This is a genomic window from Streptomyces antioxidans, assembly GCF_000968685.2.
Taxonomy (GTDB): Bacteria; Actinomycetota; Actinomycetes; order Streptomycetales; family Streptomycetaceae; genus Streptomyces; species Streptomyces antioxidans.
Map to the genome: position 1 here is coordinate 1 of NZ_LAKD02000038.1, position 51,396 is coordinate 51,396.

Here is a 51,396-nt window from a genome sequence, read left to right on the forward strand (position 1 = left end):
CTCCTGTTCGTGGCGTGCTGGGGTTTCGGTGTCCCGGCGGGCGGTGGCGGGTTGGGGCCGTGCGTGGGTGGGGGCGGGGAGGAACGTCGCCGGGACCGCCGGGCCGGTTGTGGCGCCGGTGGCGGCGGGCGCGTGGCCCGGTCCCTCGTCGGACGGGTACTGGCCGGACGGCGGTCGTGCGGTCACGGGGTGGTCCTCCCGGGGGTGTCGGGGGTCGGACGGGACGGTCGGAAGCGGGAATCGGGGGAGCGGGGAAGGAGCGGGCCGGTCGGGGTCCCGGGGCCCCGGCTCCACCGGACCCCTGCTCGGGGGCCGGTGGGGGTCCGGCCCCGGGGTCAGGCGCGGGCGGCGGCCAGGCGGCGGATCGCGGTCATCGGGACGGACAGCCAGTCGGGGCGGTGCCGCGCCTCGTAGAGCACCTCGTAGACGGCCTTGTCGGTCTCGTGGGCGCGCAGCAGCTCCGGCTCGGCGCGCGGATCGGTACCGGACGCCTCCGCATAGCCCGCGCAGTACGCGGCGCGGGTGCGGCCCGCCCACTCCTGCGGGCGCTCATGGCGTCCCACGGCCGCCGCGTAGTCGAAGGACCGCAGCATGCCCGCGATGTCGCGCACCGGCGGCTGCGGGCGGCGCCGTTCGGGCAGCGGACGGGACGGCTCGCCCTCGAAGTCGATGAGCGACCACCGCCCGCCTCCGCCCACGTCCCCGCCCGCATCTCCGCCCTCATCCCCGACGTCTTTCCCGGTCAGCAGCGCCTGCCCCAGGTGCAGATCGCCGTGGATGCGCTGGGCCGCCCAGGTGCGGCCCGCGCGTCCCAGTTCGGCAAGGTCCTCGTACGCGCCGTGCAGCGCGGTGCGGTACGGCTGGAGTGCGGGCACCGCGGCGGCGGCCGAGTCGAGCCGTTCGCTCATCGCGGCGGCGAGGTGCTCGATCTGCGGGCGGCGCAGCACGGAGGTGGGCAGCGCGGTCGCCATCGCCAGATGGACCTCGGCGGTCGTGTGCCCCAGCGCGCGGGCGGCGTCGGTGAAGTCGCCGTCGGCGGCCAGGGCGTCGAGCGCCAGCTGCCAGCCGTCCCGGGAACCGGCCAGGAAGGGCTGGAGCACCCCCAGGGTGAAGGGCTCCGGCCGCGGCCCGGCGCCCTCGGCCGGGGGCTCGGCCTCGAACCAGGCCGCGGGCGCGGGCACCCGGGCGCAGCCGGTGCGGGCGAGCGCGAGGGGGAGTTCGAGGTCGGGGTTGGTGCCGGGGCTGACCCGCCGGAAGAGCTTGAGAATAAACGTATCGCCGTACACCACGGAGGAGTTGGACTGCTCGGCGGTCATCACCCGGGGCGCGAGCGCGGCCGGGATGGCGCTGGACGGCTCCCGTACGAAGCGCAGCGGGCCGAGCCGCCCGGGCCTCCGCAGCCGCTCGAGCAGCAGCGTGGTGAGCCGGGGGTCGGCCAGCGCCTCGTACACCGTCTGCCCGTCCAGCGGGCCGCCGCTCGGCCTCCCGATGAGCGCGGGGGCCAGCGGCGGCGGCAGGGCGGGGCGCGCCCCGAGCAGCAGCTGGTAGCAGTCGCTCGCCGCCGCCCCGCGCCGGTGGCCGCAGCCGAAGCCGTGCCGGTGGCCGGGCGGCTCCGGCTGCTCGGCGCGGATCAGCAGATGGAGCAGCCCGGGCGTGCCGCCGCTCGCCCGCCACGGCAGCAGCTCGGTCGCGGAGACCAGCGCGAAGCCGGTGACGGCACGGCCCTTGCCCGCGAACCAGCGCTGCCGGGGCAGCCACTCCGTGAGCAGCGGCGCGAGCGAGGTGAGCAGCCCGGGCGGGCCCGCGGCCGCGGCCCCGGCCGCGGCGGTGCGGGCGGCGGCCGGTGGGGGCTGGTCCCGCGGTACGGCGGTCGGCGGGTGGTGTGCACCCCGGGAGAGCGGAGCTTCCGGCATGGCGTCGCGTCCTTTCCCCGGGCACACGACAGATCAGGGCAAAGTGTCCCGGATTGCGGCATTGACTGTGCGACGGTGCGGGACGTGTCGGGCGAGGATCGTCCGTACGGTGAGCCGGTGGGCCCGGTGAACGTCATCGGGCCCACCGGTGACGGTGTGAGTACAGAGTGCCCATGACGGGGGGTCGAAAACGCCCGTACGCGCCCGAGATGGACGCGTACGGATGAGTGGGGCCCGTGCCCGGCGAAACGACGTGGCGGAGCTTGGCGCCTGCGGCGGGCCGTTCCCCACCCCGCCCCTTCCCGAACCTGGGGCTCCGCCCCAGACCCCGCTCCTCAATCGCCGGAGGGGCTGATCTTCAGCCCGTCCGGCGATTGAGGCACCGTTTCAGATGACGCGGTCGGCCCAGTGCCCCGCCGCCTCGCCGCGGCGCAGCCGGAACCAGTAGAAGCCGTGCCCGGCCATCGTGAGCAGATACGGGAGCTCGCCGATGGCCGGGAAGCGGACTCCGCCGATCAGCTCGACCGGATGGCGCCCGGCGAAGGTCTGCAGGTCCAGCTCGGTGGGCTGGGCGAAGCGCGAGAAGTTGTTCACGCACAGCACCAGGTCGTCCTCGTCGTCCCGGGTCCTCGGGGCCTCGCGGAGGAAGGCGAGGACGGCCGGGTTGGAGGACGGCAGCTCGGTGAAGGAGCCGAGCCCGAAGGCGGGGTTCTGCTTACGGATCTCGATCATCCGGCGGGTCCAGTGCAGCAGCGAGGACGGGCTGCTCATGGCCGCCTCGACATTGGTGACCTGATAGCCGTAGACCGGGTCCATGATGGTCGGCAGGAACAACCGCCCCGGATCGCAGGAGGAGAAGCCCGCGTTCCGGTCGGGGGTCCACTGCATGGGGGTGCGCACGGCGTCGCGGTCGCCGAGCCAGATGTTGTCGCCCATGCCGATCTCATCGCCGTAGTAGAGGATCGGCGAGCCGGGCAGGGACAGCAGCAGCGCGGTGAACAGCTCGATCTGGTTGCGGTCGTTGTCCAGCAGGGGCGCCAGCCGTCTGCGGATGCCGATGTTGGCCCGCATCCTCGGATCCTTGGCGTACTCCGCGTACATGTAGTCGCGCTCTTCGTCGGTGACCATCTCCAGCGTCAGCTCGTCGTGGTTGCGCAGGAAGATGCCCCACTGACAGCCGGAGGGGATGGCGGGGGTCTTGGCCAGGATCTCCGAGACCGGGTAGCGGGACTCGCGCCGCACCGCCATGAAGATGCGCGGCATCACCGGGAAGTGGAAGGCCATATGGCATTCGTCGCCGCCCGCGGAGAAGTCGCCGAAGTAGTCGACGACGTCCTCCGGCCACTGATTGGCCTCGGCCAGCAGCACGGTGTCCGGGTAGTGGGCGTCGATCTCGGCCCGGACGCGCCGGAGCATCTCATGCGTCCGGGGCAGGTTCTCGCAGTCGGTGCCCTCCTCGGCGTACAGATACGGGACGGCGTCGAGCCGGAATCCGTCGATGCCCAGGTCCAGCCAGAAGCGCAGGGCGGCCAGTACCTCCTCCTGGACGGCGGGGTTCTCGAAGTTGAGGTCTGGCTGGTGCGAGAAGAAGCGGTGCCAGTAGTACTGCTTGCGTACTGGATCAAAGGTCCAGTTGGACGCCTCGGTGTCGACGAAGATGATCCGCGCGTCCTGGTACTGCTTGTCGTCGTCGGCCCAGACGTAGTAGTCGGCGTACGGTCCGTCCGGGTCGCTGCGGGACTCCTGGAACCACGGATGCTGATCACTCGTGTGGTTCATGACAAAGTCAATGATCACGCGCATCCCGCGCTGATGAGCGGCGTCGACGAACTCCACGAAGTCGGCGAGGTCCCCGAACTCCGGCAGCACCGCGGTGTAGTCCGAGACGTCGTAGCCGCCGTCGCGCAGCGGTGAGGCGAAGAACGGCGGCAGCCACAGGCAGTCCACGCCCAGCCACTGCAGATAGTCCAGCTTGGCCGTCAGGCCCTTGAGGTCGCCGACGCCGTCGCCGTTGCTGTCCTGGAAGGAGCGGACCAGGACCTCGTAGAAGACCGCGCGCTTGAACCAGTCGGGATCGCGGTCGCCCGCGGGCGTGTCCTCGAATGTGTCCGGTACGGGCTCGTTGACGATCATGTTGTGGGTGACCCTCCGATCGGTGAGGACGGTCGCAGGGACAGCACGTGCGCCGGAGCCATCTCCCGCCCCGGCTCCAGGCGCACATAGTTGTCCCTGCCCCAGTGATAGGTCTCGCCGGTGAGCTCGTCGCGCACCGGGACGGACTCATGCCACTCGAGGCCGAGTTCCGGCATGTTCAACGAGACCGTCGCCTCCTGGGTGTGGTGAGGGTCCAGGTTGACGACCGTGACCACACACGAGTCGCCCGCGCGCTTGGAGTAGACGATGACGGAATCGTTGTCGGCGTGGTGGAATCTGAGGTTGCGCAGCCGGCGCAGGGCGGGATGGCGGCGGCGCACCCGGTTCAGCCGGGCGAGCAGCGGCGTGATCGACGCTCCGTCGCGCTCGGCCGCCGTCCAGTCGCGCGGCCGCAGCTGGTACTTCTCCGAGTCCAGGTACTCCTCGCTGCCCTGCCGCAGCGGGGTGCCCTCGCACAGCTCGTAGCCCGCGTAGACGCCCCAGGAGGGGGAGAGGGTGGCGGCGAGCACGGCCCGCGCCGCGAAGGCGGGGCGGCCGCCCTCCTGGAGGAAGGCGTGCAGGATGTCGGGGGTGTTGACGAAGAAGTTGGGCCGCATCCAGGCGGCCGCGTCCCCCGACAGCTCGGTGAGGTAGTCGGTGAGCTCCTGCTTGGTGTTCCGCCAGGTGAAGTAGGTGTACGACTGGTGGAAGCCGACCGCGCCGAGGGCGTTCAGCATCGCCGGGCGGGTGAACGCCTCGGAGAGGAAGAGCACATCGGGGTCCGAGCGGTGGATGTCGCCGAGCACCTTCTCCCAGAAGACCACCGGCTTGGTGTGGGGATTGTCCACCCGGAAGATCCGCACCCCGTGCGCCATCCAGAGGCGCAGCACCCGCTCGGTCTCCCGGACCAGGCCGTGGAAGTCCCGGTCGAAGGAGAGCGGATAGATGTCCTGGTACTTCTTGGGCGGGTTCTCGGCGTAGGCGACGGTGCCGTCGGCGCGCTGGTGGAACCACTCGGGGTGCTGGGCGACCCAGGGGTGGTCCGGGGAGCACTGGAGCGCGAAGTCCAGCGCGACCTCCATCCGCAGCTCCCTGGCGCGCGCCACGAAGTGGTCGAAGTCCTCGAAGGTGCCGAGGTCGGGGTGGATCGCGTCATGGCCGCCGTCGGCCGAGCCGATGGCCCAGGGCGAGCCCACGTCGAAGGGGCCGGCGGAGAGCGCGTTGTTGGGGCCCTTGCGGAAGGCGGTGCCGATGGGGTGGACCGGCGGCAGATAGACCACGTCGAAGCCCGCGGCGGCGATCGCGGGCAGCCGCTCGGCGGCGGTGCGCAGGGTGCCGCTGACCGGCCGTCGCCCCTCGGTCACCTTGGCGCCCTCCGAGCGCGGGAAGAGCTCGTACCAGGAGCCGAACAGCGCACGCTCCCGGTCCACCTGGAGCGGCATGGGGCGCGATGAGGTGACCAACTCCCGCAGCGGGTGGCGGTCGAGGGCGTCGGTCACATCGGGCGCGAGGGCTGCGGCGAGCCGGTCGGCCACCGGGCGGCGCTCGTCGCGCAGCCCGTCGACGGCGGCCAGCACCGCCTCCCGGCCGTCGTTCTTGGGCACTCCGGCCGCGGCCCGCTCATGCAGCCTGGCCCCCTCCTCCAGGACCAGATCGGTGTCGATCCCGGCCGGGATCTTGATGCGGGCGTGGTGGCGCCAGGTGGCGACCGGATCGCTCCACGCCTCGACCGTGTACGTCCAGCGGCCGGGCGCGCCCGGGGTGACCTCGGCGCCCCAGCGGTCGGTGCCGGGGTCGAGCTCATGCATCGGGGTCCAGGGGCCGGAGCGCCCCGACGGATCCCGGAGCACCACATTGGCGTTGACCGCGTCATGGCCCTCCCGGAACACGGTGGCACTGACCTCGAAGGTCTCGTCCACCACCGCCTTTGCGGGGCGGCGGCCGCAGTCGATCAGCGGGCGGATATCCAGAATGGGAATGCGACCGATCATAGGATCACCTGACGGCAGTGCGGATGGAGGCGCTGGGGCGGCTTTTGTCCTTTGTATCGGTTTTGCCGCCGGGCGTTGGGTTGCGGGCATGACAGCTCCTGTCCGCGTTCACTCTGGTGGGCGGATGGGGTCGGCCATGGGGGGGCGCGCGTGGAAAGCCTTCCCCCGCGGAATGGGGAGACAATCCGGGTTCCCGTTAACTACCGGTTCGTAACGCCGGGTACATGAATCGGCCCCGCCCGTAGGCGGGGCCGTCCACCCGACGCGTTCTGCGATTACGTCAGTTGGCCACCCGCAGCAGACGGTTCGGCGAGCCCGGGCCCGCGCCGCGCACCCGGCCCTTGCCCGCCATGGCCGTCAGTGCCGCCCCGACCTGGGCCGGAGTCGCGAAGCGATGCCCGGCGAGATACAGCGCGGCGGCGCCCGCGACATGCGGGGCCGCCATCGAGGTGCCCGACAGCGTCCTGGCCGCCGTATCGCTCGCGCCGGAGGCCGAGGCGATACGGTCACCGGGCGCGAACAGGTCAATCCCCGGGCCCCAGTTGGAGAATCCCGAGCGCCGGTCGGCGCGGTCGGTCGCGCCCACCGTGAGCGCCCCCGGCACCCGGCCCGGTGAGAACGAGGCCGCGGGCCGGTCCTGATTTCCCGCCGCCACGGTGAAGACCAGACCGGCCGCGATCCCCGCCCGCACCGCCGCGTCCCATTCGGGCAGCGGGGTGGCGGCCGCCGAACCCAAGCTCAGATTCACCACCGCGGGCCGCCTGGCGTGTCGCAGCACCCAGTCCATTCCGGCCAGCACCTGTGCGATGGTGCCCTCGCCCCGGTCGTCAAGCACCCGGACGGCCACGACCGCGGCCTCGTTCGCCACGCCGTAGCGGGTGCCCGCCGCAGTGGCGGCCACATGGGTGCCATGGCCGTTGCCGTCCTCGGCCAGCGGGTCGTCGTCCACGAAGTCCCAGCCGGAGCGGGCCCGGCCGCCGAAGTCCTCATGGGAGGTGCGCACCCCGGAGTCGATCACATAGATCGTGGTGCCGCGCCCGCCGCCGCGGGGCGCGGTGTACGCCCCGTCCAGCCGCCGGCCCGGCTGGTCGATCCGGTCCAGACCCCACGGCGGCCGCCCCCGGCCGCCGGGCGGAGCCGGTAATCGCGCCCGGGACCAGCGCAGGGACACCCGCCCGTCCCGGGTCACCGAGGCGATGCGCGGATCGGCCGCCAGCCGCCCGGCCTGTGCCGCGTTCGCCCGTACCGCATAGCCGTTGAGCGCGCTGCGGTAGACCCGGCGCACCCGGGCCCCGTACCGCTCGATCAGCGCCCGGCCCGCACCGGACACCGCGGCGGGCGCTTCCGGGTGCCGCTTCAGGGCGACGATATAGCCGTGGTCCGGAGCGGTCTGGCCGTGGTGCGCTGGGGGACGGCCGTGGGCCACCGCCGGACCCGTGGCCTGGACCCCCTGCGCGGGCACGGTCTGAGCTGGCGACAGGACCACCAGGACCACCGCGACGACGGCGGCCGGGGCCGCCACCCTCCGGCGGGGGCCCGCGGATGCGCATGCCATGGAACGATCCCCTCCCCAACTCGACGGCGCAAGCCTCGCGTGGGACGAAAGATCCGGACAAGGGCGCATCAGGGGGCGTACAACGCGACGGTCTCCCTCGCCAGCAGCCGCAGCGCCGCCTCGGACGCCGACGCCGGCTCCGCGCCGTACATCAGCAGGGCCTGGCCCCCCGAGTCCGGCAGCCGGGTCATCTCGAAGTCCAGCTCCAGCGGCCCCACCAGCGGATGGTGGAAGGACTTGGTGCCGAAGGCGCACCGGCGCACCGGATGGCGCGACCACAGCGCCGCGAACTCCCCGCTCTTCACGGCCAGTTCGCCGACCAGCTCCGCGAGCCGCCGGTCGTCGGGGTGCGCCCCGGCCACCATCCGCAGTGAGGAGACCGCGCGCCGCGCCTCGCCCTTCCAGTCCGGATACAGCTCACGGGCGTGCGGATCGAGGAACAGCATCCGCTGGGTGTTGGGCCGGTCGTCGGCGCGCTCGGGCGCGTCCGCGGGCAGATGCCCGGCGACCAGCGCGTGCCCCAGCGGATTCCACGCCAGGACGTCGAAGCGGAGACCGAGGACCACGGCCGGTACGCCGTCCATCGCGGCGAGCAGCCGCCGGGTCGCCGGGCGCGCGGACTCGGCGCGCCGCGCGGGGCGGCGCCCGGTGCGCGGCGGGCGGGCCAGATTGCCCAGGTGCGCCCGCTCGTCCTGGCTCAGCCGCAGCGCACGGGCGATCGCGTCCAGCACCCCGTCCGAGGCGCCGGTGGACTGGCCCTGCTCCAGCCGGGTGTAGTACGCCACGCTCACCCCGGCCAGCTGCGCCAGCTCCTCGCGGCGCAGCCCCGGGACCCGGCGCCGGGTCCCGTACGCCACCAGGCCGACGTCCTCGGGGCGCAGCCCGGCGCGGCGGGTGCGCAGAAAGCTCCCCAGCTCGGCAGGTGTGTCCATGCCCACCAGTGTCCGGTACGGGCGCGCGCCGTGGCTGACCCTGTGCGGGTCAGCCACGGCGCGCGGTCGTCCCCTTGGCCGCGGCGGTCGTCCCCTTGGCCGGAAAGGTTGCCGCCTTCGGGCCGACTTCCCGGGAGCGGGGCGAAACAGCCGAAACGGGGACTGGTCGGCCGCTACCGTCGAGGGGTGAAGGCCATTCGTCGATTCAGCGTGCGCCCCGTCCTTCCGGAGCCCCTGCGACCGCTCAACCGGCTGGCGCGCAATCTGCGCTGGTCCTGGCATCCCGAGACCCGCGAGCTCTTCGAGTCCGTGGACCCGGAGGGATGGCGGGAGTCGGGCGGCGACCCGGTGCGGCTGCTGGGCGCCGTACCCCTCTCCCGGCTCGCGGACCTCGCCGAGGACCGCTCCTTCCTGCGCCGTCTCACGGCGGCCGCGGATGATCTGCACGACTATCTGACCGGGCCCCGGTGGTATCAGGGGCGGGCCGCCGCCGAGGACAGAGCGGGGCCGGGCCCCGTCGGGCCCGTACCCACGGTGCCCCCGGGCGAGCCCGTACCCTCCGCCCCCTCAGCAGCGCCCGCCCCCTCCGCACCACCCGCCCCCTCCGGACTGCCCGCCGCCATCGCCTACTTCTCGCCGGAGTTCGGGATCACCGCCGCACTGCCCCAGTACTCCGGCGGCCTCGGCATCCTCGCCGGTGACCACCTCAAGGCCGCCAGCGACCTCGGCGTCCCCCTGGTGGGCGTCGGACTGCTCTACCGCCACGGCTACTTCCGGCAGTCGCTCTCCCGCGACGGCTGGCAGCAGGAGCACTATCCGGTCCTGGACCCCGACGAGCTGCCGCTCACCCAGCTGTGCGGGACGGACGGACGGCCCGTACGGAGCCCGCTCACCCTGCCCGGCGGCCGTCCGCTTCGCGCCCGCGTCTGGCAGGCCCAGGTGGGCAGGGTGCCGCTGCTGCTGCTCGACTCCGACGTGGAGGAGAACGGCCACGGCGAGCGCGAGGTCACCGACCGGCTCTACGGCGGCGGCAGCGAGCACCGGCTGCTCCAGGAGATGCTGCTGGGCATCGGCGGCGTCCGCGCGCTGCGCGCGTACTGCGGGCTCACCGGCCACCCCGAACCCGAGGTGTTCCACACCAACGAGGGCCACGCCGGATTCCAGGGCCTGGAGCGCATCCGCGAACTGATCGCCGCTGGCGCCGACTTCGACGCCGCCCATGAGGCGGTGCGGGCCGGGACCGTCTTCACCACCCACACCCCCGTCCCCGCCGGGATCGACCGCTTCGACCGCGAGCTGGTCGCGCGCCACTTCGGCGACGGCGCCGAGCTGCCCGGGATCGAGGCCGAGCGGATCCTCGCGCTCGGCATGGAGACGTACCCCGGCGGGGAGCCCAACCTCTTCAACATGGCCGTGATGGGGCTGCGGCTGGCCCAGCGCGCCAATGGCGTGTCCACCCTGCACGGCCGCGTCAGCCGGGAGATGTTCGCCGGGCTCTGGCCGGGCTTCGACCCCGAGGAGGTGCCCATCACCTCCGTCACCAACGGGGTGCACGCGCCCACCTGGACCGCCCCCGAGGTCACCCGGCTCGGCGCCCGCCAGTTCGGCCACCTCGGCGACTCCGAGCTGTGGGAGCTGCGCCGCACCCTGCGCAAGCGGCTGGTCGCCGAGGTCAGGCAGCGGCTGTACGCCTCCTGGCGGCAGCGCGGCGCGGGCACCGCCGAGCTCGGCTGGATCGACGGGGTGCTCGACCCCGACGTCCTCACCATCGGCTTCGCCCGCCGGGTCCCCTCCTACAAGCGGCTCACCCTCATGCTGCGCGACCGGGACCGGCTGATGGAGCTGCTGCTCCACCCCGAGCGGCCGGTCCAGATCGTCGTCGCGGGCAAGGCCCACCCGGCCGACGACGGCGGCAAGCGCCTGATCCAGGAACTGGTCCGCTTCGCCGACGACCCCCGGGTGCGCCACCGCCTGGTCTTCCTGCCCGACTACGGCATGGGCATGGCCCAGAAGCTCTACCCCGGCTGCGACGTCTGGCTCAACAACCCGCTGCGCCCGCTGGAGGCGTGCGGCACCAGCGGTATGAAGGCGGCGCTGAACGGCTGTCTCAACCTCTCCGTCCTCGACGGCTGGTGGGACGAGTGGTACGAGCCGGACTTCGGCTGGGCCGTCCCCACCGCCGACGGCGACGCCATCGACGAGACCCGCCGCGACGACCTGGAGGCCGCCGCCCTCTACGAGCTGCTGGAGCGGCGGATCGCCCCGCGCTTCTACGACCGCGGCCTGGACGGCCTCCCCGGCCGCTGGATCGCCATGGTCCGCCGCACCCTCACCACCCTCGGCCCCAAGGTGCTCGCGGGCCGCATGGTCCGCGAATACGCCGAGCGCCTCTACGCCCCCGCCGCCCGCTCCCACCGTGCCCTCACCCCCGAGGCGGCCGCCGAACTGGCCGCCTGGAAGTCCCGGATCCGCGCCGCCTGGCCGGACGTCGCCGTCGACCACGTCGAGGCCCACCTCACCCCACCCGCCCCGGGCGGCGCCGCCGAACTCGGCTCGACGCTCTCCCTCCGCGTCCGGGTGCGCCTGGGCGCGCTGGACCCGGCGGACGTCGAAGTCCAGGCCGTGGCGGGCCGCGTGGACGACACCGACCGCATCACCGACGCCACCCACGTCCCGCTGAAACCCACCGCGGGCCCCGACCTCGCGGGCAGCCGCCGCTACGAGGCTCCCCTGGCCCTCAACCGCACCGGCCCCTTCGGCTACACCATCCGCGTCCTCCCCACCCACCCCCTCCTCTCCCACCCCGCGGAACCGGGCCTCATCGCCATCCCCTCGGAGACCACATCCGAAGCCGCCGGAGTCCTGATGCGCTGAGCCTCCGGCGGCTGAACTGGCGACGGAGCGCATGTGTTCGGCCGGGTTGCGCACGGTCATCCCTTGAGCTCGCGGAAGGCTGGGACGTCGGTCAGGAGGGCTATGGCGTTCCACAAACGGAACTGGTCCGTGACTGCCGGGACGGCGTTGAGCACAGGACCGAAGAATGCTCGCCGCGCGCCTTCGGGGGTGACGATGGCCAGGACAGGAGTGCCGATCTCGGCGTCGATGCGGTCGACGCCGTCGTGATGGGAGGCGCGTAGCTCGGCCTCGTAGTCGGCGGACGTACCGGCTTCCGCGAGTTCGGCGGGGAGTCCGGTGCGCCGCAGTGCCTCGCCGATGTCGCCGATCCACTCTCTCTCGGTGCCGTCGGAGTCGGTCCACAGCGCGTCGTAGAACGCGCCGAGAGCGTCGTGTCCGTGCTCTGTCTGGATGGCCGCGGCGACACGGGCGGGAATCCAGAGAAAGCCGTCAGGGTCGTCCTCGGGGTCGTCTTCGCGGTGCTCGTTGAGCACCGACAGGCTCATCACTCGCCACCGCACGTCAAGCGGCACCTGGCCGGCGATCTGAGTGATCCAGCGTGCGGTGTGGCGGGTGAGCGGGCAGGCGGGGTCCAGCCAGAAGTCCACTGTCCACCCGGTCTCGACGCCAGTGTCCGTCGTCCCCACGGCGGTGCTCATGTCGGTTCACCGGCTTGGGCGGCTATGCCCCGTTCCAAGGTGCGCGTCACGGTGGCGGCGACGTCGAACTTCGCCTGCGAACCCTTCGCGACCTGCTCGAACGCGGTGTACGTGACCCCCCAGAGGACGTGCTGTATCCACTCGGCCGTGAGTTGGTCGTCGAACACGCCCTCAGCCTGTCCGCGACGGATGAGGTCGATCACCGGGTCGTGGGGTGTGGGCAGGTCGGGCTCGGCTGTGGGCACGACATCGCGCATCAGGGTCTGGTCGCCGAAGACGAACATGATCGCCTCGCTGACCGAGGCAAGGGCCGCGACCACGCGGCGCATCGCCTCCAGCGGGTGACCGGTGTCGGGCTGGGCCTCGGCGATCGCGGCACCGACGACCTCCAGCGCGTGCTCCACGGCGGCACGGACAAGCCCGTCGCGCTCGGGGAAATAGCGGTGCAGGGTCGTACGACCGACCTCTGCCGCCTCGGCGATCTCGGGCAGTGTCGCCCCCCGTTCGCTCGCCCAGGTGCGAATGGCGGCGGTGACGATGGCCCGTTCGGTCCGGTTCTTCACACTCACGCCCCCACGGTATCAACAACGCCCACTTAAGGTTCTCGACACTCGCTTGTGGAAGTGTAGAGTTCCATTCTGGATGCCCTAGAGTCCAGATAGTGAGTGGAGAGCAGATGATCCGGGCCGAGGGACTGCGCAAGACCTTCACGGCGGACAAGGAGACGATCGAGGCGGTGCGCGATGTCAGCTTCGACGTCGCCGCCGGGGAGGTGGTGGCGCTGCTGGGACCGAACGGGGCGGGCAAGTCCACCATGCTGCGGATGCTGACCACGCTGCTGCCGCCCACGGCCGGCAGTGTGCACATCGCGGGCCACGACGCGATCCGGGAACCGGGCCGGGTGCGCGAGGCGATCGGCTACGTGGGCCAGAAGAACGCCTCCGGTGAGAACCACCGCATACGCGACGAACTCATCACCCAGGGCCGCTGCTACGGACTGAAAACCCGCCACGCGCGCCACCGGGCCGATGAGGTGCTGGAGGTCCTGGGCATCGGCGACCTGGCCGCGCGCAACCCCGGCACGCTTTCGGGCGGTCAGCGACGCCGTGTCGACATCGCCCTGGGTCTCATCCACAACCCCCACGTGCTCTTCCTCGACGAACCCTCCACCGGCCTCGACCCACAGAGCCGGGCCGGTCTGTGGGACCAGATACAACTCCTGCGCCGCGAGTACGGCATCACGATCCTGCTGACCACCCACTACCTCGACGAGGCCGACCACATGGCCGAGCGCATCGTGATCGTCGACCGCGGCGAGGTCATCGCCAACGGCACCGCGGACGCCCTGAAAGCCAGCCTTGCCGGTGACTGGATGCAGATCACCACCTCCGACGCCGAGACCGCACGGGCAGCCGCGCGTCTCGCCGGTCGGATGGCGGGAGCTTCCGAGGTCACCACGGACGGTCAGAGCGTGCGGGTACGGATCGTCGGCGCCGAAGCCGCGCTGCCCGCCTTCCTACGGCTCCTGGACCACGACTCCATCACGGTTACCCGCGCCAGCGTGGGTCGCCCCTCCCTGGACGACGTGTTCCTCAATCTCACCGGGCGCCCGCTCGAAGAATCGGGCGGTGCCACCGCGACCACCACCGACGAGCCGATCGGAGCGACCCATGCCTAAGCTCATCCGCGACACCACCACCGTGTTCTCCCGCGAGATGGCGCCAGAGATCCGTTCCCCCATCAGCATCCTCTTCACCATGGGGCAGCCCCTCCTGTTCTTGGTGCTGTTCGGCCCGATGCTCGTCGGCACCGGGGCCGACCTGGCAGGAGACGGCGACGTCTGGCAGTGGTTCGTTCCCGGCATCCTCGTGATGATGTGCCTCATGGGGCCGCTCTCAGCCGGTCACAGCATGCTCAGCGAACTCAACGGCGGGCAGCTGGAGCGCTTCCTCGTCACCCCCATCAGCCGCACCTCGATCATCCTCGGCCGCACCGGCAAGGACACCGTCACCCTGTTCGCCCAAGCGATCATCCTCACCGCCGTCGCCATCCCGCTGGGCATGCGCCTCCACCTGCCCGGAGCTCTCTTGACCATGGCGCTGCTGATCGTCATGGCCACCGGACTCAGCGCCCTGTCCTACGTCCTGGCGATCGCCTCGGTGCCCAGCGGGAGCCTGTTCTGGATCGTCACCCAGATGCTCGTCTTCCCGATCACGCTCCTTTCGGGCATCCTGCTCCCCGTCGACGCTGGACCCGGCTGGCTCAGCACGATCGCCGCGATCAACCCCATCACCTACATCGTCGACGGCGCCCGCGCCCTGTTCATCGGCGACTTCCTCAACGCCTCCGTCCTCTGCGGCGTCATCGCAGCCACAGCGATCGCCATCGTCGGCCTGACGTTCTCCACCCGTGCCATGAACCGCGGAATCTGACGGAGCTCGAGCTTCCTGATCAGAGACGGCGCGCCGCGACGACCGCCGAACTGCCTGGCGTGGTGAGTATTTCGGTGGCGTCCAGGGCTGGATGCGTGAGGTAGAAGACGCGGAGCTCATCCACTTCGCCGTCGAAACGAGGCGGCCAATGGGGCGAGGGGGTGAAGTCGTCCAGGATCAGAAGGCCACCGGGAGCAAGCAGCTCGACGACCCCCTCGGGGTCATCACGCTTGCCACCGCCGTCGCAGAAGAAGACATCGAAGGGTGCGTGCCGCTCAAGAAGCCGCCAGTCTCCGGCCAGAACCCTGACGCGGTCGTCCCTGAGCACGCCACGGCACTGGTGCTGGCCACCGTGCTCCACGTTCCCGGTTTGCTGCAGACTGTTGATCACGCTCGGGCGATCTTCGCAGAGGGCGTGCCCCCACTTCCGCCGCCCGATGTGGAAGACCGCGTTTCGTACCGCATCAAGCGTCAGCGGGTTCTCTATGGCGACGGGACCACGCCTTGCAAGGCCGTGATCCACGAGGCTGCCCTGCGCATGCGCTTCGGTGGCCCGCACACGTCCCGTGCGCAGCTTCAGCATTTGCTCGACATGAGCGAACTGGAGCACATCACCATCCGGGTGGTCCCGTTCAGTAACGGGGACGTTCGCAGGTTCCGGCCAGTCGATCAACTACTTCTCGGGCCCCGTGCCCCAACTCGACACGGTCTTGTTGGAGCAGGCTCATGGCTCGCTTCTGCTCGATGCCCAAGCTCAGCTGGAGAAGTACCGCTTGGTGATCGGCAAGATGGAAGCCATCGCACTCAAGCAGGAGGAGTCCCGCGACTTCATCCACGGACTCATTCGCGAACTCTGACAAGGAGCGACACATGGCACCGGTCCCTTGGCGACAGTCTTCGTACTGTCAGGAATCAGCCTCGTGCGTGAACCTCGCGGTGGGGGAGCGCGACACAATAATGCTCCGCGAGAGCGAACACCCAGAGGTCATACTCTCAACCACCCGCACGCGTCTGAGAACCTTCATACGCGCTGCCAGGGCGGGGCAGTTCGATCACATCACCGAGTGACAGTGCGGTACGGATTTCCTGTTCTGGAAACATGGATGTCTTGCGCACCAGCTGCGGCGGTCGCGAGTATCGACACGACACAGCAGAGACCAGGAGGGGATTGATGAAGGTATCGATGCTCGTCAGTACGTGCGACATCAAGGATCGCCCGACCATCTACGCCACGGACCGGGACACCCTCCTTGTGCAAGGTGAGGTGCCCGTTGATCACGGGCTGGAGATTCCCGCGAACGAGGGCATCGTGGAGATCCCGACGCAGCTTCTCCTCGACCTCATTCGGAAGGCGCTTCGTGACCAGCTCGTCTAAGAGCCTCGGTGAGCTGTTCGACGCCTTCGAACGCGAGGCGTTCCGGCTAGAGACGTTGGACGACTACAGCGGATCGGGCAACTCGGACGTGTACCTGCGGTTTCTCGCGGGGGAAGCGTGCCCCGAGGGCTACAACGCCGAGTGGGTGGCGGAACTCCGGTCCCATACGGGCAACGGGAAGCGCGTCTACCGGGTGCACATTCTCTCGCGTCCCCTCACGCCGTACCTTCGGTTCGAGCTTGGTTGGGGATATCTCACGAACCAGGCCGGTGGTGAAGAGTTCTTCATTCTCGACACTACGGACACGAGCAACCCACTCGACGGCGTAGGGGATTTCTGGCTTTTCGACAGCATCGTACCCGTCGCCATGTACTACGACGCTGCGGGAGTGGTTACCGGGCGGGAAACGTTGACCAGTAGCCGTGCCTCTGAGTTCATCGAGTACCGGGACATGGCGCTGGCCCACGCGGAGCCCTTCTCGGAATGGTGGGCGAAGCACGGGGAGTGAACAGGGGAGAGCTTGGAGCAGCGCTGCGGGCACTATGGTTGGCATCCGGGAAGGAAGCCAAGACCGTAACTCTTGGCGTCTCTGACGACGTCAAGGCTCAATACCTTGACGCCGCGCGAGCGGCGGCCACCGAAACCACGGCGTGGCGACTGGTACGTCGGTTGGGAGTGCACAAGGCACAACAGCAGACGAGAGCGCTGGAATCCCGTATGAGACGGCTGCAACTCTCCCAGCCCGCCCTGGTTCCCGGCCTGTTGCAAACCCCCGAGTACATTCGGGCTGTCCTCACTCGCCATGATCTCAGCGGGGACACCCTGACGCGCACTGCAGCCGCTCGCCTTGCGCGTCAGCAGGTTCTACATGACGAAACTAAGAGTCTGAATTTCGTCATCACGGAGAATGTGCTCCGTTGGCGCATCGTGTCGCCCTCCAGGATGGCCGAGCAGCTGGACAGACTCATCTCGCTTTCGCGATTGCCGCATATAAGTCTCCGGATTGTCCCCTTCTCTGTCGAGCAGCATGACATCGCTAACCACGCATTCGTCATCCGGGATGCGAGGGTTGTGACCGTCGAGACAGTCCACGCTGAACTGGTGGTTACGGATCCGAGAGATGTCGCTCAATACGTTGATAAGTTCGATGGTTTTTCCTCGGTCGCCGTCCTCGGTGACGACATGCGGAGAATGATCGAGAGCGTGAGAGACGACTTCTTGCGTGGACACCGTGGTCCGCTGTGAACTCGACAGCACCGCGGAGGTGTTGAAGACGGTGGCGAACATCCCTGGCGCGATCGGCTACGCCGAATTGCATTCCGCCGAGGAGAGCGCACAGAAGGGGAATCTCCAGCCGGTGGCCCTCGACCGCCGCAAGCCTTCCATCGACGCGGTGCGGGAGCGGAGCTACCCGTTCTGGGAGCCGGAGTACGCGTACACCTACACCTCACCGCCCCCGAACTCCCTGACTTCGAAGTTCCTCGACTATCTGGCCGGGGACACCGGGCGGAACCTCATTGAGGAACACGGCCGTCTGCCGTGCGCCGCCGCCGAGAATCAGCGGGCGTGTCAGCTGGCGGCTGGTGGATGGTAGGGCCCCGGTGGTGGACGGCAGACGACAGTGCCCGGGGCCTTGGGCCCCGGGCACCGGTCGCTCAGATGGGGTTACTTGACGTTGACCCCGGCCCAGGCGGCGTCCACGCCCTTGGACTCGGCGCTGTCGGCGCCGTAGAGGTCCGTGGCGGCCTTCAGCGTGGCCTCACGGGCGGCGTGGTAGTCGGTGTTGGAGGTCATGTACGTGGTCAGGGCCTTGTACCAGATCTTCTCGGCCTTTTCCCGCCCGATGCCCTCGACCTTGGAGCCGTCGGAGGTGGGGCTGTCGTACTTCACACCGTTGATCTCCTTCGCGCCGCTGCCCTCGGACAGCAGGTAGAAGAAGTGGTTGGCGACACCGGAGGAGTAGTGCACGTCCTGGTTGCCCACATCGTCGGACCAGTTGTCCGCGGACTGGCCGTCCTTGCTCGGCTCGTCCATGTAGCGCAGCGGGGTGCCGTCGCCGTTGATGTCGATCGCCTCGCCGATGAGGTAGTCACCGACGTCGGTGGAGTTCTTGACGTTGAACTCCACCGAGGTGCCGAAGATGTCGGAGGTGGCCTCGTTGAGGCCGCCCGACTCGCCGGTGTACTCCAGGCCCGCGGTCTTGGAGGTGACGCCGTGGCTCATCTCGTGGCCCGCGACGTCGAGCGCGGTCAGCGGGGCCTTGTTGCCCTCGCCGTCGCCGTAGGTCATGCAGAAGCAGCTGTCGTCCCAGAAGGCGTTGACGTAGCTGTCGCCGTAGTGGACGCGGGAGTAGGCGCCCTTGCCGTCGCCCGCGATGCCGTCGCGGCCGTGCACGTTCTTGTAGTAGTCCCAGGTGGCGGCGGCGCCGTAGTGGGCGTCGACGGCGGCGGTCTGGGGGTCGTCCGGCTTGCCGGTGCCCCAGTTGTCGTCGTCGTCGGTGAAGGCCTTGCCCTCGCCCTCCTCACCGTTCTCCAGGTTGGTGGTCTTGTGGCCGCCGCGGTCGGCGTCGGTCAGGGTGTAACCGCTGCCTTCCTTGCTGGTGCCGAGCTCGACCGAGCCGCTGTACTCGCTCTCGCCCTTGCCGGTCTCGATGCCCTGGTACTCGTAGAGCTTCTTGCCGGTGGCGGCGTCCGTGATGACGTGCAGCTGGTTCGGGGTGCCGTCCTTCTGCACCCCGCCGACGACGGTCTCGTAGGCGAGGACGGGCTTGCCGTCGGCGGCCCAGATCACCTTGCGCGGGGCCTGGTCGGCCGCCGCCTCGGCGGTGTCGTCGGCCTTGGCCAGCTTGACGGCCGACTTCGCCGCGGCGCTCGGGGCGATCCCGGCCGTGGTGGAGGCGACCTTGACGGTGGCCTTGGTGGCCTTGGTGACGCTTCGGACGTCACCGCCCTTGGCACGGTGGACGATCAGGTCGCCGCCGAGGACGGGCAGACCGTCGTAGGTGCGGTCGTAGCGGGTGTGGACGGTGCCGTCGGCGTCCTTGATGACGTCCTTGACGACCAGCTTCTCCTTGGCGCCGAGGCCGAGCGAAGAGGCGGTGTCCGCCTTGGTCGCGTTGGCCTCGCGGAGCAGCTCGGCACGGGCCGAGGCGGTGAGCGCCGCGGGCTGGGCGCCGGACTTGGCGTCGGCCGGGGCGGCACCGGCGGTGCCGGTGGTCAGCCCGGAGGCGAGCAGGGCCGCCGCGGCGACCGCGGTACCGGCCGCGATGGCGGAACGCCGCTTACCGGCACCGGATATGGGCATGCTGAAGGTCTTGCGCACGCGATCTCCTCGTTGCTGTGGGGGATCAGCGCCGGACTGCGGGGAAGTGCGGCCCGGTGCTGAACAAGAGGTACTGATGCGTAATGCGTTGGGCAGACTGTCACACAAGTCCGGGACATGTCACGGGTTTCATGACAGGCCGAGGGGAAAATGTTCGTTGAATGCTGATCAACCTTCGGATTCCGGACAACCGGACGTCAGGGTCGGGGACGGCGAGGGGCAAGGGCCAGGGACGACAAGAAGCAAAGGTCAGGGACGACGAGAGGCGCCGCCAGGGGGAGTCGGGTCGACCCCTGGCGGCGCCTGTCCTGGGTGAGCCTCAAGGCTCCGTCAGAACGTCAGCTTCCAGCTGTTGATGTAGCCGGTGTCCTGGGCGTACAGGTCCTGAACCCGTAGCTTCCAGGTGCCGACCGCGGTCTCGGAGGACGCGTCCACGGTGTACGTGGTCCGCACGTCGTCCGCCGAGTCGAAGAGGCTGGCGCTCTTCAGCCGGTGGGCCGTGCCGTCCGGGGCCACCAGATCGATCACCAGGTCGCCGCGGTAGGTGTGCACGATGTCCACGCCCACCTGGAGGTTGGCGGGCGCGTTACCGGCCCGGCTCACCGTGATCGGTGAGGTGATCGGCTCGCCCGCGTCCGGGATGGCGATGTCCGCGGTGTTCTCGAAGACACTGCCGCCGCTGGTGTTCACCGTCCAGCCGAAGGACGCCGTACCGGTCTTGCCCGCCGAATCGGTCACCGTGACGGTCACCGCGCTCGGGCCGACCGTGGTCGGGGTGCCGGAGATCAGCCCGGTGGTGGAGTCGACGGCCAGGCCCGCGGGGAGCCCGTCGGCCGCGTAGCTCAGCGCGCCCGGGTTGGAGCTGGTCGCGGTGATCTGGAGGCTGGTGGCCTGGTCGACGATGCTGGTCTGGTCGCCGGGCGGGGTGACGGTGACGCCGTCGGCGATCCGGGCGCCGACGTTGACCCCGGCCCAGGCGTTCGCCACCGCGTTGTACTGCGCGCTGCCCTGGCCGAACAGCTCACCCGCGGCCCACAGCGTGGCGTCGCGGGCGCCCGCGTAGTTGGTGTTGGAGGTCATCCGCTGGCTCAGTGCCTTGAACCAGATCTTCTCCGCGTTGTCCCGTCCGATGCCGGTGACCGGGAGGTTGTCGTACGTCGGGCTGTCGTAGCTCACGCCGTTGATGACCTTGACGCCGCTGCCCTCGGAGAGCAGGTAGAAGAAGTGGTTGGCGATGCCGGACGAGTAGTGGACGTCCACATTGCCGACACCGGAGTACCAGCTGTCCTTGGAGGCCCCGTCCTTGCTGGGCTTGTCCATGTAGCGCAGCGGGGTGCCGTTGCCATTGATGTCGATCTTCTCGCCGACGAGGTAGTCACCGGGGTCGCTCGCGTTGTCGGCGTAGAACTCGACGGCGGCGGCGAAGATGTCGGAGGTGCCCTCGTTGAGCCCGCCGGACTCACCGCTGTAGGTGAGGTTGGCGGTGGCCGCGGTGACGCCGTGGCTCATCTCGTGCGCGGCGACATCGAGGGAGGTCAGCGGCTTGGCATTGCCCGAGCCGTCGCCGTAGGTCATGCAGAAGCAGGCGTCCTGCCAGAAGGCGTTGACATAGCCGCTGCTGTAGTGGACCCGGGAGTACGCCCCGACGCCGTCGCCCCGGATGCCGGTGCGGCCGTGGACGTCTCTGTAGTAGTCCCAGGTCTCGGCGGCGCCGTAGTGCGCGTCCACCCCGGCGGTCGCGGCGTCGGAGGTGGTGCCGTTGCCCCAGACGTCGTCGGCGTCGGTGAAGAGGGTGCCGGTGCCCGAGGTGGAGCGGTTGAGGTTGTACGTCTTGTGGTTGCCGCGCCCGGAGTCGGTGAGGTTGTACGAACCCGAGGCGCCCGAGGTGCCGAGGGCCACCTGGCCGCTGTACTGGCTGTTCCCGGTGCCCGTCTTGACGCCCTGGAACTCGAACAGCTTCTTGCCGGTGGCCGCGTCGGTGATGACGTGCAGCTCGTTCGGGGTGCCGTCCTCCTGGAGGCCGCCGACGACCGTCTCATACGCCAGGGCCGGGGTGCCCTTCGCGGCCCAGATCACCTTGTGGGGCGCCCGGTCGGCCGCGGTCTTCCGCGAACCCTGCGCGTTCGCCGCCTTCACGGCGGCCTTCTCGGCGGTGGCGGGCGTGACGGCGGCGCTGGTGGTCGGGACGGCCAGCCGGGCCTTGGTGGCCTTGGCGACGGTCAGCGGCACGCCGCTCTTCGCCCGGTCGACGATTAAGTCGCCGCCGAGGACGGGGAGTCCGGCGTAGGTGCGCTCGTAGCGGGTGTGGGTCGTGCCGTCGGCGTCCTTGATGACGTCCTTGACGACCAGCTTCTCCTTGGCCCCGAGCCTGAGGTCCTGGGCGGCCTCGCCCTTGGCGGCATCGGCCTTATGGATCAGCTCGGCGCGCTGGGCGGGGGACAGCTTCACGGGGAGGGCGCGGGGGTCGGGGGCGCCGGAGATCGTACGGGCGGCGGGGCGGTCGGCCGCGTTCGTGGCGTTCGTGGCGTTCGTGGCGGAGTCGTCAGGGCGGGCGGCGGCGGTGCCGCTCTGGAAGCCGACGCCGATCATCGCCGCAGCGACGACCAGCGCACCGGTCGCGATGGCCCGGTTGCCCGGGGTGCGACCGGATCCGCGGCGGCTGGGTCTGAGGTGCCGTTGGGGGAGGGATCTCACGCTGACTCCTTCTGCGCTGGCCGTGCGGTGACACGGCCGGGACGACCGGGCGGCTGGGTCGCCGTCCGGGCAGGGCAGGGCAGAACGCGTGCGGGTTGGTGTGGAGGGCCGGTGTGGCTGTGGCAGCGGCTACGGGCGGCAGCTGTGGGCTGGGGGAAGCGCTGCGCCTCGGCCGAGGGAAGAGTGCCATCAATGGACTCGACATGTCAGGATCGCGACAAAAACTTGTCCGGAAAGCGTCCGTTGACAGGTGTGCCGTGTTCACATGACGGTGATTTACAGTCAATTTCGGTAATGCGCGCGATGTCGGTGGCGTTTCCTAGCATCGACCCATGTCCCACCCCATGAATCCGATCGACGAGCCGCCGCATTCGCTGACCGATCCCCACCACATGCTCGGCGCCTATCTCGACTACGTCCGCTCCGTCGTGACCAAGAAGCTCGACGGCCTCCCGGAGCACGAGTTGCGCACCAGCCGACTGCCCTCCGGCTGGACCCCGTTGGAACTGCTCCACCATCTGACCCATGTCGAACGGCGCTGGCTGCGCTGGGGATTCCTGGGCGAGGCGGTGGACGACCCCTGGGGCGACCGCGGCCCCGACGACCGGTGGCGGGTGCCCGAGGGCAGGTCGTCCGCGGAGGTACGGGCGCGGTACGAGCGGCAGTGCGCCTGGTCCCGGGCGGCCGTCGCGGGCGTACCGCTGGAGCGGCGGGCGGCCACCGGCGGGCGGTTCGCCACCGAGGCCGACGCCCCGACGCTCGGCTGGATCCTGTTCCATCTGCTCCAGGAGTACGCCCGCCACGCCGGACAGCTGGATGTCGTACGGGAGTTGGCGGACGGCACGGTCGGCGAGTGAGGCGTGGGAGACCGGCGGGACGAACGGTCCCGCCGTCAGCGCGCGGCGGAGTCGAAGCGCGGCTCCTCGCGCAGCAGGGCGCTCAGGTCGGCGCCGGGGCGCAGCTCCGCCGGGTCCTCGCCCCGGCGGAAGAGGATGGCCCCGGCGTCGATGCCGCCCAGGGTCAGCCGGTCCGCGTCCCGGCGGAGCCAGGTGCCCTCGCGCAGGCCGAGCACGGGGACGTCGTTCTCCTCCAGGAACTGCTCGAGCCGCTGGGCCCGGGTCTCGCCCATGTGGGCGGTGTCCGGCCTGGCGTCGAGGTAGTGCGGGTTGATCTGGAACGGCAGCAGGCCCAGCGCCGCGAAGGTGGGCGGCTGGACGATGGGCATGTCGTTGGTGGTGCGCAGGGTCGGGCAGGCCATGTTGGTGCCCGCGCTGGAGCCCATGTAGACCGCGCCCGCGGCCACCCGCTCCCGTATCGCCCGGACCAGATCGCGCTCGTGCAACGCCTTGAGCAGCCGGAAGCTGTTGCCGCCGCCGACGAACACCGCCTGCGCCCCGCGCACCAGACCGGCCGGGTCGTCGGCGGTGTGCGCACCGGTGACCGCCACGCCCAGCGGCTCCAGGGCCGAGGCCACCTGGGCGGTGTAGCCGTCGTGGTCGGCCAGCGCGTACGGCACGAAGACGAGCCCGCGCGCGCCGTTCAGCGCCGAGGCGATCTCCTCCCGCGCGTGTTCCAGATAGCCACGGCCGGGCGCGGCGGAGTTCGACAGCAGCAGCAACTGCATGAGGGGGCCTTTCCGGGAGGGGGTACGAGGGAGGCGGCGGCACGCCGCGTGGTCCGGCGCCGACACGGCGCCGTTCAGCGCCGCTCGCGCCGCTCGCGCCGCTCGCGCCGCTCGCGCCGTCGCGGCCGGGCGGGCGTCAGCGCCCGGCCCAGATCGGCGGCGCCCTGCAGCAGCGGCGCCACCAGCTGCTCCCGGCGCGGGCGCAGCACCTCGGGGGTGGCGGCCAGGGTCAGGGTGCCCACCGGACGTCTGCCCACCAGAACCGGCGCCGCGAGTGCCGCGGTGTCCGGATCGTACTCGCCCTCGGAGTAGGCGTAGCCCTCGCGCCGCACCTCCGAGAAGCGCTCCTCCAGCCGCGCCGGATCGGTCAGGGTGTGCTCGCCGAAGCGCGCCATCGGACGGCCGTACAGCAGCACGGCCCGGTCACCGGGCGGGAGCATACCGAAGTAGGCGCGCGAGGTGGCCCCGGCGTGCGCCGGGTACAGCTCGCCCGCCAGCACGTAGTAGCGCAGCGGTCCGGTGGCCCCGTCCGCCGCCGCGACGCAGCGCATATGCACCCCGTCCGGGACCGCGAACAGCACGTTCACCCCGACCGCCTCGGCCAGCGCCTCCAGGGTGGGCCGGGCCAGGCTCGCCATGCCGCCGCCCCGCTCCCACACCCAGGACAGATGCCACACCGCCGGGCCCAGCCGGTAGCGGCGTGAGCGCTTGTCGGAGACCAGGAAGCCCCGGTAGGCGAGCGCGGCCAGCAGCCGCTGGGCCACCGATTTGTCCAGCCCGAACTCCTCGGCGATCTCGGTGACGCCCCACTCCGGGCGCTCCCGGTCGAAGGACAGCAGCACATTCAGCACGCGGTCCGCGGTCTGGAGGGGCGGGGCGCCGGTTACGGGCGTCTGGTCGGCCATGACGAAAGGATAAACATTCTCGGATATAGAGAAATCATTGCGCACTGCGCGACACCGGGCGGACCCTGGCGGGGCCGGTGCCGGGAGGATCCCTGGTCAGACCGGTGACTGGTGTCCGGTGCCCGGCGGCCGTGCCCGCCCCGCGCACCGCTTCCCGCTCGCAGCCGGTCGGGCCATCGGCGTCACCGACCGCGTCACCCCGACCGACCGCCCCACCCCGACCGACCGCTTCACCCCGCCGTGAGAGGCAGCCGTGCTCAAACACGTCCTAGACATCATCGAACTCCTCGACCGTCCGCAGACCGGCGGCGCCCTCCTCGCCGACCATCTGCGCGCGGTCCAGGCCGCGGCCGGAGCCGACCCTCAGACGGCGCCCCAGGTCGAGGTACGTACCGTCGAGGGCGACAAGGGCAGCACGGACTTCGTGTCCGTCACCGTCCCCGGCCGCCGCGGCAAGCTCAGCGGCGGCACCGCCCCGACCCTGGGCGTCCTCGGCAGGCTCGGCGGAGTCGGCGCCCGTCCGGAGCGGATCGGGCTGGTCTCGGACGCCGACGGGGCGGTCGCCGCGCTGTCCGCCGCGGCCAAGCTGCTGGACATGCACGCCCGCGGCGACGTCCTGGACGGCGATGTCACGCTCTCCACCCATGTCTCCGGCTGGGCCCCCACCCAGCCGCACGACCCGGTGCCCTTCATGGACTCCCCGGTGGACACCCTGGTGTGCAACCGCGAGGAGATCTCGCCCGCCATGGACGCGGTCGTCTCCATCGACACCACCAAGGGCAACCGGCTGCTGAACCACCGCGGCGTCGCCCTGTCGCCCACGGTCTGCCAGGGCTGGATCCTGCGGGTCAGCGAGGACCTGGTGTCCGTCCTGGAGAGCGTGACCGGCGAGTCGGCGCGCATCCTGCCGATCACCACCCAGGACATCACCCCGTACGGCAACGGGGTGCACCACCTCAACTCCATCCTCCAGCCCGCCGTGGCCACCACCGCCCCCGTCGTCGGCCTCGCGATCACGGCGGGCACGGCGGTGGCCGGATGCGCCACCGGCGCCAGCCACGAGACGGACATCGCCGTCGCGGCCCGGTTCGCCGTCGAGACCGCCAAGGAGTTCGGCCGCGGCGTCGCCCGCTTCCTGGACGCCGAGGAGTTCGCGCGCCTGGTCGAGCTGTACGGACCCATGACCCACCTCCAGGCCCTCACCCCGGCGGGGTGACCGACCCGTCCGGGGTGACCGACCCGTCCCCGCCCCGGACCCCGCAGGAGTCCCCATGAACCCGAACCCCCAGGCCGCCGCCGCGGCAGCGGACGCCCCACCGCGGTCGCACCCCAGAGCCTTCGAACCGGTCACCCTCGTCCTGACCATCGTGCTGTCGGTCCTCGGCGCCCTGATCGGCATCGTGCTGATCACCACGCTCGGGGTGTCGCCCAATACGGCCGTGATCGGCGCCCTGGTGGCGATGCTCATCGGCCGCGTCCCGGTGGGCGTGCTGACCCGGATGCGCTCGAAGCACCGCCAGAACCTGGTGCAGTCGGCGATCTCCGGCTCCACCTTCGCCGCGGCCAACTCCCTGCTCACCCCGATCGCGGTGCCCTTCGCGCTGGGCCGTAACGACCTGGTGTGGCCCATGCTCGGCGGGGCCGTCATCGGGCTCGCGGTCGACAGCTGGGTGCTGTACCGGGTGTTCGACTCCACGCTGCTGCCCGCCACCGGATCCTGGCCCGCCGGTATCGCGGCGGCCGAGACGATCAAGGCAGGGGACACCGGCGGGCGCAAGGCCGCGATCCTGGGAGTGGGGGCCGTGGTGGGCTTCGTCGGCGCGCTGTTCAAGCTGCCGACCGGGGCCGCTGGTGTGGGCTTCCTGGGCAACATCTGGGCGCTCGCCATGTTCGGCGTCGGGCTGACCGTGGGGCAGTACGCCCCCGACTTCGGCTACGACCTGGGCGGGAACCATGTACCGCACGGGCTGATGATCGGCGCCGGGCTGGTCGCCCTGACCCAGGCGCTGCTGCTGATGCGGACGCGGAAGGGCGCTGGGGCTGAACCGGGGGAGAGGGCTGACGTTGTCCCGGGCGCCGATGGCGGCCCGGACGCCGATGGCGGTCGTACGGTCCATGCCCCCCAGCTGCGGCGGGGACTGCTGGAGGGCATGGGCCTCTTCCTCTGCGGCGCGGTCGTGGTCGCGGTCGCGGGCGGCGTGGTCGGCGGGCTCTCCCTGCCCGCCCTGGTCGGCTGGGTGCTGCTGGCCGGTGTCGCCGCGATCGTCCACCAGCTGATCGTGGGGCTGGCGGCGATGCACTCCGGCTGGTTCCCTGCGTTCGCCGTGACCCTGATCTTCCTGATCATCGGCCTGGTGCTGCACATCCCGACCGTCCCGCTCGCCCTGCTGGTCGGCTACACGGCCTCCACCGGCCCCGCCTTCGCCGACCTCGGCTACGACTTCAAGGCGGGCTGGCTGCTGCGCCGGGACGCCGCGCCCTGGCGGCCCTTCGAGCTGGAGGGGCGGCGCCAGCAGTACCTCGCCCAGCTCGTCGGCTTCGGTGTCGCGCTGGTGGTCGTCGCCGTCGCCTGGAAGGCCTTCTTCTCCGACGGGAAGGTGCCGCCGGTCGCCGAGGTGTACGTCACGACCATCAAGACCGGCCTCGAGCCCGGGACGATGACGACCATGCTGCTGTGGGCGATCCCCGGCGCGCTGGTCCAGCTCATCGGCGGACCCTCACGGCAGATGGGCGTCCTGCTGGCCACGGGGCTCCTGGTGGCCACGCCCCAGGCCGGGTGGATGGTGCTCGGCGCCCTGGCGGTCCGTCAGCTCTACACCGTGTGGCGGCGGCGCGGGATCGCCGACCCGAGGGCGCGCGAGGAGTCCGACGAGCAGGCCGAGAACGATCTGTCGCTGGTCGGCGCGGGACTCGTCGCCGGAAGCTCCCTCAACGACGTCGGTCAGCTCACGAAGGCGCTGTGAACGGGCGCGAGCAGCCCGTGACGGGCCCTGCCAGCAGCCCTGCGAGGAAGGACACGCACGCTGTGGACACGATGGAGGCCGTGGGCACGACGGCGGCTGTGGACGCCACGGATGTCGTGGACCGCGACCGCCCGGCGGGTGGCCCGGCCCTCGGCCTCGTCACCATCGGCCAGGCCCCGCGGGCTGACCTCCGGCCGGACGCCGAACCGCTGCTGCCCGGGGTGCGTCTGGTCGAGCACGGCGCGCTCGACGCCGACCGGTTCGACGGCGCGGCCGAGGCCGCGACCCGTCGGCTCCTCGCCCCCGAGGACGGCGAGGCCCCGCTGGTCTCCCGGCTGCGCGACGGCCGTTCGGTGCTGCTCGGGCACGGTGCGCTCGTCCCGCGCATCGCGGACGCGGTCGCCCGCGCGGAGCGGGACGGCGCCGCCGCGACACTGCTGCTGTGCACCGGCCGCTTCCCGGCGGTACGGGCCGGGCGGCCGCTGCTGTTCGCCGAACCGCTGGTGCAGCAGGCCGTGGCGGCGGCCGTGGGCACCGACCCCGTGGGCATCGTCTGCCCGCACCCGGACCAGGCGGAGGACGTCTCCCGGCGCTGGGCGGAGCTGCTGCCCGGCCGGGTCGAGGCCGCGGTCGCCGATCCGTACGGACCCGCCGGGCGCGTCCTGGACGACGTGGCCGCCGCCGCGCGCGGCCTCGCCGAGCGCGGCAGCTCCTGGCTCGTCCTGGACTGCATCGGCTACACCGAGCGGATGCGCACCGCCGCCCTGCGGGCCGCGGACCGCCCCGTATTGCTGGCTCGCGCCATTGCCGTCCGGATGGCGGCCGAGGTGGTGGCGGCCTCGGCCTCGGCGTAACGGGCGCAGGGCGCCCGCCGGTTCTCCCCCGCACGGCGCCCGCCGGTTCTCCCCCCGCGGGGCGCTCGGCGCAACGCGCGCTCGGCGCCGGGCGACCGGCACCGGATTGCCGGGCCGCACCCGGCGCCCGCCTCCCACCAAGCCCGGCACCCGCCTCCCACCAAGCCCGGCGCCCGCCTCACACCAGGCTGTCCCGCCACGCCTGGTGCAGCGCCGCGAACCGGCCCTCGCCCGCGATCAGCCGGTCCGGCGGACCGTCCTCCACGATCCGGCCGTCGGCCATGACCAGCACCCGGTCGGCCGTCTCGACGGTCGACAGCCGGTGGGCGATGACGACCGCCGTACGGCCGCGCAGCACCGTGTCCATCGCGCGCTGCACCGCCCGCTCGCCCGGGATGTCCAGGGAGGAGGTGGCCTCGTCGAGGATGAGGACCGACGGATCGGCGAGCAACGCGCGGGCGAACGCGACCAGTTGGCGCTGACCGGCGGAGATCCGGCCGCCGCGCTTGCGCACATCCGTGTCGTAGCCGTCGGGCAGCGCGGCGATGAAGTCATGCGCGCCGATCGCCTTGGCCGCCTGCTCGATCTCGGCGCGGGTGGCGTCCGGGCGGCCGATGGTGATGTTGTCGGCGATCGTGCCCGAGAACAGGAACGCCTCCTGCGTCACCATGACCACCCCGCGCCGCAGTTCGGGCAGGGCCAGATCGCGCAGATCCACCCCGTCGAGCAGCACCCGGCCGTCGCTGGGGTCGTAGAACCGGGCCAGCAGCTTGGCGAGGGTGGACTTGCCCGCGCCGGTGGCCCCGACCACCGCGACCGTCTGCCCGGCGGGCAGCGTGAGGTCGAAGCGGGGCAGCACCTCGCCGCCGGTGCGATAGGCGAACCGCACCCCGTCGAAGACCACCTCCCGGCCGGGGGCGTTCGCCGGGCGCGGCGGCAGCGGTGCGGGCGCCACGGGCTCGGGCACGGAGGGGCGCTGGGCCAGCAGGCCCGCGATCTTCTCCAGCGAGGCGGCGGCCGACTGGTAGGAGTTGAGGAACATCCCCAGCCGGTCGATCGGGTCGTACAGCCTGCGCAGATACAGCGCGCCCGCGGCGAGCACCCCGAGCGCGAGCGAACCGGAGGCCACCCGGTAGGCGCCCCAGAGCACCAGGGCGGCCACCGCCGCGTTGGCGACCAGCCGGGAGCCGACCACATAGCGGGCCATCTCCAGGATCGCGTCCCCGTTGGCGCGCTCATGGCGGTGGTTCTGCTCGCCGAACCGCGCGTCGTTGGCGCGCTCGCGGCGGAACGCCTGCACCGGGCGGATGCCGTTCATGGTCTCGGTGAATGACACGATCACCGCCGCGATCGCCGTCGACCGTTTGCGGTACACCCGCATGGAGCGGCGCTGGAAGGAGCGGATCAGCAGATACAGCGGCCAGAAGGAGAGCACGGCCGCCCCGCCGAGCCCCCAGTCCAGATACAGCAGCGTGAGGGAGATGTACACCACCGACAGCGCGACCCCGAGCAGTTCCTCCAGCCCGTCGGTGAGCAGCTCGCGCAGCGACTCGACGTCCGTCGTGGCGCGGGAGATCAGCCGCCCGGAGGTGTACCGCTCATGGAAGTCCACGCTCAGCGCCTGGGCATGACGGAAGATCCGGCCGCGCAGATCCAGCAGCACGTCCTGGCTGATCCGGGCGGAGGCGCGGATGAACGCGTACTGCAGCGCCCCGGAGGCCAGCGCGCAGCCCAGATAGCCCGCGCCGACGGCGATCAGCGGGCCGTGGCGGCCGTCCCGGAGGGCGGGCACGGCCCGGTCGATGGCGTACGCCACGAGCAGCGGACCGGCCTGGACGGCGGCCTGCTGGAGCAGCAGCAGAACGGCCGCCAGCCACACCCGCCGCCGGCGCGGAGAGAGCAGCGAGCGCAGCAGTGCGAGCGACGCGCCCTTGGGCACCGGCAGGACATCGCGGTCGAACGGGTCGTCGGACGCCGCCGCCCGGCCCCCGTCTCCGTCCCCGTCGTGCCAGTCGTCCCAGCCGTCGGCGCTCTCCCGCTCCTCCTCGACCGTGGTCATGGGCTGCTCTCCCCCTCCTCGGCTTCCTGCCCGGACATCAGCGAGCGGTACTCCGCGCTCTCCCGCAGCAGCCGCTGATGGGTGCCGACGGCGGCGATCCTGCCCCCCGACAGCAGCGCGACCCGGTCGGCGAGCAGCACGGTGGACGGCCGGTGGGCGACGACCAGCGCGGTCGTGGACGCGAGCACCCGCCGCAGCGCCGCCTCCACCAGCGCTTCGGTGTGTACGTCGAGGGCGGAGAGGGGATCGTCGAGCACCAGGAACCGGGGGCCGCCCACGACGGCCCGCGCCAGCGCGAGCCGCTGCCGCTGACCGCCGGACAGGCTCAGCCCCTGCTCACCGACCTCGGTGTCGGTGCCCTCGGGCAGGGCGTGCACGAAGTCGGCCTGCGCCACCTTCAGGGCCCGCAACAGCTCCTCCGTCCCCGCGTCGGCGGCGCCCATGAGGACGTTCTCCCCCGCGGTGGCGGAGAACAGCGTGGGCTCCTCGAACGCGACGGCCACCAGGGCGCGCAGCTCCTCCCGGGTGAGGGCGGTGATGTCCCGGCCGTCGAGGGTGATCCGGCCGCGCGTGACCTCGTGGAGCCGGGGGACGAGAGCGGTAAGGGTGGTCTTCCCGGAACCGGTCGCCCCGACCAGCGCCATGGTCTCGCCGGGCCGGATGTGGAGATCGATCCCGTTCAGCACGGGCGGCTCCTCGGGTGGCGCGTCCGCGTAGGCGAACTCCACGCCCTCGAACCGCATCCCGCCCTGGCCCTCGTGCTCCTGGCCCGGGTTCCGCGAAGGCTCGGCCCGAAGCCGGTCGGCGGCCGTGGCCGGTTCCGCGTCCATGACGTCGAAATAGCGGTCGGTGGCCGTGGCCGCGTCCTGGCTCATGGCGAGCAGGAAGCCCAGGGACTCCACCGGCCAGCGCAGCGTCAGGGCGGTGGAGATGAAGGCGACCAGCGTGCCCGCCGACAGGTCCCCGTCGGCCACCCGCACCGTGCCCAGCACCAGCGCCGCGCCGATCGCCAGCTCCGGCAGGGTCATGATCAGCGCCCAGAGCGTGGCCAGCAGCCGCGCCTTGTGCAGCTCGGTGGAGCGGACCTGCTCGGACAGCGCGCGGAAGGCGCGGGCCTGGCTGCGGTGGCGGCCGAAGCCCTTGACGATCCGGACGCCCAGCACGCCCTCCTCCACGACCGTGGTCAGATCGCCGGTCTGGTCCTGCACGGTGCGCGCCACCGTCGCGTACTGCCTCTCGAACAGCGAGCAGAGGATCACTAGCGGCACCGCCGGGACCACCAGGACCAGGCCCAGCGTCCACTCCTGGGACAGCAGGATGGCGAACCCGGCCAGGACGGTGACCCCGTTGACCACCAGGAAGGTGAGCGGGAAGGCCAGGAACATCCGCAGCAGCATCAGATCGGTCGTGGCCCGCGACAGCAGCTGCCCGGAGGCCCAGCGGTCGTGGAAGGAGACCGGCAGCCGCTGCAGATGGCGGTAGAGATCGGCGCGCATCGAGGCCTCGACGGACGCCAGCGGCCGCCCCACCAGCCAGCGCCGCAGCCCGAACAGCAGGGCCTCGGCCGTGCCGAGGGCGAGCAGCAGCGCACCGCCCAGCCAGACCCCGCCCGGGTTCCGGTGGGCCACCGGCCCGTCCACCATCCACTTGAGGACCAGCGGGATGACCAGCCCCAGACAGGAGGCGACGACCGCCACCCCGGCCGCGCCGAACAGCCGCGCCCGCACCGGGCGCACATAGGGCCACAGCCGCAGGAGCGAACGCGTGGCGGAGCGGTGCCGCGGGGCGGCACCGCCCTCCTGGGCGCGGGGTTCAGTCGTCACAGCCATCAGTGGCGAGACTACGGTCCGCCACTGACACCGCTCACTCGGTTTTTTGGCGTAGGTCCACGGAAGTGAGGGCGCGCAGCAGCAGGACCGAGCGTTCCGGAAGCTCGATGGGCGCGCCCGCCGCGAGGAGCGTGCCCGGGGGAGCGTCCTGCTCCTCGCGGGCGGTGTCCAGCAGCAGCTCGTACCCCCGGGCCCAGGGCCGCCCGGGCAGGGTGAAGGAGACCGGCCGCGGGCCCGAGTGCAGCAGCGCGAGGAAGCTGTCGTCGGTGACCGGGGCGCCGTGCGGATCGCGCTGGGGCAGCTGGTGGCCCGACAGATAGGCCCCGAGGGCGGTCGTCGGCGCGTACCAGTCGGATTCGGTCATCTCGGTGCCCCGCGGGGTGAACCACGCCAGGTCGCGCAGCCCCTCCGGGGGCCGGGCCAGACCGGAGAAGAAGGCCGGGCGGCGCAGCACCGGATGGGCCCGGCGCAGCCGTATCAGCCGGGCGGTGAGCTCCGTAAGGGCGCGCCAGCCGGGATCCTCCAGCAGCGACCAGTCCAGCCAGCCGGTCTCGTTGTCCTGGCAGTACGCGTTGTTGTTGCCGCCCTGGGTGCGGCCCAGCTCATCGCCCGCGACCAGCATCGGCACCCCGGTGGACAGCAGCAGGGTGGCCAGCAGACTGCGCAGCTGGCGGCGGCGCAGCGCGCGGACACCGGGGTCGTCGGTCTCGCCCTCGGCGCCGCAGTTCCAGGCGCGGTTGTCGGGGGTTCCGTCGCGATTGCCCTCCCCGTTGGCCTCGTTGTGCTTGCGCTCGTACGAGACCAGGTCGCGCAGGGTGAAACCGTCGTGCGCGGTGATGAAGTTGACCGAGGCGTACGGGCGGCGGCCACCGCGCTCGTAGAGATCGCTGGAGCCGGAGAGCCGGTAGCCGAGATCGCGGGCGTCGGGCAGCGCCCCGCGCCAGAAGTCCCGCACCGCGTCGCGGTAGCGGTCGTTCCACTCCGCCCACAGCGGAGGGAAGGCGCCCACCTGATAGCCGCCGGAGCCCACGTCCCACGGCTCCGCGATCAGCTTGACCCGGCGCAGCACCGGGTCCTGCGCGATCACGGCCAGGAAGGGCGAGAGCATGTCCACGCCGTGCGCGGCGCGGGCGAGCGCGCTGGCCAGGTCGAAGCGGAAGCCGTCCACGCCCATCTCGGTGACCCAGTAGCGCAGCGAGTCGGTGATCAGGCGGAGCACCTGGGGCTGGAGGACGTTGAGGGTGTTGCCGCAGCCGGTGAAGTCCGCGTAGCGGCGCGGGTCCTGCTGGAGCCGGTAGTAGCCGCGGTTGTCCACACCGCGCAGCGAGAGGGTGGGGCCCAGCTCGTTGGCCTCGGCGGTGTGGTTGTAGACCACGTCGAGGATCACCTCGATCCCGGCGGCGTGCAGGGCCCGCACCATCCGCCGGAACTCCCCGACCTGCTGGCCCCGGGTGCCGCCGGCCGCGTAACCGGCGTGCGGCGCGAAGTAGCCGATGGAGTTGTAGCCCCAGTAGTTTCGCAGGCTCCGGCGCAGCAGATGGTCCTCGTGGGCGAACTGATGCACCGGCAGCAGCTCCACCGCGGTGACCCCGAGCCGGGTCAGATGGCCGATCGCCGCCGGATGCGCCAGCCCCGCGTAGGTGCCGCGCAGCTCCGGGGGCACCTCGGGGTGGCGCATGGTGAAGCCGCGCACATGGAGCTCGTAGATCACCGACTCGGCCCAGGGCGTCTTGGGCCGCCGGTCCGCGGTCCACTCGTCGGGCGCGCCGTCCGCCGCGTCATCGCCGATGACCACGCCCTTGGGGACGTACGGGGCGGAGTCGCGATCGTCCCGTACGGTGTCCGCCACATGCTGCTGCGGCCAGTCCCGCACATGTCCGTAGACCTCCGCGGGCAGTGCGAAGTCCCCGTCCACGGCGCGGGCGTACGGATCCAGCAGCAGCTTCGCCGGATTCCAGCGGGCGCCGGTCCAGGGGTCCCAGCGGCCGTGGACGCGGTAGCCGTAACGGCGGCCGGGCAGCACACCGGGGACGAAGCCGTGCCAGACCTCATGGGTGAGCTCGGTGAGCGGACAGCGCAGCTCATGGCCGTCGTCGTCGAACAGACAGAGGTCGACGGCCTCGGCACCGCCCGCCCACAGCGCGAAGTTGGTCCCCCACGCCCCGTCCGGCCCCCGGCAGGGGCGGGCGCCGAGCGGCTCCGGACTGCCCGGCAGGACGGCGGGGCCCGCCGCGGGGGCGGCGGTCCTGCCGCGGAGCGGCGCGAACGAGGTGGTGCGGTGGACGGCGCGGGTCTGGTGCTGGGCTGTACGCGTCTCCTGCTCGGCTGCGCTGGACACATCGGCCTCCGCGGCTCGCGGCCAACCGCCTCCGCCCCGTGGGGGAGGCGGGCAGCACCTCATGGCGGGCCCGGTGGACCCACGGTGTCCCGTCCCGCACGGCCCCGGCTGCGCCCTCCTCCCTGTTCTGCCCGCAATCCCGCCGACTCGCACGTTTTCCACCGCCGCCACCGGCCGATCCTCGTGGGGCCCCTCCGGCCTGGGACTGAAACGTGACCATCGAGGGGGAAGTCCACTGTCGGCGGCGTGTGATTACCTATCGCCAGGCACGCCTGCGCGTGATCGGGTTCGCCGCGGGGGCGCGGCCCTGGGGGAGGGAGAGCTGTTGTGACGGTGCGGCGGATACCGGAGGCGGTGCGGGGCGGCCGCAAGGGGCTTCTCGCGCTGCTGCTCGGGGCGTTGCTGATGGCGCTGGCCGCGTGCGGCGGCGGTGGTTCCGACGACGACGGCAAGAAGGGCGGGGACGACAAGGGCGACCGGCCCAAGACCTCGCGCGCCGTGGTGACCATCGCACCCAAGGACGGCGCCAAGGGCGTGGACACCAGCGGTGCGCTGAAGGTCAGCTCGGCGAAGGGCACCCTGTCCTCGGTCAAGGTCAAGGACGCGAAGGGCACCGCGGTCGAGGGGAAGATCGCCCAGGGCGGGAAGAGCTGGCGGCCCGACGCCCATCTCCGCTCGGACACCACCTACACCGTGGACGCGGTCGCCAAGGACGCCCACGGTCTGACCACCACCGAGCACGCCACCTTCACCACCCTCCGTCCCAAGAACACCTTCGTGGGCATCTACACCCCGGAGGACGGCTCCACGGTCGGCGTCGGCATGCCGGTCTCGCTCCACTTCACCCGCGGCATCACCCACCCGTCGGACGTGGAGAAGGGGATAGAGGTCAGCGCCTCGCCTTCGGTGCCGATCGAGGGCCACTGGTTCGGCAACGACCGGCTGGACTTCCGGCCCGAGGAGTACTGGAAGCCCGGCACCAAGGTGACGCTCCGCATGGACCTCGACGGGATCGAGGGCAGGCCGGGGGTGTACGGCGAGCAGCGGAAGTCCGTGACGTTCACCATCGGCCGCAGCCAGGTCTCCACCGTCGACGCCAAGTCCAAGAAGATGACGGTCAAGCGGGACGGCAAGACCATCAAGACCATCCCCATCACCTCCGGCGCGCCCGGCCATGAGACCTACAACGGCAAGATGGTGATCAGCGAGAAGCATCCGGTGACCCGGATGGACGGCGCCACGGTCGGCTTCGACGGGGAGTACGACATCAAGGACGTGCCGCACGCGATGCGGCTGTCGACCTCCGGCACCTTCATCCACGGCAACTACTGGGCGGGGCGGCCCACGTTCGGTTCGTCCAATGTCAGCCACGGCTGTGTGGGCCTGTTCGACCAGCGCGGCGGACGGGACTCCTCCACCCCGGCGTCCTGGTTCTTCCGGAAGTCGATCATCGGCGATGTGGTCATCGTGAAGAACTCCCATGACGAGACCGTCCAGCCGGACAACGGGCTCAATGGCTGGAACATGTCCTGGGAGAAGTGGAAGGCATGACCCCGGCCGGTGCCCGGGCGCCCCGGTGCGCTCGGCCCGGCCCTCCGCTCGGGTGTTAGCGGGCGCTAACCTGCGCTCATGACTGTGAACCTCGAGGTTGCCGACGGCGTTGCCACCTTCCGCCTTGACCGCCCCCCGATGAACGCGCTCGACATCGCCACCCAGGACCGGCTGCGGGAGCTCGCGGCCGAGGTGACCCACCGCGACGATGTGCGCGCGGTGGTCATCTGGGGCGGTGAGAAGGTGTTCGCGGCCGGTGCGGACATCAAGGAGATGCGGGAGATGGACCACGCCGCGATGGTGGCCCGCTCCGGTGATCTGCAGGAGTCCTTCACCGCCGTGGCCCGGATCCCCAAGCCCGTGGTCGCCGCCGTCACCGGCTACGCCCTCGGCGGCGGCTGCGAGCTGGCGCTGTGCGCCGACTTCCGGATCGCCGCGGAGAACGCCAAGCTCGGCCAGCCCGAGATCCTGCTCGGTCTGATCCCGGGCGCGGGCGGCACCCAGCGGCTGGCCCGGCTGGTGGGCCCGGCCAAGGCCAAGGACCTCATCTTCACGGGCCGTCAGGTCAGGGCCGACGAGGCGCTCGCCATGGGCCTGGTGGACCGGGTGGTACCGGCCGAGGAGGTCCATGAGCAGGCCCGTGCCTGGGCGGCGAAGCTGGCCAGGGGCCCGGCGATCGCGCTGCGCGCGGCCAAGGAGTCGGTGGACCGGGGGCTGGAGACGGACCTCGACAGCGGTCTCGCCATCGAACGGAGCTGGTTCGCCGGGCTGTTCGCCACCGAGGACCGGGAGATCGGGATGCGCAGCTTTGTCGAGGACGGTCCGGGCAAGGCCACGTTCCGCTGACACCCGGCCGGTTCCGATCGCCCCGGCGGGGACCGCTCTTCCCTCACCCCGGCCGGGGTGAGCGGAGCCGCCCGCGCCCCGGCCGGGGTCACGGGGCCGGGTATGCCCCGTGCGAGCGAATTTTCTTCGCCAACGGTCGGCCCTCTGCTGACCCGTTCCGGTACGCTGGGTGATCACGCGTACGCACGCTGACATCGCTGGTCAGATGGGGTGTTGCGGTTCCCCAACTGCCCTTGGCATATGTCGTATCGGATATATGGAGCCTGGGGCTCCGGTGTTCGGAATCCCATGGTTCCGCCCCGGATGGCCCTTTGGGCGGCCATGATGGGGGGCATGGCGGGCTTGGAGGGAATGGAGCAGCCGCAGCAGCGCACTGGTACGGCTGCGGTGCGCGGGGTGCCGTCGGTCGAGGACGGCCTGGCCCTCAGAGCGCTTGACCTCTTCGGGAACCCCGCGTGCGGGGAGGCGCGGTTGCCCTCCCGCCCCGAGTCCGCGGCGACCGCCCGCAGGATGGCCGAATTCGTGGTGGCGCGGGACTGGGGGCTGGGCCCTCAGCTCACCGAGCACACGGTGCTGCTGGTCTCCGAGCTCGTCGGCAACGCCGTACGGCATACCGGCGCCCGTACCTTCGGGCTGCGGATGCTGCGGCGGCGCGGCTGGATCCGGACCGAGGTCCGCGACCCGTCGCGAGGGCTGCCGTGTCTGATGCCGGTGGCGGAGCTCGACACCAGCGGGCGCGGGCTGATGCTGGTCGACCAGCTCTCCCAGCGCTGGGGGGTCGATCTGCTGCCCTGCGGCAAGACGACCTGGTTCGAGATGCGGGTGCCCGAAAACTGACGGTCCGTACGCCACCGGTATGGACCTCGTACGGACCCTGTACGGGCCTCGTGCGGAGCGCGAAGGGGTGGGCGCGAACGGGCGGGTGCGAAGGGGTGTGAAGGAGGCCGAAAGGGGCTCCCGCGTCGTCGTGCGCCGACGGCGTGGGAGCCCCTTCCGTCCCCGGCCATGGCGCGAAAGGGGTGTTCGCCGTGGCATTCGGGGGAAGCGACCTCGCTCGGGTCAATGGGGGTCGCGGCCCCGACTATCGCAGAGACGGCAGACCAGTTCCAAGCCAATCCAAGGTGAGCTGTAACACTTGCCTTGGTAATGGCGGGTAGGGCGGCAATTTTCCTTTGTTGTCGACCTGATTCTTTGGAAACTCCAGTGGTCCAGACCGTGACACGAAATCTTTCTTTGCCCGGCGGTTCTTGGCATGGCCCTGCCGAGGACTCACCATGGAACCGCGCTACGCGCGTCACACCCCCACGCGTCACCCCCTTTGTCCCCGCTACGACATTCGGGAGACCCCCATGGAAGCGCACGGCCGCACCCCCACCCGGCGCGCTCTGCTCCGCTCGAGCGCCTACCTCGCCACCGCTGCCACCGGACTAGCCGCCACTGGACTCGCGGCCACCGCCGCGACGGCCACCACCGCCCACGCCGACGGCAGACGCCGCCGCGCGGCCGCCTATCCCCCCACCCACTGGATCCCGGCCTCCACCTCCAACTACCGCGTCTCCGACCGCCCGACCGCGTATCCGATCGACTTCATCGTCATCCATGTGACGCAGGAGACCTTCCCGGACGCGATGAAGATCTTCCAGGACCCCGCCAAGCAGGTCTCCGCCCACTACATGGTCGCCTCGGCCGACGGTTACATCGGGCAGTTCGTCCGGGAGAAGGACGTGGCCTGGCACGCGGGCAACAAGGACTACAACAACCGCAGCATCGGCATCGAGCACGAGGGCTGGGTGGACGAACCCGAGTGGTTCACGGACGAGATGTACGCCTCGTCCGCCGCCCTGACCGCGGCCGTCTGCGACCGCTACGGCATCCCCAAGAACCGCGACCACATCATCGGCCATGTGGAGGTCCCCGGCACCGACCACACCGACCCCGGCCCGCTGTGGGACTGGGACCGCTATATGGAGCTGGTCAACGGCGGGGCCCGGGTGACCCGGGCACACCGCGGAGTCTGAGGCCGGGCTCCGCGCCCCGCGCACCGGACGCCGAGCGCGCCATGACACGGCCGAGACGAACCGGCCACCCCCGACCGCTAATCTGTGCGGGTCAAGAAACGCACGGAAGGGGCGGAACAGGTGGCGGACATCGAGGCGGCGCGCAAGGCGTTCGAGCGGTATGACCTCAACGGTGACGGCCAGATCACCGCGGCCGAGTACAAGAGCGTGATGGCGCAGCTGGGGGACCCGTATGTCACGGAGCCCGTCGCCCAGGCCGTCATCAACGCCCACGACTCCAACGGTGATGGGCTGCTCACCTTCGACGAGTTCTGGGCGGCCCAGCACAAGGGCGGCGAGAAGACCGCCTGAACGGGGCCGTACGGACCCGTCGGACGACGGCGCGGCTGGCGGGCGTGTGTCAGCGCCAGCCGCGCCGCTGTGCGCCGGCCCGCCGTCTGCGGTCGTTGCACAGCAGACAACGGCCGTAGCCGGGCGGCAGCGGGTCATCCGGATCCCCGTACAGCGGATCGACGGCCCCGCGCGGATGCTCCGGGCAGCCGGTGGAACCGTGCTCGGCGGTCAGCGAACCCGCCGCGGCGAGCGCCCGGCGCAGGGCGTCGGTGAGCAGCTCGGTCTCCGGCCCGGAGGGTGCGGCGTCCAGCGAGAAGGCGATGTCCGACGCGGTGGTGAGCGCGCTGCGGAGTTCGCGCAGGTCTGCGTAACTCATACCGGGCAGCGTAGGCGCCCCCACTGACAGCGCCCCGAGGGGCCCGGGGCCCGCCCCGGGACCGGGTGCGGGCCGGGACCGGGTCAGTCCCGGCCCTCTCCGTCCTCCGCCGCTTCCACGACGTCCGCCGCCTCCTCATCGGCGGTGGCCGCCGCCCGGCTGGGGTCGGCCCACGCCTGGAGCGCGGACTTACTGGAGAAGTTCGCCACGTCCTTGTCCAGCGGGCTGTCGGTGTACTGGTGGATCCGCCACTTCGCCTTGATGCGCGGCTTGCCCGCCGTCACGTAGTCCGCTATCCACAGACCGTCTCCGGCGTACGACGTCGTGTCGTAGTTGAGCCAGAAGTTCCGGTTGCAGTAGAGCATCACCCGGTGGGTCGGCCGCAGCTTCTTGACCTCGCGGATGAACCGGTCCTTCTCCGCGTTGCTGGCGCGGGTCCCGGAACCGGTGGTCTCCCAGTCCACGGCGAGCAGATCGTGTTTCTGAGACGCGCACTTCTCGACGAAGTAGCTCGCCTGTGCCGCGATGTTGCCCGGCCACAGGAAGTGGTAGAAGCCGACGACGCATCCCGCCTTGCGCGCCCGGGACGCCTGCGAGGTCTGCTTCGGGTTGATGTACGACCGGCCTTCGGTGGCTTTGATGAAGACAAAAGCCAGTCCGTCCGTGTCGAACGTGGACTGGTACGAACTCACGTCGATGCCGTGCAGCATGGCGCCTACCTCGGGTCAAGAACGGGTGTATGCACGGGTGTTATTCCCCTTCTCGCACACGGGACCCTACTGGGACGGCATCCGGATCCGCAGCCGTTCGGTGCCACGCCGGGAGGACCGGGCAGTGCCACGCCGAGAGACACGGGCCGGAAGTACGTCCGGGAGGAGGAGCGGACCCGAGGGTTTGGCCATCCCCCGGGCCCTGTGATGCCGCCCAACTGCGCACGCTCGCCCGGATGGGAACGGGTCAGTCTGATGTCGTCGTGTTCTTCCGTTGAACTACCGCTCCACGAAGCGGGGCGGGCCGGATTCGAACCGGCATCCGACGACCGAGCCCGTGCCCGGTCGGTGAGGCGATCGGCGGCGAATGCTGAGGCTGGAGCGAGAATCTCAGATTGAACGCGTGCCACGGGCGCACGGCCCTCCCGAAGACCGGGGGCAATCCCGGCTGCCTCCGGGGACGGACCGTCCCCTCTCGTGACCAGATGCTCGGAGAGGTGGTCAAACCCCTCACGCAACCGCGTGCATCACGATGAGCTTCAGTATCAGCTTGCGCTCCTCGCGCACCCCGCACCGCCGCTTGACCCGGCGGCCGGGGAGTCCATGACGCTACCCGAACAGGTAGCCGAAGACCACCTCGCCCACGTGCTGATCGGTGACCTCGGCGCCGTTGGCCTCCTCGCGGGCGTACTTGACCGCCTGCTGGAGCTTCTCCACCCGGTCCAGCACCTCATTGACGCGCCGCGCCGGGAGGGCGCCGGAGAACTTCACGGTCGTCCAGTAGCCGACCGGGATGTCCTCGTAGTACACCTCGACCTGCGCCGGGTGCTTCTCCGTGGCCTCCGCCTTCACATGGTTCCTGGGCACCTTCTTGGTGCGGACGGTCCGTACGGCCTCGGTCTTCCAGCAGTCCGTCGACGGGTCCAGCGCCCACGACTCGGCGGCGTCCAGGGTCGGCAGCCTGCGGATGAAGGTGGCGAGATCCGTCAACTGCTTCTCCAGGAACAGCAGATACGAGACCGGCACATCACGCAGCAGCGTGCGCCCCTCGACCTCGATGTCCGCACGGGCCTCGCGGTTCGTCCAGTCCTTGGTGGCGGTCACATCGAACAGCCGGGTCAGCGTGGCCGCGGTCTCCCGAAGGACGTCCTCCGCCTTCACCTGCACCCGCGTCGACTCGGGCGGCAACTGCTCGCCCTCCTCGTCCTTCGGCTGATACGTCCGGGATATCCCCGCCAGCAACACCGGCTTGTCCAGCCGCCGCTGGGACGCGGTCAGGTCGGCTTGCGTCTTGGACTTGACGCCCTTCTCCACTGCGATGATCTGATTGAGTTTCGCCACGCGGAGGACGCTAGCAGGGCGGAACGCCTCCTCTCGAACGATATTCGAGCCCCCGCGCCGTCCGGGACCGGTCCCGCGGCTGACGCGCGAAATGATCTCCGATTGGTCAGGACAGGTCCGGGGTGGGGGTGGCTAAGCGCCATGTGACGCCGAGAGCCCGGAAGGTCTCACATCGGTCCGTACACCGTGGCAGCAGACCTGCGCCCCTTTCGACGCAACGCCGGGCCGCATCGACCGCAATGCCTCAAACATGTTGTCGCCGTGGCTGTCGCTTCAACGCCATGTGGTGACTCCAGCCGCAAGTGCCATGGACCGTCTCCCCCTCCCCCGACTGCCATCTTCCACCGCAGCTCCCGCCCTTCGCGTCGCACAGAGAGTGAAATTCCTTCATCCACGCCTGAGCCCTTCCCACCAGCGCCTCCTGGCTGCACGGCGGCTTGCGCCGAGGGAATCTCATTGTCCCGACCATGATCTGGGCAATAGCCTCGCCACCTGAGCCGAACAGTCGGGGGGACTGGGCGTGGCGTTACTCATGGTGGCCGCCAGCGTGTACGGCGTGGTGCAGCTTCTGGCGTTGTCCTCGCCGACCCGGTCGGTGCGTATGTCCACGGTGCTGCTGGCCATCGCGGCCGGTGTGTATGGGGCCGGGGTCGCGGCGGCCCTGCTGGAGCTGGCGTATACGCGAGGGGTCGCCGAGGCGACCGGGGAGTCGCTGACCGAGGTCGTGAAGAGTGCGAGCTATGCGGTCGACCCGGTCATCGAAGAGCTGATGAAGCTGGCGCCGCTGTTGTTCGTGGCGTGGAACGTGAGAATCCGCCGCCAGTGGGGGCTGACCGATTACGTGGTGCTCGGCGCGGCGCTGGGGGCTGGGTTCGGGCTTTTGGAAGCGGTGGCACGGTACGGGCTGGACGCGGATCGGGCCATTCCGCACCCGACCGGTGGCTGGGCCGTTCCCGACAGCCTCCGCGCGCCGTACATCCCGGGTGCCGAGCAGGTCTTCTCCACCTGGTTCCCCGCCCCGCAGTGGGTTTTGGAACTCGGCGACCGCGCACCGGCTGCCGCCACCAGCCCCCACCTGGTGTACACGGCCATGGCGGCACTCGGTGTCGGTGTCCTGCTGCGTGGCCGGGGCTGGGCGCGTGCGCTCGGCGTGCTTCCGCTCGCCGCCACGTCCGGGCTCCACATGTTGACCAACTACGCCGCCGCGCATCCGACGGACCGGGACGCGGCGGAGCGGGTGGACACGTTCGAGGGAATGCTGTGGGCGGTGCCGCTGGTGTGTCTGGCGGTGGCCATGGTCGTCGATCTCCGGCAGTTGTGGCGTGGGAAGACGGTCGTGCCGGGCGTCCTGCTGCAGGCGGAGCGCGCGGGCAGGACCGGTCTGGGCGCGCTGGCTGCGTACGGGGCCTGGTGTGTGCCCTGGTCCACGCTGATCGCGCTGCGCTTCGCGCGCTTGCGGCGGTCCTTGCTCTACGGGGCGGCGGGTGGGGCTCCGCCCTACCCCGGCGCCGAGAGCCTGCACCGTACGGTCGCCTGGTCCGCCGCCCAGGTCGACGCCTCCGATCGCCAACACGCCTGGTGGAGCGTCGACTTACGGGCCGTGGCAAGGGCAGCCGGGACACTGCGGGACCGGCGCCGGAAGTGGTACGTGCTCGTGTCCGTCGCTCTGGCGATCCCGGCGCTGCTCCTCCTGGCGATCGGCTCCTTCCCATCCGCGGCCGACCTCCAGCAGCGCTTCGCCTCGGGCACCGGCCTGCGCGTCCTGGTCGGCTTCGGGATCGCGGGTCTGCTGTGGACGGGCTGGATGCTGGTGCGACTGCTGCGAGCGCAGCGAGCGAGTCTCGCGCTGCCGCATGGCGAGGCGCTCGCCACGATCCGCTTCCGCGTCTGGACCGCGCTGGGCGGTTGCGTCGTGGGTGCGCTGCTGCTGTCGCGACTGGCCGACGGCATGCCCCCCGGCGGTCCCGTGATACGCAACCTTCACCTCCTCGACGCCCTGAACAACTTCCTGGACTACCTCGGCTTCGCCCTCCTCCTGCTGTCCCTCCTGGCCCTCATCTCTCCCGGCGGCGGCCTCGGCCTCGCCCTGGCGGGCGCCCGGGTGGGCACGACCGTCATCACCCGCGAGGCCGCCATCCACGCGGCGGCGTACGGGGCGTTGGGCGTCGTCCTGATGTCGGCCGCTGCTGACGGGAGCGGTGGCGGGGGAGCCGAGGGAGACACTGCGCCAGGCAGATCGCAGGGCGAAGGAGCCATCGATGAGACCGAGAAGGCGTTCAGCCCGAAGGAACGTAGAATAGCTGAGACGTTGCAGTCCGAAGGCAAGGACGTGAAGGCACTTAAAGAATCGCCTGTCGACGGTATCAAGACGCCAGATGCCCTGGTGGACGGAGTGCCAACAGAATTCAAGACGCTTCAGCCGGGTGCCGCCTCGAACGCAGTGAAGAACACACTGAACACGGCGAAAAAACAGTCCCGGGACGCTGTCGTAGACGCGCGTGGGAGTGGGCTCGATGAGAGTGCCGCACGCGAGGGGATGGGTAAGTTCCTGCGTAACAACCCGCCCGGTCGGATGAGTTCCATCAGGATCATAGGCGACGGCTACAATATCAACTGGCCTTAGAGGAAATTCGTGAGCGAATATCACTACGTCTTCATGCGACCTGGTCAACCCAGGGAACAACTTATCTCGGACATCTCGTTTGCCTGCGGTGCGAACCTGAAGCCGGTGGACTCCGAATTTGTCGATTACGCCGCCAACCTTGGCCATGCGGCAGTCGAGGTCGAGTTCTCGCACGAGTACGAGAAGTCGTACGGAATCCCGTTCGAGGAGTACGATTCCCTGCTCTCGATCAGAGACTTCGACTCGGACCTGGTGCGCCAGGAGAGCCTCGCCCGTAGGATTTTCGGAAACCTGGCCTCCTTGGAAAGGTACGCGCTGCTCCTGGTGCTGGACTTGCAAGTCCAACTCGATGCCAAAGGCCCCGCCGACGGTGGCGGCGGACGGCAAGGGGAGAGCGCTGGGGCCTGAGCCGGGCGGTCAGGTTGGGGCTGTCGGTTGAGCATGCGGGCGAACTGCCGAGCCGCTTGGTGTGGGTCTCGAGCCGTTTAGGGCAGTACATGCCGCAGCTTCTCCGGGTTGCGGATGATGCGGATCTCGGTGATGCGCCCGTCCTCGACCTCCGCACAGGCGACCGTGTCCGGGCGGCCCGCGGCCGTGAGCAGCAAGCCCGGCCGGCCGTTGACGTCCACCGCGTGCACCTGGGGGTCGTCCATCGGCTGGGCGATGACGGCGGCGAGGAAACGGGCGACCTTGTCCGCGCCCCGCTGCGGGCGGAGGGCGGCCTTCACCTTGCCACCGCCGTCGCTCCACGCCGTCACATCGGGGGCGAGCAGCTCCATCATGCGGTTCAGGTCGCCGCCAAGACAGGCGGCCAGGAACTCCTCGGTGACCTGCCGACGCACCTCCGCCGGGGCGTCGTAACGCGGTCGGCGGGCCTGGACATGGGCCCTAGCCCGGCTGCCCACCTGCCGTACGGCGGCCTCGCCGCGGTCCAACATTCCGGCGATCTCCCGGAAGGAGAAGCCGAAGACCTCCTTGAGCACGAAGACCGCCCGCTCCAACGGCGACAGGCTCTCCAGGACGACGAGCATGGCGAGGGAGACCGACTCGGCCAGCTCCACCTCCTCGCCGACGTCCGGCCGGGTGACCAGCGGCTCGGGCAGCCAGGGGCCGACGTACCGCTCGCGGGTGGCGGCGGCCGAGGTGAGCCGGTTGAGCGCGAGGTTGGTGACCGTACGGGTCAGATAGCCCGCCGGGTTCTCCACCGGTGTGGACACCTGACTGCAGCGCAGCCAGGCGTCCTGCACCACGTCTTCGGCATCGGCGACGGAGCCGAGCATGCGGTAGGCGATGCCGAACAGCATCCGCCGGTGCGCTTCGAAAGTGGTCGTGTCGATCACGCCCGCGACGGTACCTTGCAAGCGTCCGAGAAGCCCTGGCTGGTCAGGCCGAAGGCGCTGTTGATGCGGGAGCGGTAGTTCTCCAGGGCGACCATGGCGGTGAGCTCGACGAACGCCGCCTCACCGAGCCGCTCGATCAGCGCGGCCGCGAGCTCGTCGGTCACGCGGGGCTCGGTCTCGGTCATCGCCTCGGCGTAGTCCAGGACGAGCAGCTCCAGCTCGGTGAAGGCGTCCTCGTGGTCGCGCCACCGCGGCGCCTTGGAGATCTTGTCCATCGGGAGCCCGAGGTTGTCGGCCTCCCAGTGGCCGAAGTCCATGCACCACGAGCAGTTGATCGTGGCCGCCGCGGCCATGACCGCGAGGTGCTTGAGGCCGGGGTCAAGGCGGTTCCACTTTACGGCACCGCGCTCCTGCCGTACGTAGGTCAGCAGCACCCGCGGATTGTGGCCGACGGCCAGACCGGGGTCGAGCACCTTGCCGTAGGTGCGCCGGGAGTAACAGGCGGCGAGGCGGTTGAGCAGGGTTCCGGGCGGGGTGAGCGGGATACGGGCCATGGCGGGCTCCCCATCGTGTCGTACCTGTGGTGGCAATGGCTTCTACAGGTACGACAGGGCAACCCATCGGAGTGTGACATCCGCCGGACGCTTGTCCGAAGCGGCCGGACCCGGTCGGAGCCGGGCCCCGGCCCCCTCGGCACGCGATGACGTTAGTCGCCTTGACCAAGGCCATGGAGTGGGATGGACCGACTGCGCGCTCTGGTCATCGCTCGGCCACGTCACCGATCCACACCCTGCGCCCCATCTCATCCAGTTCCGCCTTCCACCGGACTGCAGTGGGTGGCCCCGAGGTCATGGCCGCACAGCTCACCCACCTTCTGAAGGGGGCGGAGTCTCCGCATATCACTCTTCAAGTACTACCGTTCGCGGCGGAGCGTCCCCGTCCGGGACAGCGCCCGGCAGGTCCCGCCCTCGTCTTCCCGGTGGAGGCGTGGACTTCGTTCACGAGCGCCGTACGCGGCGGACAGTTTTCGGCCGCCTGAGGCGCAGCGCCGCGCGGCTGCCTAGAAGTTATCTGCGAACGGATCCTGCGTTCCTCCCCAATGGAAGACATCTGAGCCCGTTTCGGATGAATACTCTACTCGCGCTCCCGTTTCGGGAAGGTTGAATTCTTCTCGCAGTCAGCCGTCGATGGCGAGGGCGGCGACTTCCGCGCGGTAGTCGCTGAGTGGGAACGTGAGTTGATGGACTGCGATCTCCATGCCCCCGGGAAAGCGTGCGGAGAGTTTATCCGAGTGAAGTGATATGCCGAAGCAAAGCCACGCCAGATCTTTCCAATTGATGCCCCGGGGAGGAGATAGGTAGATCCTTCTGCGGATTTGGATGTGCTCTTGATCTGGTCTGCCGTTCGTGACGCTCTCGGCGGACAGGTGCGGGAAACCAGTTGCCGACGATCTGACCGGGGCCGGGAACGTACGGCTGGTCGATCAGCCCCTTCGCGATCCGCCAGCCCGCACTGCATCCGCCCGCGCAGGGCCCACCCCGCACCCAGGAGCGGCGTGACCTTGATCAGCTCCTCCACCACCGGAGCCGTCGGCCACGACACCACGTCCATGACGCCCGACAGCGAGGTCCCCCTCGCGGTGGCCAACTGCCGTGCCACCACCAGCTCAAGGCCCATCGAGAGCACCCCGCAGCCGTACGCGCCCACCCCGAAGGCGGGCAGCACCATCGGCCACCGCACCGTCCGCACCGGCGAGGACAGCGATAACAGCTGCAGCACGGCCCATGCCCGACGCCGCAGCCATCCAGAACGCCACGCCCCGCGACCCCCTCGACGAACGGCCGTCACCTACAAGGGAGCTGTGGCGGCCCTGGCGGATCGCCAGGGCCGCCACAGCAATGGGAGGGTATGAACATGGTGGATGACCCAGCCGATGTGCCGACCCGTGATGAGGTCGTCCGGCATTGGCGCGGACTCATCGACGGCCGGGAGTCGCGGGCGGAAGCCCATCGATGGGCCGCGCGGTGGGTGGAGGCGGAAGAGGGCGGCGACGTCGCGGACCCGATGGTCGGCAAGGCGCTGCTCCGCTTGCACGGGTTCGACATGACGCGCGACCCGGCACATGCGTCCCTTGTGCGCCATGGCGGGCAGGGGGAATTCATCCACTCCGGTGAGTGGATCGCCGAGTCCTTCCGGCAATGGTGTGCCGAGTGCGGCGAATACGACGCTGATCCGGGGCCGCCGGGGCCGGATCGTTTTCCGGGGCGGGCGCCACGGGGATAAGGTCCGGCCAGGGACCGGACCGGGACCAGGGGAGGGGCCGGTGTGATCGAGATCGTGACGGTGGGCGCGCTCACCGCGTTTCTCACGGCGGTGGGGAACGGCGCGGCCGGAGAAGTCGGCAAGCAGGTGCTCCTGTCGACGGGGGCGTTGGTGAGACGGACCCTCGGCCGGGAGACGCCGCTGCCGGTCACCCCGGAGGGGTGGGAGGCGCTGGCGCGCCAGATGCATCCGCACCTGGGTGAGGATGGCCGACGGTCCGGCGAGTGGGCGCTGCTGCTGCGGAGCCTGCCGGACGCGGCGACGGGGCTGCGCCCCGCGTCCGGACTGCCGCCCGCCACGCGGGACTTCACCGATCGTGAGGCCGTACTCAAGCGGCTGAAGCGGGAGGCGACCCGTGGAGCCGACGGGCGGCCGCGGGTCGCGCTGCTGCACGGTCCGCCCGGGATCGGCACCAGCGCGGTGGCCCTGCACTGGGGCGCCGCCCAGTTCGCGCGCTATCCCGACGGGCAGTTCTATGTCGACCTCCGCGACGCCGCCGGAGACGGTGGACCGGAACCGGCCGCCGTCCTGCTGCGGCTGCTGCGGCACATGGGCGTCGAGCCCGAGCGGATCCCGCCCACCGAGACGGGGCGGGAACAGCTCTACCGGCGGCTGACGGCGGGCCGCAGGGCGCTGGTGGTGATCGACCACGCGTCCTCGGTCGCGCAGGTCCGCACTCTCGTTCCGGCCACACCGGAGGTGTTCTTGCTGGTGGTCGCGTCGGGTCCGCCCTTCGCGCTGGAGGCGGAGCGCATCGCCGTCCCCCCGCTGAGCGAGCGGGACGCGCTGAAGATGTTGAGGAAGGTGGCCGGGCCGGAGCGGGTGGCGCGGGCCAAGCCGCGGCTGCCCGTCCTGCTGGACAGCTGCGCGGGCAACGCCTTCGCCCTGAAAGCGGCGGCGATGCGCCTGCTGACCGATGAACCGCCGTCCCCTGAACCGTCCGACGAGCCCGCGGGGCACCATCCGGTGCACACCATGACGCGGGACGCGTGCCGCCGTCTCGGGCCCGAGACGGCGCGGCTGTGCCGGTTGACCGCGCTGGGCGGCTGGCCCGCGATCGACGCCCGGCTGGCCTCGGACGCCGCCGACGTCGCCCAGGAGGAGGCCGCCCGGATGCTCGCCGCGGCGGCGGACGCGCAGCTGGTGGAGCCGGCGGGGGACGGACGCTACCGCTTCCGGCCCGAGGTGCGCCGCCAGCTCGCCGACGCCGCCGGGCCCGAGCACGGGATCCCGGAGTGCTTCGCGGCGGTGTCACGGGTGCTCGACGGGCTGCTGAACCGGGCGCTGCACGCCGCCCGCGCCGCCCTGCCGCAGAGCTGGCGGACCGAGCCCGCACCCGAGCGGGGGACTCCGTACCGCGGCGCGGCCGAGGGGGTGGCGGCCCTGCTGGCCGAGGCCGGGAACCTGGTGCGGGCGGTCTCGGTGGCGGACGAGTACCAGCACATCGACACGGCGCTGCGACTGGCCCGTGCGCTGTGGCCGCTTCAGCTGAAGGCCGGGCACTGGGACGAGGTGCTGCCCGCCCTCCGGATCGCGGCCCGGTGCGCCGACGAGCACCAGCCGCGTTCCCGCATGGCGGGCGCGCTCCACTTCCAACTGGGTCACTGCCTGGGCGAGACGGGGCGGTGGGAAGAGGCGGAGCACGCGATGCGTGCCGCCGTCGCCTGCGAGCGCGCCGCGGGCCACCTCCGGGGCGAGGCGTCGTCCGTGGAGTTCCTGGGCCTGCTGTGCCTGAACCAGTGGCGGTACGAAGCGGCGTACGAGCGGTTCGTCGAGGCCGAGGGCGTCTACCGGCGGATCGCGCCCGGCCAGGAGGGCGCGGGGGACCTTCCGCGCGCCCTCGCCCTGATCGGGCGTCACCAGGGGCGTGCCCTGCGCGGCCTGGGGCAGCTGGCGGAGTCCCGCCGTCACCTGGAGACCGCGCGGGACTTCTTCGCGGAGCAGGGAGAGGCGTACAACCGGGCCCGTGCCCTCACCGACCTCGCCGAGACGCTGCACGACGCCGGTGAGGACGCCGCGGCCCTGACGGCGATCGCCGAGGCTGAGCGGCTGCTCAGGCCGGAGAAGGCGACTCCGCACCTGGGCTATCTGGCCCGTCTGCGGCTGCGCTGCGAGGCGGCCGGGCGGGCGGAGTAGCGGGAGTCACCGTCACCGGGTGCGCGCGGCCCGCCGTGTGCACCCGGAGCGTCGTCCCGCCCGGCGCCACCGCACCGCCGCCCGTCAGCCACGCGTACAGCGCGGAGGCGCAGGCCGCAGGATCGGCGTCCGCTCCGGGGCCCGCCGACAGCCGCAGCACGCCCTGCTCCCGGCCGCGCACGACACAGCCGTGCGGACCGGTCGCGTACACGGCGAGCGCACAGTGCGGATACCGGTGCAGCACCTCGGCGGTCCACTCCTCGGGGCCGCCCAGACGGGGGTCGTCCGGCCGCCCCTCGCGGAAGATCACATCGGCCAGTGCCAGGGCGCCGGGGTCCCGGGTGTCCTCGTGTACGGCGAGGTGGGTCTCGCCGACCGCGTCGTACGGCTGCCCCGTGGAGCGCTCGATCCTGACGTCCGCTCCCCGGACGCGGGTGCGCACGTTCAGCGGGGCCGTACGCGGCGGGGGGTCGTACGGCGGCAGCGGCAGCGGCTCCAACAGGGCTGGGGCCGTGGGTTCCGGCAGATCCATGAGCGCGTAGAAGAGCCTCCGCAGCAGTGCCGCCGACGCGCCCGGGTCCGAGCTGATGTACTCAGCGGGACGGGCGGTGGCCGACGGGCGGTGCCGGGCGAGCAGGTCCTCCAACTGGTCCCGCAGCGGTCCGTACGGATCGAGCCGGGGGGCCTCCTGGACGAACGTCGCGAGCGGCGCCTCCGGGTCCAGCCTGTCCCGCGTGGCGGATGCGAGCAGTACGGGGATGTCCAGCGCCGCGGCGTAGTAGGACACCGCCCCGAAGTCCCCCAGGACGACATCCGCCGCCAGAAGGGCCTGCCGCCACGCGTGTACGGGGTCGATCAGGGTTAGTCCGGCGCGGCGCGCCCGGTCCAGCCAGGCGCGTATCTGCCCCGGTCCGTGTCCATACCAGATGTTCGGGTGCAGCACGGCCGCCAGCCGGTAGTCGTCAGTGGGCAGCTCGGCGGCGAGCCGGGGCAGCAGGCTCGGCAGGACGTCCTGGCCGCCGCCGCTTCCGAAGAAACCCTCGGGATTCCAGGTGGAGTTCAGTACCACGAGCCGCTGGCCGCGGCGCACGCCCAGGGCGCGGCGGAAGCGCTCCCGGTGGGAGCGCCCGGCCAGCATGCGGTCGAAGCAGGGGTCTCCGGCGAGTACGGACGCCTGCTCGGCCTCCGGGCAGACCTGCCGCAACCGCTCCAGCTGCTCCGGATGTGACAGTACGAGGCCGTCCACGAAGGGCTCGCCGTCCGCAAGCAGCCACTCCGGCGACAGGCCGAACGTCGGCTCGCGGCTCGCGGCTCGCGGCTCGCGGCTC

The 51,396-nt window shown here is 71.0% G+C and carries 44 protein-coding genes and 3 pseudogenes; 25 read left to right on the plus strand and 22 right to left on the minus strand.

What is annotated here, in order from left to right; translation table 11 throughout:
* From VT50_RS39980 to VT50_RS15705, 6 genes and pseudogenes are all read right to left on the minus strand, one after another.
* Positions 1-186: pseudogene (locus tag VT50_RS39980) on the minus strand (hypothetical protein); the annotation flags it as partial.
* Positions 187-335: 149 nt separating this feature from the next.
* Complete coding sequence (locus VT50_RS15685) at positions 336-1,913, minus strand: maltokinase N-terminal cap-like domain-containing protein (protein ID WP_046084345.1); 1,578 nt, start codon at positions 1,911-1,913, stop codon at positions 336-338.
* 387 nt (positions 1,914-2,300) lie between these two features.
* Positions 2,301-4,046, minus strand: a complete 1,746-nt coding sequence (gene treS, locus VT50_RS15690) for a maltose alpha-D-glucosyltransferase (protein WP_046084346.1) — start codon at positions 4,044-4,046, stop codon at positions 2,301-2,303.
* Positions 4,043-6,037: an alpha-1,4-glucan--maltose-1-phosphate maltosyltransferase gene (locus VT50_RS15695; RefSeq protein WP_046084347.1), complete on the minus strand. Its 1,995-nt coding sequence runs from the start codon at positions 6,035-6,037 to the stop codon at positions 4,043-4,045. Before VT50_RS15695 ends, treS begins: the two co-directional genes overlap by 4 nt.
* A gap of 280 nt (positions 6,038-6,317) precedes the next feature.
* Positions 6,318-7,592, minus strand: coding sequence for a S8 family peptidase (locus VT50_RS15700; RefSeq protein WP_046084348.1), 1,275 nt, complete (start codon positions 7,590-7,592; stop codon positions 6,318-6,320).
* A gap of 68 nt (positions 7,593-7,660) precedes the next feature.
* Complete coding sequence (locus VT50_RS15705) at positions 7,661-8,524, minus strand: helix-turn-helix domain-containing protein (RefSeq protein ID WP_079343838.1); 864 nt, start codon at positions 8,522-8,524, stop codon at positions 7,661-7,663.
* Positions 8,525-8,710: 186 nt separating this feature from the next.
* On the opposite strand from VT50_RS15705, the gene glgP reads away from it, so the two are divergent.
* Positions 8,711-11,398, plus strand: coding sequence for an alpha-glucan family phosphorylase (gene glgP / locus VT50_RS15710; protein WP_079343839.1), 2,688 nt, complete (start codon positions 8,711-8,713; stop codon positions 11,396-11,398).
* A gap of 56 nt (positions 11,399-11,454) precedes the next feature.
* Here glgP and VT50_RS15715 read toward each other — a convergent pair whose 3' ends face one another.
* Positions 11,455-12,078, minus strand: coding sequence for a mycothiol-dependent nitroreductase Rv2466c family protein (locus VT50_RS15715; RefSeq protein ID WP_046090099.1), 624 nt, complete (start codon positions 12,076-12,078; stop codon positions 11,455-11,457).
* On the minus strand, positions 12,075-12,647 hold the full coding sequence (locus VT50_RS15720; RefSeq protein WP_046090100.1) for a TetR/AcrR family transcriptional regulator: 573 nt from the start codon (positions 12,645-12,647) through the stop codon (positions 12,075-12,077). The genes VT50_RS15715 and VT50_RS15720 overlap by 4 nt, the downstream gene beginning before the upstream one ends.
* 92 nt (positions 12,648-12,739) lie before the next feature.
* On the opposite strand from VT50_RS15720, the gene VT50_RS15725 reads away from it, so the two are divergent.
* Together VT50_RS15725 and VT50_RS15730 are read left to right on the plus strand one after the other, a co-directional pair.
* Complete coding sequence (locus VT50_RS15725; RefSeq protein ID WP_240529183.1) at positions 12,740-13,756, plus strand: ATP-binding cassette domain-containing protein; 1,017 nt, start codon at positions 12,740-12,742, stop codon at positions 13,754-13,756.
* Positions 13,749-14,510, plus strand: a complete 762-nt coding sequence (locus VT50_RS15730) for an ABC transporter permease (protein WP_046090102.1) — start codon at positions 13,749-13,751, stop codon at positions 14,508-14,510. Before VT50_RS15725 ends, VT50_RS15730 begins: the two co-directional genes overlap by 8 nt.
* Positions 14,511-14,529: 19 nt before the next feature.
* Here VT50_RS15730 and VT50_RS15735 read toward each other — a convergent pair.
* Positions 14,530-14,829, minus strand: a pseudogene (locus tag VT50_RS15735) (O-methyltransferase); the annotation flags it as partial.
* Positions 14,830-14,862: 33 nt separating this feature from the next.
* Between VT50_RS15735 and VT50_RS40990 the strand changes: the two are divergent.
* The 7 genes and pseudogenes from VT50_RS40990 to VT50_RS15765 form a co-directional block, all read left to right on the plus strand.
* Positions 14,863-15,096 (plus strand): annotated as a pseudogene (locus VT50_RS40990) (Scr1 family TA system antitoxin-like transcriptional regulator); the annotation flags it as partial.
* A gap of 103 nt (positions 15,097-15,199) precedes the next feature.
* On the plus strand, positions 15,200-15,367 hold the full coding sequence (locus VT50_RS40995) for a Scr1 family TA system antitoxin-like transcriptional regulator (RefSeq protein ID WP_276207308.1): 168 nt from the start codon (positions 15,200-15,202) through the stop codon (positions 15,365-15,367).
* Positions 15,368-15,380: 13 nt separating this feature from the next.
* Positions 15,381-15,578: a DUF397 domain-containing protein gene (locus VT50_RS15745; RefSeq protein WP_046090103.1), complete on the plus strand. Its 198-nt coding sequence runs from the start codon at positions 15,381-15,383 to the stop codon at positions 15,576-15,578.
* A gap of 103 nt (positions 15,579-15,681) precedes the next feature.
* The gene (locus VT50_RS15750; RefSeq protein ID WP_046090104.1) at positions 15,682-15,885 is read left to right on the plus strand and encodes a hypothetical protein; all 204 of its coding nucleotides are present in this window, start codon (positions 15,682-15,684) and stop codon (positions 15,883-15,885) included.
* Entirely contained in the window at positions 15,869-16,393 is a 525-nt protein-coding gene (locus tag VT50_RS15755; protein ID WP_046090105.1) for a DUF6879 family protein, read from the plus strand. Before VT50_RS15750 ends, VT50_RS15755 begins: the two co-directional genes overlap by 17 nt.
* The gene (locus tag VT50_RS15760; protein ID WP_053048820.1) at positions 16,369-17,130 is read left to right on the plus strand and encodes a DUF5753 domain-containing protein; all 762 of its coding nucleotides are present in this window, start codon (positions 16,369-16,371) and stop codon (positions 17,128-17,130) included. Before VT50_RS15755 ends, VT50_RS15760 begins: the two co-directional genes overlap by 25 nt.
* Complete coding sequence (locus tag VT50_RS15765) at positions 17,108-17,479, plus strand: type 2 periplasmic-binding domain-containing protein (protein WP_046090106.1); 372 nt, start codon at positions 17,108-17,110, stop codon at positions 17,477-17,479. Before VT50_RS15760 ends, VT50_RS15765 begins: the two co-directional genes overlap by 23 nt.
* A gap of 71 nt (positions 17,480-17,550) precedes the next feature.
* Here VT50_RS15765 and VT50_RS15770 read toward each other — a convergent pair whose 3' ends face one another.
* Both VT50_RS15770 and VT50_RS15775 read right to left on the minus strand, forming a co-directional pair.
* Positions 17,551-19,188 carry a M4 family metallopeptidase gene (locus VT50_RS15770; protein WP_046090128.1) on the minus strand — a complete coding sequence of 546 codons (1,638 nt, stop codon included), beginning with the start codon at positions 19,186-19,188 and terminating at the stop codon, positions 17,551-17,553.
* A 348-nt stretch (positions 19,189-19,536) separates the two neighbouring features.
* Complete coding sequence (locus VT50_RS15775) at positions 19,537-21,795, minus strand: M4 family metallopeptidase (protein ID WP_046090129.1); 2,259 nt, start codon at positions 21,793-21,795, stop codon at positions 19,537-19,539.
* 437 nt (positions 21,796-22,232) lie between these two features.
* On the opposite strand from VT50_RS15775, the gene VT50_RS15780 reads away from it, so the two are divergent.
* Positions 22,233-22,757 carry a DinB family protein gene (locus VT50_RS15780; RefSeq protein WP_240529184.1) on the plus strand — a complete coding sequence of 175 codons (525 nt, stop codon included), beginning with the start codon at positions 22,233-22,235 and terminating at the stop codon, positions 22,755-22,757.
* A gap of 35 nt (positions 22,758-22,792) precedes the next feature.
* Here the strand turns inward: VT50_RS15780 and pepE are convergent, their stop codons facing one another.
* Both pepE and VT50_RS15790 read right to left on the minus strand, forming a co-directional pair.
* Entirely contained in the window at positions 22,793-23,524 is a 732-nt protein-coding gene (gene pepE / locus VT50_RS15785) for a dipeptidase PepE (protein WP_046090108.1), read from the minus strand.
* A 74-nt stretch (positions 23,525-23,598) separates the two neighbouring features.
* Complete coding sequence (locus tag VT50_RS15790; protein ID WP_046090109.1) at positions 23,599-24,429, minus strand: IclR family transcriptional regulator; 831 nt, start codon at positions 24,427-24,429, stop codon at positions 23,599-23,601.
* Positions 24,430-24,682: 253 nt separating this feature from the next.
* On the opposite strand from VT50_RS15790, the gene VT50_RS15795 reads away from it, so the two are divergent.
* The 3 genes from VT50_RS15795 to VT50_RS15805 all read left to right on the plus strand — a co-directional run bounded on the left by VT50_RS15795 (position 24,683) and on the right by VT50_RS15805 (position 28,246).
* Positions 24,683-25,645 (plus strand): DUF1177 domain-containing protein, encoded by a 963-nt coding sequence (locus tag VT50_RS15795; RefSeq protein ID WP_046090110.1) that lies wholly within the window; start codon positions 24,683-24,685, stop codon positions 25,643-25,645.
* Between the two features lie 55 nt (positions 25,646-25,700).
* The gene (locus tag VT50_RS15800; protein WP_046090111.1) at positions 25,701-27,392 is read left to right on the plus strand and encodes an OPT/YSL family transporter; all 1,692 of its coding nucleotides are present in this window, start codon (positions 25,701-25,703) and stop codon (positions 27,390-27,392) included.
* A 71-nt stretch (positions 27,393-27,463) separates the two neighbouring features.
* Positions 27,464-28,246, plus strand: coding sequence for an AroM family protein (locus VT50_RS15805; RefSeq protein ID WP_078840988.1), 783 nt, complete (start codon positions 27,464-27,466; stop codon positions 28,244-28,246).
* A 178-nt stretch (positions 28,247-28,424) separates the two neighbouring features.
* Here the strand turns inward: VT50_RS15805 and VT50_RS15810 are convergent, their stop codons facing one another.
* The 3 genes from VT50_RS15810 to glgX are packed head-to-tail and all read right to left on the minus strand — an operon-like array spanning position 28,425 to position 34,472.
* Complete coding sequence (locus VT50_RS15810) at positions 28,425-30,305, minus strand: ABC transporter ATP-binding protein (protein ID WP_046090112.1); 1,881 nt, start codon at positions 30,303-30,305, stop codon at positions 28,425-28,427.
* Positions 30,302-32,134, minus strand: a complete 1,833-nt coding sequence (locus tag VT50_RS15815; protein ID WP_046090113.1) for an ABC transporter ATP-binding protein — start codon at positions 32,132-32,134, stop codon at positions 30,302-30,304. The genes VT50_RS15810 and VT50_RS15815 overlap by 4 nt, the downstream gene beginning before the upstream one ends.
* 34 nt (positions 32,135-32,168) lie before the next feature.
* Positions 32,169-34,472: a glycogen debranching protein GlgX gene (glgX, locus tag VT50_RS15820; protein WP_046090114.1), complete on the minus strand. Its 2,304-nt coding sequence runs from the start codon at positions 34,470-34,472 to the stop codon at positions 32,169-32,171.
* Between the two features lie 327 nt (positions 34,473-34,799).
* Between glgX and VT50_RS15825 the strand changes: the two genes are divergently transcribed.
* From VT50_RS15825 to VT50_RS15845, 5 genes are all read left to right on the plus strand, one after another.
* Positions 34,800-36,023 (plus strand): L,D-transpeptidase, encoded by a 1,224-nt coding sequence (locus tag VT50_RS15825; RefSeq protein ID WP_046090115.1) that lies wholly within the window; start codon positions 34,800-34,802, stop codon positions 36,021-36,023.
* 78 nt (positions 36,024-36,101) lie between these two features.
* Positions 36,102-36,869: an enoyl-CoA hydratase/isomerase family protein gene (locus VT50_RS15830; protein WP_046090116.1), complete on the plus strand. Its 768-nt coding sequence runs from the start codon at positions 36,102-36,104 to the stop codon at positions 36,867-36,869.
* Between the two features lie 333 nt (positions 36,870-37,202).
* On the plus strand, positions 37,203-37,706 hold the full coding sequence (locus VT50_RS15835) for an ATP-binding protein (protein ID WP_046090131.1): 504 nt from the start codon (positions 37,203-37,205) through the stop codon (positions 37,704-37,706).
* 512 nt (positions 37,707-38,218) lie between these two features.
* A complete protein-coding gene (locus VT50_RS15840; protein ID WP_046090117.1) occupies positions 38,219-38,887 on the plus strand; it encodes an N-acetylmuramoyl-L-alanine amidase in 669 nt (222 codons plus the stop codon).
* 120 nt (positions 38,888-39,007) lie between these two features.
* Positions 39,008-39,238 carry an EF-hand domain-containing protein gene (locus tag VT50_RS15845; protein ID WP_046090118.1) on the plus strand — a complete coding sequence of 77 codons (231 nt, stop codon included), beginning with the start codon at positions 39,008-39,010 and terminating at the stop codon, positions 39,236-39,238.
* Between the two features lie 49 nt (positions 39,239-39,287).
* Here VT50_RS15845 and VT50_RS15850 read toward each other — a convergent pair whose 3' ends face one another.
* The 3 genes from VT50_RS15850 to VT50_RS15860 all read right to left on the minus strand — a co-directional run bounded on the left by VT50_RS15850 (position 39,288) and on the right by VT50_RS15860 (position 41,647).
* Positions 39,288-39,596 carry a hypothetical protein gene (locus tag VT50_RS15850; protein WP_020868286.1) on the minus strand — a complete coding sequence of 103 codons (309 nt, stop codon included), beginning with the start codon at positions 39,594-39,596 and terminating at the stop codon, positions 39,288-39,290.
* Between the two features lie 83 nt (positions 39,597-39,679).
* Positions 39,680-40,306 (minus strand): glycoside hydrolase family 25 protein, encoded by a 627-nt coding sequence (locus VT50_RS15855; RefSeq protein WP_046090119.1) that lies wholly within the window; start codon positions 40,304-40,306, stop codon positions 39,680-39,682.
* A gap of 609 nt (positions 40,307-40,915) precedes the next feature.
* Complete coding sequence (locus VT50_RS15860; protein ID WP_046090120.1) at positions 40,916-41,647, minus strand: DUF7873 family protein; 732 nt, start codon at positions 41,645-41,647, stop codon at positions 40,916-40,918.
* A 532-nt stretch (positions 41,648-42,179) separates the two neighbouring features.
* Between VT50_RS15860 and VT50_RS15865 the strand changes: the two genes are divergently transcribed.
* Together VT50_RS15865 and VT50_RS15870 are read left to right on the plus strand one after the other, a co-directional pair.
* Entirely contained in the window at positions 42,180-44,270 is a 2,091-nt protein-coding gene (locus VT50_RS15865; protein WP_143645223.1) for a CdiA C-terminal domain-containing protein, read from the plus strand.
* Positions 44,271-44,279: 9 nt separating this feature from the next.
* Entirely contained in the window at positions 44,280-44,678 is a 399-nt protein-coding gene (locus VT50_RS15870) for a hypothetical protein (protein ID WP_053048822.1), read from the plus strand.
* Between the two features lie 77 nt (positions 44,679-44,755).
* Here VT50_RS15870 and VT50_RS15875 read toward each other — a convergent pair whose 3' ends face one another.
* Together VT50_RS15875 and VT50_RS15880 are read right to left on the minus strand one after the other, a co-directional pair.
* Entirely contained in the window at positions 44,756-45,610 is an 855-nt protein-coding gene (locus tag VT50_RS15875; RefSeq protein ID WP_075200547.1) for an RNA polymerase sigma-70 factor, read from the minus strand.
* Entirely contained in the window at positions 45,607-46,164 is a 558-nt protein-coding gene (locus tag VT50_RS15880) for a carboxymuconolactone decarboxylase family protein (RefSeq protein ID WP_046090121.1), read from the minus strand. Before VT50_RS15880 ends, VT50_RS15875 begins: the two co-directional genes overlap by 4 nt.
* A gap of 296 nt (positions 46,165-46,460) precedes the next feature.
* Here VT50_RS15880 and VT50_RS41360 point away from each other — a divergent pair, with 296 nt between their 5' ends.
* The 4 genes from VT50_RS41360 (at position 46,461) to VT50_RS15900 (ending at position 50,068) form a co-directional block, all read left to right on the plus strand.
* On the plus strand, positions 46,461-46,649 hold the full coding sequence (locus tag VT50_RS41360) for a DUF397 domain-containing protein (RefSeq protein WP_420822195.1): 189 nt from the start codon (positions 46,461-46,463) through the stop codon (positions 46,647-46,649).
* A 516-nt stretch (positions 46,650-47,165) separates the two neighbouring features.
* A complete protein-coding gene (locus tag VT50_RS15890) occupies positions 47,166-47,522 on the plus strand; it encodes a hypothetical protein (protein ID WP_046090122.1) in 357 nt (118 codons plus the stop codon).
* Positions 47,519-47,893 (plus strand): hypothetical protein, encoded by a 375-nt coding sequence (locus tag VT50_RS15895; protein WP_143645224.1) that lies wholly within the window; start codon positions 47,519-47,521, stop codon positions 47,891-47,893. The genes VT50_RS15890 and VT50_RS15895 overlap by 4 nt, the downstream gene beginning before the upstream one ends.
* A 42-nt stretch (positions 47,894-47,935) precedes the next feature.
* Positions 47,936-50,068, plus strand: coding sequence for an ATP-binding protein (locus VT50_RS15900; protein WP_046090124.1), 2,133 nt, complete (start codon positions 47,936-47,938; stop codon positions 50,066-50,068).
* Here VT50_RS15900 and VT50_RS15905 read toward each other — a convergent pair.
* A partial coding sequence (locus VT50_RS15905) for a hypothetical protein (protein ID WP_107424816.1) occupies positions 49,986-51,396 on the minus strand: 1,411 nt, incomplete at its 5' end. The two genes, VT50_RS15900 and VT50_RS15905, sit on opposite strands and share 83 nt — an antisense overlap.

Bases quoted from the DNA above. Each gene is read 5' to 3' on its own strand.
- VT50_RS15815 (WP_046090113.1), bottom strand. From the start codon at position 32,134: ATGGCTGTGACGACTGAACCCCGCGCCCAGGAGGGCGGTGCCGCCCCG.
- VT50_RS15840 (WP_046090117.1), top strand. From the start codon at position 38,219: ATGGAAGCGCACGGCCGCACCCCCACCCGGCGCGCTCTGCTCCGCTCG.
- VT50_RS15750 (WP_046090104.1), top strand. From the start codon at position 15,682: ATGAAGGTATCGATGCTCGTCAGTACGTGCGACATCAAGGATCGCCCG.
- VT50_RS15745 (WP_046090103.1), top strand. From the start codon at position 15,381: ATGGCACCGGTCCCTTGGCGACAGTCTTCGTACTGTCAGGAATCAGCC.
- VT50_RS15790 (WP_046090109.1), bottom strand. From the start codon at position 24,429: ATGGCCGACCAGACGCCCGTAACCGGCGCCCCGCCCCTCCAGACCGCG.
- VT50_RS15865 (WP_143645223.1), top strand. From the start codon at position 42,180: ATGGTGGCCGCCAGCGTGTACGGCGTGGTGCAGCTTCTGGCGTTGTCC.
- VT50_RS15695 (WP_046084347.1), bottom strand. From the start codon at position 6,037: ATGATCGGTCGCATTCCCATTCTGGATATCCGCCCGCTGATCGACTGC.
- VT50_RS15775 (WP_046090129.1), bottom strand. From the start codon at position 21,795: ATGATCGGCGTCGGCTTCCAGAGCGGCACCGCCGCCGCCCGCCCTGAC.
- treS (WP_046084346.1), bottom strand. From the start codon at position 4,046: ATGATCGTCAACGAGCCCGTACCGGACACATTCGAGGACACGCCCGCG.
- VT50_RS15705 (WP_079343838.1), bottom strand. From the start codon at position 8,524: ATGGACACACCTGCCGAGCTGGGGAGCTTTCTGCGCACCCGCCGCGCC.
- VT50_RS15685 (WP_046084345.1), bottom strand. From the start codon at position 1,913: ATGCCGGAAGCTCCGCTCTCCCGGGGTGCACACCACCCGCCGACCGCC.
- VT50_RS15835 (WP_046090131.1), top strand. From the start codon at position 37,203: ATGGCGGGCTTGGAGGGAATGGAGCAGCCGCAGCAGCGCACTGGTACG.
- VT50_RS15830 (WP_046090116.1), top strand. From the start codon at position 36,102: ATGACTGTGAACCTCGAGGTTGCCGACGGCGTTGCCACCTTCCGCCTT.
- VT50_RS15715 (WP_046090099.1), bottom strand. From the start codon at position 12,078: ATGAGCACCGCCGTGGGGACGACGGACACTGGCGTCGAGACCGGGTGG.
- VT50_RS15895 (WP_143645224.1), top strand. From the start codon at position 47,519: ATGAACATGGTGGATGACCCAGCCGATGTGCCGACCCGTGATGAGGTC.
- VT50_RS41360 (WP_420822195.1), top strand. From the start codon at position 46,461: ATGGCCGCACAGCTCACCCACCTTCTGAAGGGGGCGGAGTCTCCGCAT.
- VT50_RS15880 (WP_046090121.1), bottom strand. From the start codon at position 46,164: ATGGCCCGTATCCCGCTCACCCCGCCCGGAACCCTGCTCAACCGCCTC.
- VT50_RS15800 (WP_046090111.1), top strand. From the start codon at position 25,701: ATGAACCCGAACCCCCAGGCCGCCGCCGCGGCAGCGGACGCCCCACCG.
- VT50_RS15850 (WP_020868286.1), bottom strand. From the start codon at position 39,596: ATGAGTTACGCAGACCTGCGCGAACTCCGCAGCGCGCTCACCACCGCG.
- VT50_RS15810 (WP_046090112.1), bottom strand. From the start codon at position 30,305: ATGACCACGGTCGAGGAGGAGCGGGAGAGCGCCGACGGCTGGGACGAC.
- VT50_RS15730 (WP_046090102.1), top strand. From the start codon at position 13,749: ATGCCTAAGCTCATCCGCGACACCACCACCGTGTTCTCCCGCGAGATG.
- pepE (WP_046090108.1), bottom strand. From the start codon at position 23,524: ATGCAGTTGCTGCTGCTGTCGAACTCCGCCGCGCCCGGCCGTGGCTAT.
- VT50_RS15770 (WP_046090128.1), bottom strand. From the start codon at position 19,188: ATGCCCATATCCGGTGCCGGTAAGCGGCGTTCCGCCATCGCGGCCGGT.
- VT50_RS15805 (WP_078840988.1), top strand. From the start codon at position 27,464: ATGGAGGCCGTGGGCACGACGGCGGCTGTGGACGCCACGGATGTCGTG.
- VT50_RS15700 (WP_046084348.1), bottom strand. From the start codon at position 7,592: ATGGCATGCGCATCCGCGGGCCCCCGCCGGAGGGTGGCGGCCCCGGCC.
- VT50_RS15760 (WP_053048820.1), top strand. From the start codon at position 16,369: ATGGTGGGCGAAGCACGGGGAGTGAACAGGGGAGAGCTTGGAGCAGCG.
- VT50_RS15780 (WP_240529184.1), top strand. From the start codon at position 22,233: ATGTCCCACCCCATGAATCCGATCGACGAGCCGCCGCATTCGCTGACC.
- VT50_RS15855 (WP_046090119.1), bottom strand. From the start codon at position 40,306: ATGCTGCACGGCATCGACGTGAGTTCGTACCAGTCCACGTTCGACACG.